Genomic DNA, 56,130 nt, shown 5'->3' with positions numbered 1-56,130 from the left:
CACCCGGGAGCAGAAAACGCACGACGTCGGCGTCCGAGTCATAGACGAATACCTCCCCCGCCTCGTCCGCGAACACCAACCAATTCTGCGGCCAGCCCTCAATCGGGACATCATCACGGAAGTTCCACCCAAAGGCGTCCTGAGCCTTCCACAGATCGGACAGGCGAGGGAAAAAGACCTCGTTGCCGCCGCCGCCATAGAACCAAATGCCGCGAGGCTTCCGGCCAGATTTCCCCGCCGTCGTGAGGTCTTCCTCACCAAATGGACCGACCTGCTGGTAGAAATCGGCGAGCGCAGCTGGCAGCGGCATGGGACCTTGCCAGTCAGAAGCAGGTTGCGGCTTACAGATGCCAAAATGACTGAGGAATTCCAGAGCAGTTTTCATGAGGAAAGTTTACAAGGTGATCCAGGGAACTTTCCACCCGACGTCTAGAACTTTTCCTCCTGGCGGTAATGCCCCGGATCGATCATCAGACAAGAGTGGCGGAGCCTTCGCTGCGACATCCACCGGTGAAGTGCTCTTGACCGACCATCTACACTCGGTCCCCGCGGTCGACAGCGACCCCAATCTGTCGTCGTCGCGCACGTCTCTTCCCAATAGACCCCGCTCGAAGACGACCGATGTCCCTAGCAAGCGGGTCTGCCGCCTCAACGACCTGCTCCAGCACTCCGAGCACCCGGAGCACCTGAGCGACGTTTCCCACGGCAACAGGGGTGCCTACGATGAGGTTCCATGAGTGGCGGCAATGCTCGCGTCATTGTCGGCCTTGTCGAACACGCCGCCTAGCGCTACCGACACGGCAATTGCGATTATCCCGCCCGCAGCGGGCACAACCCATACCCACCACTGGAGGTTCCCCATGACCGCGAGCGCCCCATACAGGGAGATGATGTTGTTTACCGCGTGCGCCGCGACGGCGCCTGTCAAAGAACTTGTGGTCAGATAGGCAAGAGTGAAGAAAGCCGCGAGCACAAACAAAAGAAAGATGTCTGCGGCTCCTCCCCCGTGCACGCTCACAAAGGCGACGCCGCTGAGAAGGAATGCCAGGAGCGTCGATACCCGTACCCGGGTAGACCCAACAGCTGCTCCCTTTGAAAATCCATCACGGAGTGGCCGAAAAATCCCCGCACGAAAGTACAATTCCTCACACACTGGAGCTATTAGCGCGACGCTGGCTAGAAGAGTCACGGTCGCAGACACGCTCGTTCCGACACCGCCCTCACGGAGCACACTGACCGTTCCGCCATTTCCGAGGTTGAACAGGCGCTGCAAGAGGCTCACAGTGAGCCAGCAGGCCAGCCCGTAGCCGGTCCCGATCAGGAGAGTGCGGCCAAGCTGCCGGCCACCCAAACCAATCCATCCGAGGGGACGCGAGAGCTTTCGACCGAACACTAAGCCTGGATCCACCGATGTGATTTTGGGGTAGCGGCGTGGGAAAAAGAGAAATACCCTTCTGAACTGGGATAATACGACTTGTCGAAGGTCTATATTCCCCATCCAGGAGGGCATCTCTCAGGTGCAACTATCTCACACTCCCGCGGCACTCTCTATTTCATTCGATGACCCCAACCTCGTGTCGGCCGCCGGCTTGGTCCCAGCCATGCGCCTGGCCGACACTGCTGGCCTGTCGACCCTGGCACAGCACAGGATGAGTATCGCAGGCGACAAGGGTGCCAACGCCGGGGCGAAGATCACCTCCCTGGTCGCCGGCATGGTCGCCGGTGCCGACTCGATTGACGACATGGACCTGTTGCGCCACGGCGGCATGAACCGACTCTTTACCCGGATCTACGCGCCGTCGACCCTGGGATCCTTCCTCCGGGCCTTCACCTTCGGGCACGTGCGCCAGTTGGATGCCGTGGCCTCCCGCTTCCTGATCAACCTGGCTGACCAGTCACCGGGCCTGGTACCCGCACCCCCAGCTGCCACCAGCGGGTATGTCTTCGTCGATGTCGACGACACCATCATCGAAGTCCACGGCCACCAGAAACAAGGCGCCGGCTTCGGCTACTCCGGTGTTCGTGGGCTCAATGCTCTGCTGGCGACGGTCACCACGACAGAGTCTGCCCCGGTGGTCGTAGCCCAGCGCCTGCGCCGAGGGTCCTGTGGTTCGGCGCGTGGGGCAGGCCGGTTGATTGCCGATGCCATCACCACCACCCGACGCCTACCCGCCATGGCCCAGCAGAAAATCCTCGTACGCGCGGACTCCGCTTTCTACGGCCGGCCCAGCATCCACGCAGCACTCACCGCCGGTGCTGATGTGTCCATCACCGCGCGGATGACGCCCAACATCCAGAACGCGATTGCCACGATCCCGGACACGTCCTGGGAAACAATTGAGTACACCGACGCGCTCTTTGATGAGGACACCCAGACCTGGATCTCCTCAGCGGAAGTCGCGGAAGTCCCCTTCATCGCGTTTGCGTCGAAGAAGGCAGCTGATCAGGTTCCCGGTCGGCTGGTGGTGCGCCGGATCCCGGAGTTGAACAAGAAGAATATCGATCAGCCGGGCCTGTTTGATCTGCACCGCTTCCACGCGGTATTCACCACCGCCGACCCAGACCTGCTGGGTACCGTGGCCGCGGACAAGACCCACCGGCAGCATGCGGTCATCGAGCAGGTCAACGCCGATCTGAAGAACAGTGCGCTGGCGCATATGCCTTCAGGTGTGTTCACCGCGAACGCGGCGTGGTTGGTGGTGGCGGTCATGGCCTTCAACCTCACCAGGGCTGCCGGGACCATCGCGGCCGGGGCACTGGCCAGGGCTACGACTGCGACGATCCGGCGTCGGATCGTCATGGTGGCGGCCCGCATTGCTCGTAGGGCACGACGGTTGGTCCTGCACCTACCGCAGGGCTGGAAATGGGAGCCGCAGTGGCGGAAGCTGTTCGAGCACGGTCACTCGCCACCGGCTGTTGTTTCTTCCTGACCACCTGAGCCGAAACCCTCCGGCCCGAGCCGACCTACCAATTCGTGGAACAACCAGACGACGACGTGATCTGGGGATCATTCCTGCCCGAAAATCTTGGTGGTGCCCGCAGCCGAAATCAACCGATCACCGAAAGACCATCGGCGGATCCAGGCTAAGAGCACAATCGGGAGCGCGAGGGCATAGCCCACCATCTGTCCCTGAGAGCTGATCCATTCCCAGCCGATTAGCAGCCCTCCGTAGGAGAGTGCGCTCGTCACCACGATGGCGATGACATAAACAACGATGGCCCACCACCAGCGCATGGGCGATATAGCAAGTCGGTCAAGAATCAATGCCCGCTGACGCGAGGGAGTGTTCATAGCTCTACTTTCTTCTTGCAGGTGCGATACGGCCTGATTGATGAGCTTAATGATTATCACCCCCAAGTCCTCATTGTGGACGATGGAGGTTTCGATCGTGCCTGAGGACTGGAGTGTGAGAAGGTGGCGACATCGAAGCTGAACCATCCGGTACCTGTGGCCAAAGATCGGGACACATCGACCTTCACTTGGGACTCTAGCGTGGCCCCACACTTATGAGTTGCCGATCGTAGGCGGGACGAGGGGCGATGTGCGACAACTCTCCTCCACTACAAATCCCTCAGTTGCCTGCGAACTCAAGCTGTAATGCCAAGCTAAGACCTATCGGTCGGACCAAACAACGGCTGCGAGAGTTTCGTGAATGAGCTGAGCTGGGTCGCAGCTCAAAGGTCGACTGCGTCAGCAAGTGCCGACGCCAAGACCTGCCACTTAAGCAGCTGAACGGGCAATACGTCGATATCGTCCCGGCCAAACAGCAATCGGGTCTCCTCCATTAGTCCAGAGGCTCGCATCAGGAGATTTCCATCAGCAGGATCCATTTCGACCAGAATGTCTATATCGGACTCTGGTGTAAAGCTACCGCGAGCAACGGATCCAAATATCCTTGGCCGAGCTGCGCCGTACCGCTCTAGAAGCCTCTGAAACTCACCACGATGCTCGTCTAGCAGCTCGCACAGGGAAAGCGCTTCAGGTGCCGTAGGACCATCAATCATAGAAGAATCCACCCAGCCTTCTGCTCGTCCGACATGCGATTTCAGTAACTAAAGCCACCTTAGGCGATCTCGGTCGACTATCTGCTTCAGCAGTCGACGTACTAATAGTCCCTCCATCGATATGCCTCACGGCGGGCCCGACTTTGAGCACGAGGACAATCCGCTCATCATCCTCGATCTCATCGACGACTCGATTGTCTCTGCCCTCCCCCTTTAGCTGAATCCACCCAGAAGATCGCGGGTCACTTGCAATCAACTATATTGCGCCGCTCAAGCGACGTGCCGTCGACTTGTCGAACCTTCGAATCGCCTTCGCCACAGATGGGAAATGGCTAACGGCACGGGGACGGTTCAGAGGTCCAGCTCGCGCATGAGATCCTCGTGGCCGACTCGCCCCTCCTCACTTTGAGCAGCGATAGCAGCGTGAATATCGGCCCGGCCCTCCAGAGCTCGCAACGCGCGGTCGTAAAACTCCGGTGAGACCAGTACCGCGCGACGGATGGCTCCACGCGAGGTGAATTCGACAGGCTAGCGCTGTACTGCAGCGATATAGGCGCTCTGCTGGCTGCGGACCCGGGACAACGTCACAGAGGTCATGCAAAAATGGCACAACTTGTACATGTTGTACTCAAGTCCCTCAATGGTTCGATCTCATGACCTAGACGTCAAGCCGGAACTCAACAGAGTCACGAAGCCCAACAACCTGAGCGGCCAGCTTGCTGCGCAAAAGATCACGAGCGGCACCCAGTCGATGGACAGGGTCTGTCCAATGGTCCGGGGAATAGAGCCACACGGGACGAGCCACAAGCTCGTGAGGTTCCCATTCGTAAGGAGGCCGAATGTGCGTGTGCAGGAACCCCTCAGCATCACCAACGGCGAGATCTCCGCCTTTAACAACAGGGACGGGAGTCGACGTGCTAGTCAAGACGCCCAGCGGGAGTCACATATTAGAACGACGAACCAAACCGTCTAGTGCGCTGCGACACGTCGATCAGGGTTGCCGACAACGACGTTCGAGTTCGTCGAGGAATTCTTGCTCGCGCTTGTTCACGTCTCCGTCGATACTGATCACCGTTCGGGCAGCAGTGATGACGTCGCTAAGGTCCCCTCCTTCGGCTTTGATGCGCCGCCAGACATCCTCTGGGTCGAGGTCGACTACCCCGGCAAGTTCCTCGTCGTCAATCTCGTGTCGGTCGCGAATGAGCCGCAAGAGATGCCGCATCAGCAAGGACTCGTCGTCCGAAGTCTTCTCATCGCAGCTCACTGCCAGCCAGGAGACCCAAGGCAGGAGATGTGGGTGCTCCGTTCTACTGACCAACCGCTCTGCGCTTTCAATGACTCGAGCTTCATTGCGGAACACCTTCCGTGCATGTCGCCCAGCGATGAATGTTGTCCAGCGATTCATAGCCACTGCGAGAGGGATACCCACCAGTGGAATTCCGATCTTGATCACGTTCCGCTGCAGAAGGAACTTGCCGACAAACGGAAGTCCTCTCGCTGCGTTCAAGACCGGACCCGCATAAAAACGCTTGATAAGCGGTCGCATTAGAGCAGGGACGAACTTGATGGCACCCTCTCGCGCAAGCTCACTGCCCTTGATTGTGAAAGCTACGCGGATCAGCTTCCAGAGGTCCTCAGGGTCGTCCATGTCCAGTGGTACCCGGTAAAGCACAGCAATGTCGTATGCGAGTCGAAGCTGCAATTGCGAAATGTAGGCGATATCAACCATGACAGTTCCAACAGCGGCCGGGATGGCGGCTGGTGATGCTCCGCCAAGACTTCCAATTGTTGCAGCGACGGCGCCCGTGTATGCAAAGGCAGACAATCCGCCTTCAATAGACGCATACTTCGCGGCCATCTTGATTCGTTGATCGACGATTGCGTCGGCGGGCACTCCGTGATACTTCTCCTGGAAGTAGGCCCAGTCAGTCTTCTTCGTATATGCATCCAGTGATACCGTCAGCAGCTTGACAAACCAATCGCCGCTCGTGATATCCGTGGAACTAAAGCTGCTGACCAGCGTTCGAAGCCTGTCCCGCTCCCGTTCGACAGCTGCAGTCTCCTCAGAAGTCGGAGTGTCGGGCTCGTTCCCGTCGTCCGAATTGACATGCCCCTCTGCATCGGGGTGGTCGCCGGTTACCGAATGGTGCGTCATGAAGTGATCTTCGCATAGACCAACGACACAGGGATAGACGGCAAGCAGACACAAACCCGAGCTGGGGCAGATTCGACTTACAAGGGTTGCATAAGCACAGCTAGCGCCGAGTTAGAAAAGAAAGGCGAGGACGATTACTCACGGCTACACGCGTACTTCGCCGCAGGACAAGCAGTGCGATGCCTTGGAGAGCCGCGCAACCTCGTAGGCCGGCCTTGAAGACAGCCACATCTGGTCCGACCTGGGTCCGAACCCGTCAATCATCGGACCTTCCCACTTCGCGGCAATGGGCCGGTGCAGCGCTTGGTCAATGACGGAGCGGCCCGGCCGCTTCCAGGTCAGTTCACGGGCGCGCTCGATAAGCACCGGGACGAGGCCCAAATTAGTAACATCCACACGGAGCGTTCCTGTTCGCAAATTTTATCGATCTGCAAGTGCCGGCAGGTCGTTGCATACCGTCTTCGAGCTTGCTGTCACTGAGAACAGGACGGCATCGAGTCAGCTCCGCCATTTAGTTCTCAGAGAATATCCCCTCGCCCCGACGACCGCGAGTGTCGGCACTACTAGTTGCGCCTCATTCGGACCCGAGCGGCTCGTGAACGCCCACGATCTCTCGCAGCATCATGTCTGCGTCTAGGCGTGGTTCTAGCCTTTGCTCTGTGGGCTCAAGATCGGCCACCCACCTAACAATGATCGGAACATTCCCCAGAAAACCGCGCCACTAAGCCTCAATGTCGACTGGCACCGGCCAGGACGCAAAGATCGGCCCAAAGCGTCCGCCATTCTTGGATCGCTGCTACCAGCAACGTGTCTCTCGAGCATCCCAAGGCCGAGGCGGGGCCCAGGCGCGCCAACGCCGTGAGAGAGTCCGAGTGAGCTTCCATCGACCGACCCACGAGACTTCACCGCTGGTTGGGCACGACCAACTCGATCACAGCGACGGCATCTTCAGCGAATGCAGACCTCCTAGCATCCACGGGTCACCGAGTCCTGGTGTCATGCCTTCGCTAGACTACTCTTCGCTACTCCCGGTCAGACCGTGAAGGAGCATCACCGCAGGACTCCCGCTGCCACGATTCGTGGCTGCGATTCAATAATGCCCCGACGCACTGTTCTGAGCACCGGCCAGGTCAAGCGGTCTGCAGGGGCGCGATCGCGTCAATCTGCTCACTCAACGCGCGCCGCTCAAGCCGCAACTCATAATTGGACTGCAAGTTCATCCACAACTCTGCCGAGGTGCCGAAGTACTTGGCCAGGCGGATGGCGGTATCGGCAGTAATCCCACGCTTGCCGTGCACGATCTCATTGATCCGCCGCGGCGGCACGCCGATGGATACGGCGAGCTTGTTCTGCGTGATCCCGAAACCTGCGATGAAATCCTCCATCAGGATCTCCCCCGGGTGGATCGGCTCGATCAAGTTGCTCTCAGTGGTGGTCGACGAGTTCGACATTTTCTGCACCTCCATCTCTCCAAACGAAGCAAATCCGCCATTGCGAGTTCACTCGGATACAGTGCTGCCCACGACGCTCGCCCTGCAATCGCTCCAAGCGGTTTCCTGGCGGTATTCGGAGATCTTCGACGTCCTTCGCAGCATGGATCAGTTCGAGCTTCCTCAACGTCGCACGCTGCACCGTCCGATCGACACGCTTGACGCACTGCTCATGCCAGATTCGATCGGTGTCCTTGTTCTCGAACGACCTGATCACAGGAGCATCATATAACGGAACTCGTCAATAACGCTACACGTTAAACCTAAACTCCACCACGTCCCCGTCGGCCATCACGTAGTCCTTGCCTTCTTGGCGCACCTTGCCCTTGGCTTTGGCCTCGGCCATGGAGCCGGCGGCGTCGAGGTCGGCGAAGGAGACGATTTCGGCTTTGATGAAGCCGCGTTCGAAGTCGGTATGAATGACACCGGCGGCTTGGGGGGCGGTATCGCCTTGGTGGATGGTCCAGGCGCGGGATTCTTTGGGGCCGGCGGTGAGGTAGGTCTGTAGGCCGAGGGTGGCGAAGCCGGCTTTGGCGAGGGAGTGGAGTCCGGGTTCGTGTTGGCCGACGGACTCGAGGAGTTCGGCGGCTTCGTCCTCGTCGAGTTCGAGGAGTTCGGTTTCGGTTTTGGCGTCGAGGAAGACGCAGTCGGCGGGGGCGACGAGGGCGCGGAGTTCGTCCTTGCGGGCGTCGTCGGTCAGCACTTCTTCGTCGGAGTTGAAGACGTAGAGGAAGGGCTTAGCAGTCATGAGGTGGAGGTCGCGGAGCAGGGCGAGGTCGATTTCGCCGCCTTTGGCGGCGGAGAAGAGGGTGCGATCGTCCTCCAGGACGGATTGTGCTTTCTTGACTTCAGCGACGGCGTCGATAAGCGATTTGTCCTTGCGGGCATCCTTCTCCAGGCGAGGCAGGGCCTTTTCAATCGTCTGGAGATCGGCGAGGATGAGCTCGGTGTTGATGACAGAGATGTCGGAGGTCGGGTTGACCACTCCGTCGACGTGGATGACGTTGTCGTCGGAGAAGGCACGAACGACCTGGCAGATGGCGTCGGCCTCACGGATGTTGGCCAGGAAGGCGTTGCCCATGCCCTCGCCTTCGGAGGCGCCCTTGACGATGCCGGCGATGTCGACGAAGGAGACCGTCGCAGGCAGGATGCGCTCGGAGCCGAAGATCTCGGCGAGGCGGACCAGGCGGGCATCGGGAAGCTCGACGAGACCGATGTTGGGCTCGATGGTGGCGAACGGGTAGTTCGCGGCCAGCACATCGTTGCGGGTCAGGGCGTTAAAGAGGGTGGACTTGCCAACATTGGGCAGGCCGACAATTCCAAGAGTAAGGCTCACGGGGGCATATCCTATCAGCCGCAGTTAACGACCTTGGTTGTCTCGTTATATGATACGTGCACTCATGTAAGCGGCGTCTCACCCATGGTGCCGTTGTCGAGTGCCCCACCGCCACACCCCGGGCTGCTGGAAAGCATCGACCTTTATCCGTTTCAAGGATCAGACAGGTATTTGATATGTCCGCGACATCATCGCAGCCCGGGCAGACGCAACGCCGTGAGGTGTTTTCCTCACGATGGGTGTTCTTGCTCGCCGCAGTCGGCTCCGCCGTTGGCCTCGGCAACATTTGGCGTTTCCCCTATGTCGCTTATGACAATGGTGGCGGCGCCTTCCTCATTCCCTACCTCGTGGCACTGCTGACAGCCGGTATTCCCCTGCTGTTCCTCGACTACGCGCTGGGTCACCGCTATCGCGGCTCCGCTCCCCTAGTGTTCCGCCGCATTAAATCCTGGGCCGAGCCCGTGGGATGGATCCAGGTCGGCGTGGCTTTCTTCATCACCATTTATTACGCCGCCATTATCGGCTGGGCGGGTTTGTACGCCTTCAAGTCCTTTAACAAGGCGTGGGGCGATGATCCGAACGCTTACTTCTTTGGCGACTTCTTGCAATTCGATGAGACGGCAACGTTCTCTACTGACATCGTTCCGCAGATCGCCCTCGCGCTGGCCGCGGTGTGGATCGCGGCCATCATTGTCCTCGCGATCGGCGTGGACAAGGGCATCGGTCGGGTGTCCATGTTCTTCATGCCGGTCCTCGTCGTGCTGTTCATCATCGTGGTCATCCAGGCTTTGCTGCTCCCCGGTGCCGCCACCGGCCTTGACGCCCTTTTCACCCCGAATTGGTCAGCGTTGGCCAACCCCACGGTGTGGATCGCGGCGTATGGCCAGATCTTCTTCTCCCTGTCCGTGGGCTTCGGCATCATGCTCACGTACTCCTCGTACCTGCGCCCCCGCTCCAACCTCACCGGCACCGGCCTGACCACCGCTTTCGCCAACTCCTCCTTCGAGGTCCTCGCGGGCATTGGCGTTTTCGCCGCACTGGGGTTCATGGCTACCCAGCAAAGCGTCGCCGTCGATGAGGTCGCCACCTCCGGTATCGGCCTGGCCTTCGTGGCCTTCCCCGCCATCATCAACGAGATGACCCTGGGCCCGATCTTCGGCTTCTTCTTCTTCGCCTCCCTCACCCTCGCGGGCTTTACCTCCCTGTTCTCCCTGCTCGAGGTGGTCGTCTCCGCAGTCAAGGACAAGTTCAACCTGCCGCGTAAGGCCGTCGCCATCGGCATCGGCACCTTCATGGCCCTGCTGTCTCTGGCCCTGTTTTCCACCACGTCCGGCCTCATGGCTCTCGACGTCATGGACAAGTTCACCAACAACATCGGCATCGTCGCCATCGCGCTGATCTCCGTCATCGTCATCGACTGGATCCTGCGCCGCATCGACGAGTTCGGTTCCCACCTCAACGCCGTCTCCTCCTTCCGCGTGGGCACGGTCTGGCGCATCTGCGTGGTCAACGTGACCACCCTCGTCCTGGGCTTCACCCTCATCCAAGAGCTGGTCACCCTGGTCAAAGAGCCCTACGGCGGCTACACCGGCGTGCAGATCGCACTGTACGGCTGGGCGGTGCTGGCAATCATCGTCATCAGCTCCCTCACCTTGTCGATCTTGCCGTGGCGGGGAACCGCCCGCCTCGACGGCCCACCCGGCTCCGACTTCGGCGTTGACCCCTACCTGCGCCGAACTATCCGGGAGCCGCGCCGCTTCGAACCAGACACAGCAACCGCCGCACAGAATGGAGAGCAATCATGAGCGGAATCGCAATCATGATGATGGTCATGTTCATGGTCGTCATCTGGGGCGGCCTCGTTGTCAGCGCCCTGCACCTGCGCCGAAACCCGGATGAGAAGTCCGGTGAGCTCGGGATGTCCACGTGGGCGAGCGACGATACCCTCGCTGAGCAGGAATACCGCTAGACCACACCACCCGCGCGCCCCCTGCTTCCTGAGATTCCTGAGGAGGCAGGGGGCTTCGCGTTGCTTATCGACGCCGTGTCAGCGTCAAGGGGCTTCCTCCCCGCCGTTACCGGCGGCGGGTCCGCGAATACAGCCACCAACCCGCGCCGACCCACAGTGCAATGCCAAGGGCTTCAACTGCCCAGTCGACTCCACCGATCGTGGTCGGCCCATCAGCTGTGGCAACTGATTGCAGGAAAAACACACGGACCGAGTTAATCGCACCATGGGCGAATACAACGGGCCACACGGAGCCGGACGCCAGGCGCAGGGCGACCAGAAACGGGGCCCACGAGGCGATCGATGCCAGATACGCGATCATCTGGGGTGTCTCAAAATTGAAAATCAGCACCGCCGGGATGTGGAAGAGCGTCCACGCGACCGCTGAGATTGCAGCCATTGCAGGGAATCCGAGGTGCTGCGTGCGAGTGACCAGCCAGCCGCGCCAGCCCGTTTCCTCACCGAAGGCGAAGACCGACTGCAGTAGCAGGAACGGGGCAACGGCGAAGATCGCTATGGAGATTAATTCGGGTGGATTGAACTGCCACCCCACTGCTAGACCGGCGACGAGCTGTGTGGCCGCGATTGCTGCTACGGCCCCGACGCCGAGGCAGGTCCAGGGCATTGATCCGCGCCAGCGTAAGGCAAGTAGGTCCGCCACCTTCACCGGCTCACCCTGGGGTGTCGAGCGTCTCCGTAAGAGTGCGATGAACGGAATGGTGGCGATGAGCGGGGTCAGTTGGGCGAGGGGAACCAGCGTCGCCGAGAGTTCTTCGTTGAGCACGCCGAGAATGCCTGGCGAAGCGACGATGAAGCACAAAGCGATGGCGAGAGCGACATAGGCGATGATCTCGGCGGCGCCGGGTCGTGGGGTGTGTTGGGAGTTCATGGCGCTTCCTCGTTTGGCCCTTGAGCGATTTTTGTTTCAGGTTGCCCAAATTATACAGTGTACAAATAGGATCGGGGCTCAGCGGGGTCACCAACACGAAGAAAGGTTGCCAGCGTGCACAAACGAGGACCACGAGGGGACATTTCGGCGGACGACATACTGTCTGCGGCTGACGATCTGGTCATCAAACTCGGAGATGCGTCGAAGGTGTCGCTGAGGATGCTCGCCGGTCGCGTGGGAGTGTCTGCCAACGCGATCTACACTTATTTCCCATCATTAGATGCGGTCCTCCACGAGTTGGCCGATCAGAGACTGGGGAGGCTCCGGGCCGCCAACCTGCTGGCTGACCCCTGCCCCCGTTGCGGTCTACGGGAGTTGGAAAATCGCGCCCGGGATTTGTTTACCACCCCAGGCACACGCGCATTGATGCGATACCAACCAGTCCTGGGCAAAGAGTCGTTCCGATTGAGTGAAACCGTCATGGAATTGTGTGAAGGAGCCACGCTGCCCGCGCGCGATTGCCACGATCTCATCATGGGCTGGTTTTACGGCAGCGCAATGCTCGTCGATGAAGGTTGGACCTCGGGCACCGATACGTTACGCGGCTCCGGGGAATGGGCGTTGGATTACCCTCTGGTGATTGGTCGCTCCGACGCCAACCCCGAAGCCCAGTTCGACGCCATTCTCCGAGGCATCGGGATCGAGTGCCACCCTACGGGGTCGTAGGCAGGGGGCTTAGGCGTGTCTCGGCCCGCTGCCGCCGCACAGCTACCCGGTCAGGCAAGATGGGGAGCGTGACCGAGCACCAAAAGCAGACACCGAGCACCCCGCCGCGCGCAACGGATCCGGACATTGAGTCCGTGCTGGATGCGGTGGTTGCCGATGACACAGCCGACACACCGAGGACTGCCAGTTCAGAGGAGCTGAACGAGACCGAGGGCCGTGATCCCCTCGACCAGGTCGATCGCTCGGTGGTGGTGGGCGAAGGCCTCAAGTCGATCGCGATGTGGGCACTGCGTCTGCTCATCATCGCCGCGTTCCTGTACGTGGCGTGGTACGTGCTCAAGCAGGTCGGCCAGGGCGTGCTGCCGATTATTTTCGCGATCATTGTGTGCACGGTGCTCGCTCCCCCGACGACGTGGATGCGCAGCAAAGGTGTGCCATCGGCGCTGGCTGCCATCATTTCTATTCTTGGCTTCTTCGGTTTCTTTGGCACTCTCCTGTGGATGATTGCCCCGGATATTGCCCGCCAGTCGCAGGTGTTGTACCTGCAGACGTTGGAGGGCGTGCAGCGCCTGCAGCTGTGGGCCCAGGGGCCTCCGTTCAATGTGGATGGCGATGACCTGGACAGGTTCGTCAACGACATTGCTAGTTGGGCGCAGGATCAGGCGGGCGCCATTGCCGGCGGGATTGTGACGGGCGTGAGCACGGCGACGTCGATAGTCATTACGTTGTTCGTGGTGTTGGTGCTCACCTTCTTCTTCCTCAAAGATGGCTTCCGTTTCCTGCCGTGGATGCGCGCGGTCGTGGGCCGCCGCTTGGGGTGGCACCTGACGGAATCGCTCATGCGCGGGTGGAAGACGCTGGGTGGGTTCATTCGGGCGCAGGCGACCGTCTCGTTTATTGATGCGTTCTTCATCGGCCTTGGCCTCGTCCTCATCGGCGTGCCCATGGCGTTGGCGCTCGCGGTGATCACGTTTATCGCCGGTTTCATTCCTTATGTCGGCGCGATTGTCGCTGGCACGTTGTCCGTGATGGTGGCGCTGGTGTCCCTGGGCTTTACCGAAGCCCTCATGGTCCTCGCGGTTGTCCTCGCTGTTCAGCAGCTCGAAGGCAACGTTTTGTCGCCGTGGTTGCAGGCGCGGGCGATGAATCTTCATCCGGTGATCGTGCTGGTGTCGGTGATTATCGGTGGCGGGCTTTTCGGCCTGCTGGGGTCGTTCCTCGCGGTTCCGGTCGCCGCCATGATTGCCGTTGCCTTCCGCTATCTTCTCGACATCACGGCACTGCGCTCGGGAGAAAAACTCGCCAGCGACATCGATTTTGTTACCCACGAAGGTCAGCTCGCCGGTCGCCTCACCGAGGAAGAGGGGCGTCTCATGCGCAAACAGTGGCGCAATTCTGTGGTCTACGTCGACGAAGAGCTCGAAGACGACGTCGCAACGAGCCCCACTCCCCCGTCTCAGCCGCGTCGCTTCGGTCGGACTATTCTCACCAACTCGCGGATAGAACATTTGTTTGGCAAATTCGGGCGTCGCTAAGCATCATGTCGGGGTGATGTGAGAGGGTGTGGCCATGGGTTCCACCTTGTTAGTCCTCCTCCTCGGCATCGCCCTCGGCGCTGCTTTGGGCTGGTTGGGGCACGCTTATCGACGTCCCACTGTCCCCCACCCCACCACCGCACCAGACGGTGCAGAGTTGCACCGCTCCCTCGCTCCGCTCGAGGAAGCGGTGAGCACCATCGGCGGCCAGCTAAAAGAGTTGGAGTTGGGCCGCGCGAGCGCCTATGCCTCCCTGGCCAGCCAGGTCCAGGCGATGACGCGCACCTCAGCCCGCTTGACCGACCGCACCGACAAACTGGTCACCGCCCTGCGCGCCCCTCAAGTTCGGGGGCGGTGGGGCGAAATCCAGCTGGAGCGCGTGGTGGAGCTGGGTGGGATGACCCGCCACTGCGACTTTGACACCCAGGTCTCCGCTCGCCTCGGCGGCCAACTCGTCCGGCCTGACCTCGTGGTCAATCTCGCCGGCGGACGCCACATCATCGTCGACGCGAAGGTCCCCTTCACCGCCTATCTTGATGCTTTAGAAACCGAGGACCCTGAGGAGCACGCCGCCTACCTGCGCCGGCACGCCCATCTTCTGCGAACCCACGTCAACCAGCTCTCCGCGAAGGACTACATCACCGCCTTCGATCCCACGCCGGAGTTTGTCGTTCTCTTCGTCCCCGCCGACCCTTTCCTCGACGCCGCGCTCTCCGTCGATTCGGAATTGCTGGAGTACGCGTTTTCCCGCAACATCGTCCTGGCCACCCCGACGTCCCTGTTCGCTCTCCTGCGCACCGTCGCTTTGGGGTGGCGCCAAGAAGACGTCTCGGAAAAGGCCCGCGTCATCCACCAACTCGGCCGCGACCTCTACACGCGGCTGAACACCATGGGGGAACACGTCAACCGTGTGGGCCGGCAATTGGAAAAGACCGTCGAGGCCTACAACGCCACCCTCGGCTCCTTGGATTCCCGCGTCATGGTCACCGCGCGTCGACTCGCCGACATGGATGTCCCCGCCCGCACCGACCGCCACCCGACGGAATTGGAGCAAGTTACCCTCCGTCCCCGGGCCCCGTCTATTCCTAACGAGGATGAGCCCCGGCTAGGATAGTTCCTTGTGTCGACTTCGTCCCCCAGGAGAAATAGAATGCAGGCCCCGGAACCCGCGGGCCTGCCTACCTGGTCGGGCATAGCAATAGTCCTCGCAGCCCTGATCACGGGGCTGCTGCTGAGCCTCAATTCCCAGTCGATGGGGTGGCCTTACCTGGCCTGTTTCGCCATCGCCGGCATCGTGGTGGCGGCATTCACTGAGGTCCGTGGGCTCTTCCTCACCGTCGCCTCGTTGCCGTTACTCTTCGGCATCATGACGATTGTGACCTCCTGGGTGATTGGCCGATCCCTCGCCCCCGAGGGAACCGCCGCTTTTTCCACCACGACCATCGTCACGGCGATCTACCCCCTCACCCAGTTTTTCCCTGCGCTCATTGGGACCACCCTCGCCGCCACCGTGATCGCGGTGGCTCGCGTGTGGTGGTCCAAGCGCAACGAAAAGGTCGAAGACACTCGCGCCATTGCCCGACGTCGCCGCACGGCAGAAGCCGATCGCCGCAACCGGGCGACCGCTTCCCGCGCACGCACCCAGACGAACAAGGTCACGGTTGAGGAATTGGTGGCCCGCAACCGCCGCCGCAGTCAGCGGCCTACTGAGCGGCCCTCTGAGCGGCCGGTGCGCCAGCAGCCCCAACCGCCGCGTGAGGTTCGCCGCCCCCAGTCGGAGGAACCTCAGCGCCGCCGTCATCGTCGCTTCGACGATGACCTGTACTCCTAACTAGGTACGAGCCGGGCGCAGGGCGCGCGGCAGGGAGAACACGATCTTCTCCGACGCCGTAGTCACTTCCTCCACGTTGTGGAAGCCGTGGGCTGCCAAAAGATCGAGCACCTCCCGCACGAGAATCTCCGGCACCGAGGCGCCCGAGGTCACTCCCACGGTGCTCACGCCCTCGAGCCAGGCCTCATCGATCTGGTTGGCATAATCCACGAGGTAGGACGCATTCGCCCCTGCCTCCAGGGCAACTTCCACGAGGCGCTTGGAGTTCGAGGAGTTCTGGGAACCAACGACGATCATGAGGTCGCAGCGCTCCGAAATCGCCTTCACGGCCACCTGGCGGTTTTGGGTGGCGTAGCAAATGTCATCTGACGGCGGGTTCTGCAGGTGCGGGAAACGCTCCTTGAGCAGGGCGACGATCTGCATCGTCTCATCCACGGACAGGGTCGTCTGCGACAGCCACACCAGTGGTTCGTTGTCGAGGAAGTCGGGCAGTTTTGCCACGCCCTCCACGCCGTCGACGAGGTGGGTGACCTCGGGGGCTTCGCCTGCGGTGCCTTCGACTTCTTCGTGGCCTTCATGTCCGACAAGGAGAATTTGGAATCCATCTCGGGCGAAGCGCTTGACCTCGTTGTGGACTTTGGTCACCAGCGGGCACGTCGCATCGAGGGTTTGCAGGTTGAGCGAACGGGCCTCGGAGTGCACGGCCGGGGAGACACCGTGGGCAGAAAACACCAGGTGGGAGCCCTTGGGGACCTCATCGGTTTCGTCGACGAAGATCGCCCCGCGGTCCGCTAGGGTGTCCACTACGTAGCGGTTGTGGACGATTTCTTTGCGCACGTACACCGGCGCCCCGTACTTATCCAGGGCCTTTTCTACCGTCTCCACCGCCCGGTCCACGCCAGCGCAGTAGCCGCGAGGGGCCGCCAGGAGGACCAACTTTTCATCATCGCTCATGGCCCCCACCCTAACGAAGAGTGCTGACAATGCCTAGAATTGGTGCGGCACACAGTCCGTCTTGGGCGACCACAGCAGCGATAGCGGAGGCTTTCATGACGACGACCCCTTCTACCGCGGAAGCCCCGTGGCCGGTTCGCACGCTCAATGCCCAGGTAAAGGCCTGGATTCAACGGCTCGGCACCGTGTGGGTCGAGGGGCAGCTCACCCAGGTGAACATGAAGCCGACGTGGAAGCTGTCCTACCTCACGCTGCGGGACACGGAGTCGGAGACGTCGGTCCAGCTGACCGCGTCCACGAGTTTGCTCCGCGGCTTGGCTGCCCCTCTCAAAGACGGCGACCGGGTGGTGGTGTCGGGCAGGCCCGCTTTTTACGAGGGCCGCGGCACCTTCTCCCTGTGGGTGACCGACATCCGCCCGGTGGGCATCGGCGAGCTGCTCGCCCGCATCGAGGCGTTGCGCTCACAGCTGGCCGGGGAAGGACTTTTTGATCCCGCCCGCAAACGGCAATTGCCCTACTTGCCCCAGTGCGTTGGCCTCATCACCGGCCGCGGCTCGGCCGCCGAGCGCGACGTCCTCTCCGTGGCCAAGGATCGCTGGCCCGCGGTCAACTTCCGGGTCATCAACACCCCGGTGCAGGGCGCGACCGCCGTCCCCGAGATCATCAAGGCACTTCAGCTTCTCGACGCCGACGAGGCCGTCGATGTCATCATCATCGCCCGCGGCGGTGGCAGCGTCGAAGACCTCCTGCCATTCTCGGAGGAGGCCCTCCAGCGTGCGGTGGCGGCCGCCCACACCCCCGTGGTCTCCGCTATTGGGCACGAGCCCGATAACCCGGTTCTGGATAATGTGTCCGACCTGCGGGCCGCCACCCCCACCGATGCGGCCAAGCGCGTCGTCCCAGACGTTGCCGAGGAGCGTGCCCTCGTCGGCGAAGCCCGCTCCCGCATGGCGGCAGCCCTGCGGGGCTGGGTGCATCGGGAACGGCAGGGCCTGGGGGCCCTGCGAAGCCGGCCGGCCTTGGCGGATCCGATGACGCCGATCCGACGGCGTCGAGAAGCAGTGGAACGCGCCGTGGTGCTCATCCGCAGGGACGTTCAATACCTCGTGGAACGGGAAACCTCGCGGGTGCAGTCACTGCGGGCCCAGGTCTCCGCCCTCGGACCGGCGAACACCCTGGCCCGCGGCTACGCCGTCGTCCAGGTCGTGCCGCGCGACGGCTCCGACCCAGAAGTCGTCATGTCCATCGATCAATCCCCACCGGGCAGCCAACTACGCATCCGGGTCGCCGACGGTTCCATCACGGCCGCCGGCATGTCCACCACCCCAGCCAACTAACAATCCCAGGAGAAACGCAATGAACGACAACACCGTAGGAACTGGTCAGGCCGGAGACGATGCCTTCCCGGGCGTGGAAACCCTGTCATACGAGCAGGCGCGAGACGAGCTCATCGAGACGGTTAAGATCCTCGAGCTCGGCCAAATGGGCCTGGACGAATCTCTGAAATACTGGGAGCGCGGCGAAGCACTGGCCAAGCGCTGCGAGGAACACCTCGATGGTGCCTCCCAGCGAGTGGAAGAGGCACTGGCCACCTCAGCCGAGTAGCTTAAGCAGACGGCAGCGGCGCGGAATTAATCGTCGCCGCGATGATGGTGCGGAACTCCTCCTGGGAGCCAGCGCCCGTGAACAGCAGTCGGACATCGCCCATATCGACGGCCCACAGATCTCGCACATCCGACTCATCGGAGTGATAGATCCGCACCTCCTGCCCGGCAATGTCCTCGGTGCGGGAAAGCTCCCGGAAATCACTGTCGATGTTCTTCACAGCATCATCCAGCGGCAACATCGTCTGCGTCAGCGCGATGTACCCACGATCAGCGGTCACCCAGCCCACCACCGGGGCCTGAGTACCATCAATCATCGACCGACGGGCGGAATTGGTCATCCACCCTTCCGGGTTCTCCGGCAAGCGGACGGGGAAATTCGTCGCCCGGGCCTCCATACCCATGAAGGACTCCGCATCGACCTCCCGGACCGGGCCACTCTCCGGGGCCCCGGGCTCATAGGAACACAAACCCGTCGTGCCAACCACCACAATCATCGCAATGATGATGATGCCGAGGGACAACATCATGTCCCATCCGCCTTGATAAATCCGAGGTTTTTCCGCTGCAGCCACGGCACCAAGTATGTCAGACCTGGACAGGTTCCCGGAAAATGGCCCAGAATTGGTCGACTTGCCTCGTTATTGCCCTCTTTCGGGTGGAGAAACGGCGCCTGAGGCACGTGGAAGATGCAAGAATATACGGGTGGCGGGTTACAACCCGTGTTCTCAACCCCAAAGCGCCTGCAGGAGGCCGATGACATGAATGTACGACACCCAGAGACCCCGGATCGTAACCTCGCGATGGAACTGGTCCGCGTCACCGAGGCAGCTGCACTCGCCTCCGGTCGCTGGGTCGGCCGTGGCATGAAGGAAGAGGGCGATGGCGCCGCAGTCGACGCCATGCGCCAGCTCATCAATTCGGTGAACATGAACGGTGTCGTCGTCATCGGTGAAGGCGAAAAGGACGAAGCGCCGATGTTGTTCAACGGCGAGCGAGTGGGCAACGGCGAAGGCGCCGAGGTCGACATCGCCGTTGACCCGGTCGACGGCACCACCCTGATGGCGGAGGGCCGCCCGAACGCCATCTCCATCATCGCCGCCGCCGAGCGCGGTTCCATGTATGACCCGTCCGCCGTGTTCTACATGAACAAGATCGCCGTCGGCCCCGAAGCCGCCGGCACCATCGACATCGAGGCGCCCGTCGCCCACAACATCAATGCCGTGGCCAAGGCCAAGGGCATCCTGCCTGCCGACGTCACCATTGTCGTCCTCGATCGTCCCCGCCACATCGAGCTCATCGCTGACATTCGCCGCGCCGGAGCCAAGGTCCGCCTCATCTCCGACGGCGACGTCGCCGGTGCCATCGCCGCTGCCCAAGACTCCAACTCCATTGACATGGCCATGGGCATCGGTGGCACCCCCGAAGGCATCATCACCGCCTGCGCCCTCAAGTGCATGGGAGGAGAAATCCAAGGCAAGCTCTGGCCGACCGACGACGCCGAAGCAGGTCGCGCCCGCGAGGCCGGCCTCGACGTCAACCAGGCCCTCGGCATCAACGACCTCGTCTCCTCGGACAACTGCTACTTCGCCGCCACCGGTGTCACCAACGGTGACATGCTCCGCGGCGTGTCCTACCGCGCCAGCGGCGCCACGACCCGTTCCTTGGTCATGCGCTCCAAGTCGGGCACCGTGCGCTACGTCGAATCCCGCCACCAGCTGGCCAAGCTGCAGGAATACTCCGTGGTCGACTACTCGAAGGAGCCGCACGCCTAAGCGTCGGCCCTCGCTAAATCGGGTGGAGGCGTTTCCCCGGCGTCGCCTCTTTCCTCCCCGTCCATAACGCTGTCACGCCGGGCCCTTGTCACCACAAACCTCAAACAACAAAGGTGGTTATTCATGACCGAGCAGGAATTCCGCATCGAACACGACACGATGGGCGAAGTAAAGGTCCCCGTCAACGCCCTGTGGCAGGCACAGACCCAGCGCGCCGTCGAGAACTTCCCCATCTCCGGCCGTGGGCTCGAGTCCGCTCAGATCCGCGCCATGGGCCTGCTCAAGGCCGCCTGCGCCATCGTGAATAAGGACCGCGGACTGCTCCCGGCCGAGCAGGCCGACGCCATCGTCGCCGCCGCCCAGGAAATCGCCGACGGCAAGCACGACGCCGAGTTCCCCATCGACGTGTTCCAGACCGGTTCCGGCACCTCGTCCAACATGAACACCAACGAGGTCATCGCCTCCATCGCCAAGCGCAACGGCGTCGAGGTTCACCCCAACGACCACGTCAACATGGGCCAGTCCTCCAACGACACCTTCCCCACCGCGACCCACGTCGCCGCCACCGAAGCAGCCGTCAACGACCTCATCCCCGGCCTCAAGGTCCTGCACGCTTCCCTCGCTGCGAAGGCAGCTGAGTGGAAGGACGTAGTGAAGTCCGGACGTACCCACCTCATGGACGCCGTCCCGGTCACCCTGGGCCAGGAGTTCAGCGGCTACGCCCGCCAGATCGAGCTCGGCATCGAGCGCATTGAGGCCACCGTCGAGCGTCTCGGCGAGCTGCCCATCGGCGGCACCGCCGTCGGCACCGGCTTGAACACGCCGGCCGATTTCGGCGGCAAGGTCACCGACGAGCTGATCAAGCTCACCGGCGTCTCCGAGCTCTCCGAGGCCAAGAATCACTTCGAGGCGCAGGCCAACCGCGACGCCCTTGTTGAGTTCTCCGGCGCGATGCGCGTCGTGGCTGTCTCCCTGTACAAGATCGCCAACGATATCCGACTCATGGGTTCCGGCCCGCTGACTGGCTTCGCCGAGATCCACCTGCCCGACCTGCAGCCGGGCTCGTCCATCATGCCGGGCAAGGTCAACCCCGTGCTCTGTGAGACGGCCACCCAGGTTGCCGCCCAGGTCATCGGCAACGACGCCGCCGTCGCTTTCGCCGGCACCCAGGGCCAGTTCGAGCTCAACGTGTTCATCCCGGTCATGGCCCGCAACGTGCTCGAGTCCTCCCGCCTGCTGGCCAACACTGCCCGCGTGTTCGCCGAGCGCCTCGTGGACGGCATTGAGCCAAACGTCGAGCGCATGAAGACTTTGGCTGAGTCGTCTCCGTCGATCGTCACGCCGCTGAACTCGGCCATTGGCTACGAGAACGCCGCCAAGGTGGCCAAGACTGCCCTCAAGGAGGGCAAGACCATCCGCCAGACTGTCATCGATATGGGCTTCGTCGATGGCGAGAAGCTCACCGAGGAAGAGCTGGATAAGCGCCTCGATGTGTTGGCGATGGCCAACACTGATCGCGACTAATCCGGTCAGCGTTGTCGACGACGCCCCCGCTAGCTTCGGCTGGCGGGGGCGTCTTTCGCGTGGGCGTGTACGAATTCTCTAGAATGCGATCGCCGATTCTCCGCGACCTGCGGAAACGATTGGTCGTACGATTCATTCTAGAGAATTTGTGTACCCCAACCCAAAAAACAGACCGAGTGCAACTTTGCACTTGATAGCAAAGTTGCACTGGGTGTAGGCTTCGCCATCGTGAACAACGACAAATCACGGCGGGAGCTCAAGCGAGCACGCACCCGCCGCAGGATTGAAGACGCGGCAACCGCGCTCGTCGTCAAGCATGGTTTTGACAACATCACCATCGACGACATTTGCCTCGCAGCCGACATCAGTCGGCGAAGCTTTTTTAACTACATGGAATCCAAGGACGAGGCCGTCCTGGGACACCCCCGGCTCATGATGTCCGATGATCGGCGCGCCGAGTTCGTGGCTCAGCCCTCGGCCAACGTCGTGGCCACCGCGCTCGACTACGTTGCGGCAACCCTCGACGACCTAGAGGCAGCCGATATGGAATGCGGGGCGGAGGAAGAATTTCTGGCCACGCTGAAGGAACGCCGGCACCAAATCATGACCTCTGAACCCTCCGTGGCATTGCTTTCGCTCAACCGTTTTCGGGAGCAATCCGCGCAGATGCAGGAGGTCGTCATGGAGCACCTGGAAGCCCACCCCGGCGACCGGATTCTCCAGGACGAGCCACTCGAAGTCGAAGCCTCCATCATCAACGGGCTCGTCCGGGAGGCCATCTGGCTCCAGGTCAGCCGCCCCTGCCCCACCACCGATCGCACCCAGCGCTTACGTGACGCTGGCGCCACCATCACCACATTAACCAAGGAGCTGACATGGTAACCAGCACAACTACTACCCGCGCTCCGCGCATTGGCTTCATCCTCGGCGCCCTCGTGACCACGATGCTCATGAGCTCGCTGGGCCAGATGATCTTCTCCACCGCCCTTCCCACCATCGTCGGTGAGCTCGGCGGCGTCGACCACATGAGCTGGGTCATCTCCGCCTTCCTAGTCACCATGACGATCGCCATGCCGATCTTCGGCAAGGTGGGTGACCGCATCGGGCGAAAGTGGCTCTACCTCTTCGGCATTGCCGTGTTTGTCATCGGCTCCGTCATGGGTGGATCCGCGCAGTCCATGGAACTGCTCATCGTCGCCCGCGCCATCCAGGGCTTCGGCGCTGGCGGAATGATGGTGACCTCACAGGCGATCATGGCGGAGGTGGTTCCGGCCCGCGAGCGCGGCAAATACATGGGCATGATGGGAGCCGTCTTCGGCCTGAGTTCCGTGCTCGGCCCGGTGCTGGGCGGTTGGTTCACCGACGGACCCGGTTGGCGCTGGGGCCTGTGGATGAACCTGCCACTCGGTATCTTGGCACTCCTCGTATCGTTGTTGGTGCTCGACCTGCGCAGTTCGAAGCCCAACATCCGCACCTACGACTGGCTGGGCACCGTGCTCATTGCCGTGGCTACGTTCTCGCTCATCTTGCTCACCACGTGGGGCGGGACGCAGTACGCCTGGACGTCCCCCACCATCCTGGGTCTGGGCGCCCTGACCGTCAGCGCGGCCATCGCCTTCGTCATCACTGAGCTCAAGGTCGTCGATCCCCTCATCCCCATGTCCTTGTTTGCCAACCGGAACATGGCACTGACCACCGCCGCCGGCACTGTGCTCGGTTTGTCCATGGTCGGCGCGCTGGGTTACCTCCCCACGTACCTGCAGATGGTGCACACGCTCTCCCCGACCGACGCGGGCCTCATGATGATTCCGATGATGCTCGGCATGGTGGGCACCTCCACCGTGGTGGGTTTCATCATCACCAAGACTGGGCATTACAAGTACTACCCGCTGGTCGGGATGGCGATCGTGGCGTTCGCGCTGTACCTCATGTCGCGGCTGACGGTGGATACCAGCCTGGTTCAGCTCGGCTGGCTGTTCTTTGTTTTCGGCTTCGGCCTGGGACTGGTGATGCAGGTTTTGGTGCTTATCGTGCAGAACTCCTTCCCCGTCACCCTGGTGGGGACGGCGACGGCGACGAACAACTTCTTCCGCCAGATCGGTTCCTCGTTGGGCGCTTCACTGGTCGGTTCGATGTTCATCCACAACCTGCATGCCAACCTCGCGGAGAATCTGCCGGGTGCCTTCGCCTCGATGGGTCCCGCGGGAGCAGAGATGGCGCAGCAATTCAGCGCCCAAGGTGGGGCGGCGAATTCGCTAACCCCGGCCGCAGTGAATGAGCTTCCCACCGCCGTCCGCGACGCCGTGCTTGTCTCCTACAACGACGGGCTGACGCCGGTGTTCTTGCTCATGGTGCCGCTGGCCATCTTCGCCTTCCTGCTGCTCCTGCCGGTGCGGGAGGAAAAGCTCAAGGACACCATCGACTAAAACGGGGGCTACTCACCGGGCTTGGGCAGCAACAGCTCATAGACATCCGTGTCGCGCCATTGGCCGGCGAGTTCACCGTAGGTCATCTTCGCCATGTGGTGGAAGGTGCCCACCTTCTGGAATCCGCGGGACTTGTGTAGTCCCGCGGATCCTTCGTTTTCGGGGAAGACCCAGGCGTGGATGCCCCACTTCTGCAGCTGCTGGCAGGTCTCGATGAGCTTGTCCAACAGGGCCCCAGCGACGCCACGACCGGCGGCATCGGGGTGGATGTAGATGGAGTTTTCCACCACGCCGTGGAAGACGGAGCGGGAGGAGATGGGGGCCGCAGCCACCCAGCCGAGGAGCTTGTCCGGGTCATCGATGTCCACCGCCACGAAGACGGTTTCCATCATTTTGTTCCGGCTGAATTCTTCCCAGGTGGGGGCTTTGGTTTCGTAGGTTGCGTGCCCGGATTCGAGGCCCATTTCGTAGATTGCCCGGACCTGGAGGTAGTCCTCCGGACGAATGGGTCGCAGAGTGAAGGTAGCTTCAGCCATGCCCGCGATTGTCTCCTAGTGTCCGCGTGGCCCGCAAACGCCCACGTGGTTAGTGGTTGTCTTCGAGGAGGTCGGTGACCAACTCGGCGATGGCGGAACGCTCGGATCGTTGCAGCGTGATGTGGGCGAAGAGCTGGTGATCCTTGAGCTTTTCGATGACCGCCTGCACCCCATCGTGACGTCCGACACGCAGGTTGTCGCGCTGGGCCACATCGTGGGTGAGCACGACGCGGGAACCCCGGCCCAGGCGCGAGAGCACGGTGAGGAGGACGTTGCGTTCCAGCGATTGCGCCTCATCGACGATGACGAAGGAGTCATGCAGGCTGCGCCCGCGGATGTGGGTGAGCGGAAGGACCTCGATGAGGTCGCGGGCTTGGATTTCCGCCATGACGTTGTCGGATACCAGGCCGTCCAGGGTGTCAAACACCGCCTGCGCCCAGGGATTCATCTTCTCGGTTTCCGAGCCAGGCAGGTAGCCGAGGTTTTGCCCGCCCACCGCGTAGAGGGGACGGAAGACCACGATCCGGCGGTGCTCATTGCGTTCGAGGACAGCCTCCAGCCCGGCGCACAGGGCGAGCGCCGACTTGCCGGTTCCCGCTCGCCCGCCGATGGAGACGATGCCCACGGAGCTATCCAGCAGAAGATCAAGGGCGACGCGCTGCTCAGCGGAGCGCCCCTGGACACCAAACGCCTGGCTATCGCCGCGCACGAGCCGCACGGTGCCATCCGCGCACACCCGGCCGAGCGCGGATTGGGTGTTGCTGGTGAGGGTCACGCCGCAATGGACCGGCAGGTCTTCGGCCCCGGCAACCTCGGCGCGGCCCTCCCGGTAGAGCGCATCCAAGGTCTCCGCGGTGGTGTGCAGCGATTCCATGCCCGTGTACCCGGTGAACACGACGTCCTGCGCGTGATACTCATCCGCCGCCAGCCCCACCGCGCCGGCCTTGACGCGCAGCGGCACATCCTTGGTTACCAGCGTCGTGTCATGCCCCTCCAGCTGCAGGTTCAACGCGCAGGCCAGGATGCGGTGATCGCCCTCGGTGCCACGGAATGCGGCAGGCAACCCGGATTGGTCCTGGTGGTTGAGCTCCACCCGCAGGGTGCCGCCGTCAACGTTGATGGGCACCGGCTGGTCGAGGCGTTCGTAGGTGGAGCGCAGATCCTCCAGCAGGCGCAGGGCCTGGCGGGCGAACCACCCGAGTTCCGGGTGGTGGCGCTTGGCTTCCAACTCGGTGATGACGACGACGGGCACCACGACCGCATGTTCCGCGAACTTGCGCAGCGCCCACGGGTCCGACAACAACACGGAAGTGTCTATGACGTAAGTGCGGGTGGTTACGGACGTGTGGTGGTCGAGCTGCTCGTCGCTGAAGTAGTTGGTGGTGGTCGATTCGAACATGGTCGGTGTTCTCCCCATCGCCTGGTCAGTGGCACTTTCCGCCGAGCTCACTGCCGCTCGGTTGACCCCAGATTAACGCCCCGACGTGGAAATTACATGGGTGGAAGATGAAGTTTAGGTGACATTACCTATCACTACCTATCACTACCCATCACTGCTTATCGACGCCCGCGTCGCCCACCGCGGGTGGGCGCCTTCTTCTTTGCGGGCACCTGCCCGCGCCGTTGCTGCTTGGCGAGGGTTTTCTCCCGGGCGCTGCGTTTGGGTGTGGCCTGGCGGGAGGAATTGGCGGTGCGCCCCTTGGCAATGCCGACGAAATCTTGAATCGCCTCGTTGTCATCATCCTTGCGCCACACCAAGGCAATCGAGGTGGGGGGCACGTCATCGGCGAGGTAGTCGCGGTGTTCGATCTGCTTGCGGGAGAGGACTTTGATGAGCGGGCGGGGGGCAATGAGTACGCCGACGTTGGCGGCGACGACCTGCAACCCCTCGCGCACCTTCGCCACCTCCGCGCCGGAGTAGTTGAGGATCTCCCCCGCAATATCCTCCGGCGTCACAGTATCTAACAAGGTCAGTTCACTGTCCTTGGGCAGGGCGATGCCGGGGGATTCTTCATAGAGCGTGACCACGTGGAAGGCATCATTGTCCGCCGCCAGGCGGGCGTCCGGGAGGCGGAGGAGAGCGAGGGAGGCGCGGGCGTCGACAAGCTCGGTGAGCGGATCCTCCGAATCGAGAGTGCGAAGCTCGCCGTGGCTGGTGCGCTCGCGAAAGCGTTCAAACCACTTTCCGGGCTCGGTGCCGGTGACGAAGCTTAAGGTCAGCATGGGGGTAATGCTACCGTGGGGCGTGTGAATGAAGATTCTGCACGTCAGCCGTCCGGTATTGCGATGAAGCCGCAGACCGCTGCCAAGAAGCTGGGCATCTACCTGCCCGCCACTCCAGAGGAATTCCAGAACAACGCGGTCACCCACGTCGAACTGAAGCAACTCCTGGAAAACCCGCCCGAGTGGCTGACCGAGCTCCGTCGCACCGGCCCGCACCCGCGTCCCGTTGTCGCACAGAAGCTGGGCATCACCATTGCTGCGCTCAAGCGCAACGACCTGGACAAGCCCCTGACCACCGCAGAGATCAAGGCCCTGCTCGAAGATCAGCCGGAGTGGCTGCGGACGGCACGCACGCAGCTGGCGGAGGGGCGTGCAGAGGGCACGAACACCCCCGAGGACGCTGAGTCCTAACCACCGAGGCCCCGGAGCAGCCTGAGGGGCGTCGGCGCAGGTCACCCTATATTTGCAGCTAAGGTGCCATTTTTGGCGGCGCTTACGCACCCGACCCCCTGAACGTTCTATAGGGATTCCCCTAGTTTCATGTGACGGATAACACTCTTGAATGTGATTATCCAGTTAGTCACTTGAAGCAACGAAGGGCCTCCCCCATGAACACCACCACCTGGGCATCACCCGCCCACCGCCGCACGGTGTATCTCGTGCTCGCGGTCGTCGGTATCGCGATTCTTTTCGACGGCTACGACCTCGTCATCTACGGCGCCGTCCTGTCCACGCTCCTCGAAGACCCGAGCCACATCGGCGCGCTGAGCCCGGCCGTCGCCGGCACCTTGGGCTCCTACGCCATGGTCGGCGTCATGATCGGCGCCCTTTCCGCCGGCGCCGTCGGTGACCGCCTGGGCCGCCGCAAGGTGATGCTCACGGCCATCGTGTGGTTTTCCATCGGCATGGGGCTGACCGCCCTGGCCAACTCCATCGCGATGTTCGGCTTCCTCCGCTTCCTCACCGGTCTCGGAGTGGGCATGATCGTGGCCACCGGCGGCGCCATCATCGCCGAGTTCGCCCCCGCCAACCGCAAGAACCTTTTCAACGCCATCGTCTACTCCGGCGTCCCCGCCGGTGGCGTCATGGCCTCCCTCCTCGCCCTCCTCCTCGAGGACACCATCGGCTGGCGTGGCCTGTTCATGATCGGCGCCACCCCCATCCTCTTCCTCCTGCCGCTGGCCTATGTCGCCCTGCCGGAATCCCCGCGCTGGCTCGTCTCCCGTGGCCGACGCGCTGATGCCCACGCCGTCTGCGCACGCCACGGCCTCCCGGAAGAGCAGTTCATCGTCGCCGACACCGCTGCCGTAGACGCCTCCGTCGAGCGCACCACCGCCGAGCGGGACCTAGAAAAGACCGGCTTCGCGGGTATCTTCTCCCGCTCCTACCTGCCCGGCACGATCCTCATCGGCGCGATGTCCTTCATCGGCTTGCTGTCCACTTACGGACTCAACACGTGGCTGCCGAAGATCATGCAGGCCAACGGCGCCTCCCAGCACGATTCGCTCTACTCGTTGCTCGCCCTCAACGGTGGCGCCGTCGTCGGTGGCCTCATTGCCGCCCGCTTTGCAGATCGCATCGGCGCCAAGACCGTCATTACCTCCACCTTCGCCCTGGCCGCGATCTCCCTGGCGATCCTCCCCGTCTTCGATACCGTCGCCCCGATGTACCCGCTCATCGCCCTCGCCGGCGTCGGAGTCTTGGGCACGCAGGTGCTTACGTACGGCCTGACCTCGAACTACTTCGGCACCGCCGCCCGCGCTGCCGGCGTGGCCTGGTGTGCCGGCTTCGGTCGCCTCGGCGGCATCTTCGGCCCCGCCATCGGTGGCCTCATCATCGGGGCCGGCTTCGGCGCCACCACGTCCTTCTGGCTCTTCGCCGGGGCCGCCCTCGTCGGCGCCGTGTGCACGGCGCTCATTCCCCGCTCCCCCGCCGATGTCAAGGTCGTGGTCGAGCCCGCCCCGCTGCAGCCCGCAGCTACCCGCTAAGCCCCGCGAGATTTACCACGCCAGATCCGCCGACTCCCCATCGTCAAAGCGCACCCGCGCCGTGGCGGTGGGGTTCAGTGTGAGAGACACCTCGCAGCTGTGGTCATCCTTGGTCACTCGGTAGGACAAGGCCTCGTTGCTCTTGTCCAGTACCTCCACCGTTGCGGTGGTCAGCCACGGGTGGCGGCGGCGCATGCCGATGAGCTGGCGGTAGAGATCAAACATCCACCGGCCCTGCGGCGCCAGCTGATCCGGGGAAGCGGGAAGCGGGGGTCTCAGGGCGTCATCGGTGGAGAACCCGGTGCCCTTTTCCCCCCGGAAGGCTTGTTCATCGCCGTAGTAGACGCTGGGCACGCCGGGCAGGGTGAATAGCAAGGTCGCGGCCACCGCCGCACCGGCATCGCCGACGACACTGGCAATGCGATCGACGTCGTGGTTGCCCACGAAGGTCTGCATGAATCCGCCGCGAACGAACTCGGCGTGGCGGCCCAGGGCGTGATCCAACTCCCAGAAGTTGACCTCCTTGATGGAGGACCAGGTGGCCTTCCACAGCTCGTATTGGGTCACGGTGTCCAGGTGGCCGTTGTGGATGAGGTCGAGGTAGTCGCCATGGATGATCTCGCCGAGGAAGACGGCGTCGGGATAGGTGCGCCGCACCCGGTCGGTGACCGCGGCCCAGAAGGGTGTGGGGACGGCATAGGCGACGTCGAGGCGCCAACCCGCGATGCCTTTGGCCAGCCAGTACTCCATGATGTCCACCACCAGATCTTCCGCGCGCGGATCGGCGTGGTCTAATTCGACGAGGTCGGAGTGTCCCTCCCAGCCGACGGGCTCGCCGGAGGCGTCGCGCTTGACGGGACCGCCACTGCCCACCAGTGGGTGGGAGGCTGAGACGTGGTTGAACACGCCGTCGAGAAGCACGCTGATGCCACGCTCCTGGCAGGCGGTGATGAGGCGATCGAAGTCCGCCTCATCGCCCAAGCGCGGGTCGATCTGGAAGTGGTCGAGGGTGTCATAGCCGTGGGAGACGGAGGTGAAAATGGGCGCGAGCAGCAGGGTGTCACACCCCAGCTCGACGACGTAGTCCAGCCACGTGATCAGCCGCGGGAGACGGTGGTTCGTCTCGTCCGGGTCGAAGTCCCGGAAGGGCGCTCCGGTGGCACCCAGGGGGTAGACGTGCCAGATGATGGCGTGATCAAGAAGGGACATGCCGTGACTCCTATTGAGCGTTGATCAATAACTGGTTACTGACTTTAACTCAATAGCGTATATGCTTGTCAACCGTGAGCACTCGAAAACGCCTGAGCACCTCCGAACGACGCCTCGTCATCCTCGAGGCCGCGCGCGAGGCCTTCCGCAACCACGATTACCCTGACGTCTCCGTCCCGGAGATCGCTGCGGCATCCGAAAGCTCCCAGGCCCTGGTCTTCCACTACTTTTCCTCCAAGGCGGGCCTGCACGCCGCCCTGGTCCAAGATTCCGTTTCCCGCCTCGCTGCCGCCCACCAGCAGGCCATCGACGCCCTGCCCCCCGGATCGAACTCCCGCGATCGGATTCAAGCCGTCCTTCTCGCCCACCTCGACGCTATCGCCGCCGACCCGGTCCTCGTGGCCGGGCCGGGCGAACCACCCGCCACCCGCAGCATCCGCGACGAGGCCCGCACGGAATTTGTTCGGCACCTGCGATCTGACCTGGGCATCGACGCGTTCTCCCGCCACGGGTGGGCACTGTGGGGCTGGGTCGGGTTCCTCGAAGGCGTCGCCCGGCATTGGCACGAGGCCGGCTGCCCGGAGGAGCACCGGTGGCCGATGATCAACGCCGCCTTGGGTGCCCTTGAAGGTGCACTGGGCGACTGGCAGGTCAACGCCCGCTGGCCTGAATAAGCCGCCTCGTCTTCTCCGCCGAAGGTAGAGCGTCAGGCACCCGCCGCTCCCCCTCCGCGGTCACCCAGCCAGTCACCGGGGTCCACCCGTGGAGGGCGTTGCCAACCCACACCGGCAGGTGAGGCAGCTCGGCCACGGAGATCTCGCGCTCACCCGCATCCGGTAGGAGCGCGCGGGTCGCCGCGGCCGTCACCGACGGCAGCTGCCGGGGGTGGCGCACGAACATCACCCGGCCATCGTCCTCCCAGGCCAGCGCACTGTGGGCGGCTTCCACCGCCTGTCCTGGTTCGGTCCACAACAGGGCATCATCGGCACCCAGCTCCCCCGCCTGCGCGCGCAGCTGCGCACACCACGCGAGATCAGGCCCCTTGATGTGGGGTTGTTCCCGCTGGTCAGGAACCGGCGGGATCCACAGAACCGTCTCCGTTCTCAACGCCGGGGCCGGGCGCAGGCGCAGGTACAGCTCCGTCCCATGGGCCTCGATGCGAGGAAACCACCTCCCGGCGCGGGGAACACAGTGGGGCACCTGCGCCAGAAACCCAGCGGCCCCCGGCAAGTGGTCGGAAAAGCGGCGGCAGTGTCGCTCCCAGTGCGCCACGTGGCCTTCATCGACGAGCCAGGAGTCCACGACCGACCAGGGCGTGGAGGGCTCCGCCCCCTCCACTAGGGCTGACCCAGTCCAGCGGAAGATCACTGCGGAAACTCGCTATCGAGCAGGCGCAGCAACGGCGCGGCCTTCGTTTGAGTCTCCTCGTATTCTTCGACCGGGTCCGATAGCGCGATGATCGCCCCGCCGACCCCATACGACACCCCACCAGCATCCGCGACGATCGTGCGGATGACCATGGACAGATCCATCGAACCATCGAGGGAGAAGTACCCGATGGCGCCGGAGTAGATTCCCCGCGGCCCTTGTTCCAGGCGATCGATGATCTCCATCGTCCGCACCTTGGGCGCCCCGGTCATGGAACCGCCGGGGAAGCTGGCTCGCACGGCATCGACGGCGGTCTTTCCCTCCGCCAAGCGGCACGACACGGTGCTCACGAGCTGGTGGACCGTCGCATAGGATTCGACCTCGAAGAGAGGGTCGGCGCGCACGCTGCCTGGCTCGGCGACGCGGGTGAGGTCGTTGCGCACGAGGTCAACGATCATGAGGTTCTCGGCGCGATCCTTGTCATTGACCGCCAAATCAGAGCGCAGGCGCGCATCTTCCCGCGGATCAGTGCTTCGGGGGCGGGTGCCCTTAATCGGACGCGATTCCACCTTGCCCTCGCTGGTGACCTGCATAAACCTCTCCGGCGTTGAGGACAGCACCGATACTCCCCCGATCCGCAGCAGCGAACCAAACGGCGTCGGGTTGGCCGCCCGCAGCGCCTGATAGGCGGGCCACACGTCCACGGCGCCGCGAGCCGAAAGCTGGTTGGTCAGGCACACCTCGTAAGTTTCCCCCTGCCGGATGAGCTCCAAGCACTCCCCCACCACACCCAGGTAGTCCGCGCGGGAATGTCGCGCCCGCAGCTGGCCGGTCCACCGATGCTTATCGACGCCCGCCTGTGCCCCCAGTCCCGCCACCAGGCGCGCCGTCCGCGCGCACCAGGCGCGCTGCTCGGCGTCGTGTTCCGAGCCGATGAGGGCGATGACGTGGGTGCGCCGCAGGGCGTGATCGATGACGATGGCGCGGTCGGCGAAAATCAGGCCCAGATCGGGATGAGGGGAGGTGTGCGCCGCGCTCCCGCCGCATTCGGCCTTGAGCTCGTAGCCCAGCCAGCCCACCCAGCCGCAGGTGAAGCCGCCAAAAACGCCCGGATCGGCCACGTCGATGGTATTGGCGGCGAGGTCTTCGGCGAGTTCATCGAATAAGGAGGTAGTGGGCGAGACTCGCTTGTTCCACACCCGCGCCAAGGGGCCAGAGCTATCACCTAAGTAGGAGAAGCGACCGCTGCCCCGGTCGGGGGCCGTCGAGTCCAGCCAGAAGGCGTTGGTGGAATCGGCGAACAGGGCCGCGTAGACGTCCTCACCGTCGGCCTCATCCTCAACCGTGACGGAGTGCAGCCGCCACCGGGAACGGGAGCGCTGGTTGCGTTCGGCGGCCAGGCTTAAGAAATTGGCGATGATCGCGTGCCCATCGAACCCACCGATCGACTCGGGGTGAAACTGCACTCCCCACTGCGGGAGGTGGCGGTGGGCCAGGCCCATGACCAGGCCGTCGTCGGTGCGCGCCGTCACCGCGAGGACCTCGGGCACCTCGGTCACCAACAGCGAGTGGTAGCGCACCACGTCGATGACGGGTGGCAGGCCGGCGAAGAGACCGGCGGCATCGTGCCGCACGGGGAACACGCGACCGTGGACGGGCTCGGGGGCCAAGTCCACCGTGCCACCCCAGGCGAGGGCGAGGGCCTGATGGCCGAGGCACACGCCGAGGACGGGCACGCGGGCGTCGATAAGCACGTCGAGGCAGATACCGATGTCCCCCGGCCGGTCAGGACGACCGGGACCGGGGGAAATAATGACGGCATCGAAGCCGGCCACCCGCTCGACGTCCCAGCCGGGCTCGTCATTGCGGATGACTACCGGCGTGGTGCCGGTGAGATCTTCGACATAGGCGACGAGATTCCAGGTGAAGGAGTCGACGTTGTCGATGATGAGGATGCGCAAGATCTAGTTGATCTTCCACTCCTCCAGGCCCTCGTACAGCGGGTACGCATCGGTGAGCTTGGCCACGCGGGCCCGCAGGGACTCCACGTCGGCGCTCTTGCCGTTGACCAGGGCGGTGCCGATGATGTCGGCGACCTCGGTGAAGGCCGCGCTATCAAGGCCGCGGGTGGCCAGGGCCGGGGTACCGATCCGCAGGCCAGAGGTCACCATCGGCGGGCGCGGATCATTCGGCACCGCATTGCGGTTGACGGTAATGCCGACCTCGTGGAGGAGATCCTCCGCCTGTTGGCCGTCCATCTCGGAATTACGCAGGTCAGCCAGGACGAGGTGAACGTCCGTGCCACCGGTGAGGACATCAATGCCGGCGGCCTTAGCGTCCGGAGCGGTGAGGCGCTCGGCGAGCAGCTTCGCACCCTCAATGGTGCGGGCCTGGCGCTCCTTGAACTCCTCGGTGCCGGCGACCTTGAGGGCCACCGCCTTCGCCGCGATGACGTGCATGAGCGGACCGCCCTGCTGGCCGGGGAACACCGCCGAGTTGAGCTTCTTCGCCCACTCCTGCTTAGCCACGATGAGGCCCGAGCGCGGACCACCCAGTGTCTTGTGCACCGTGGTGGACACGACGTCGGAGTACGGCACCGGCGAAGGATGCAGGTCAGCGGCCACAAGCCCGGCGAAGTGCGCCATATCGGTCCACATGTACGCGCCCACCTCATCAGCGATGGAACGGAACGCCTCGAAGTCGAGGGTGCGCGGGTACGCCGACCAGCCAGCGATGAGGACCTTCGGGCGCTCGGCCAGAGCCTGCTCCCGGACGCGATCCATATCAATGCGGTGCGTCTCCGGGTCAACCTCGTAGGCAACGACCTCGTAGAGCTTGCCGGAGAAGTTGAGCTTCATGCCGTGGGTGAGGTGGCCACCATGCGCCAGCGACAGACCCATGATCTTGTCGCCCGCATCCGCCAACGCGTGGAGAACGGCAGCGTTAGCCTGAGCACCGGAGTGCGGCTGGACGTTGGCGAACTCAGCGCCGAACAGGGCCTTCGCCCGGTCACGAGCCAGATCCTCGACGATGTCCGCGTTTTCACAACCACCGTAATAACGGCGCCCCGGGTAACCCTCGGCGTACTTATTGGTGAACACGGAGCCCTGCGCCTGCAGGACTGCGCGGGGAACAAAGTTCTCGGAAGCGATCATCTCAAGGAAGTCACGCTGACGGGTGATTTCGCCACCAATCGCGGCGTGGACCTCAGGGTCAAGAACAGACAGTTCCTGGTAGCGCAGGTCATCAGGTGCGTAGGTCATGGGCAGTTCGGCCAGCCTTTCTGAGTTTTCACGGCGTTCGCTGTTGAAGCATACCGCCCCGCCTCTCACTCGCACCCCCAAACCCGGGCTTCTATTCTTGCGCCTGACACAATGGGGACATGTCGCGCCCCAAGGACAGCACCCCCTACGTGGATTTCGACCGTGCCTCCTGGCGGGCGCTGCGTAAATCCATGCCCCAGGTCCTCACAGAGGATGAGGTCAAGGAGCTTCGCGGCATCGGTGAGAACATCGACCTCGAGGAAGTCGCCGAGGTATACCTGCCTCTTTCCCGTCTCATCCACCTGCAGGTCTCCGCCCGCCAAAAGCTCATCGCGGCCACCGAAACCTTCCTCGGCAACTCCTCCGGGCACGTGCCCTTCATCATCGGCGTCGCCGGCTCCGTCGCGGTGGGCAAATCGACGACCGCCCGCCTCCTGCAGGTTCTGCTGCAACGCTGGGATTCCCACCCGCGCGTGGACCTGGTCACCACCGACGGCTTCCTCCTCCCCGCCGCGGAACTCAACGCCCGCGGCCTCATGCGCCGCAAAGGCTTCCCCGAGTCCTATGATCAGCGCGCCCTGCTGCGCTTTGTCACCGACGTCAAGTCCGGTGCCGCGGATGTTGACGCGCCCGTCTACTCCCACCGCCTCTACGACCGGGTGCCCGACGAAGTCCAGACCGTCTCCCAACCCGACATCCTCATCGTCGAAGGGCTCAACGTCCTCCAGACCGGGCCCACCCTCATGGTCTCCGACCTGTTCGACTTTTCCGTCTACGTCGATGCCCACACCAGAGATATCGAAAAGTGGTACATCGATCGCTTCCTCCAGCTGCGCACCACCGCATTCCGCGAGCCCGGCGCGCACTTTTCCCACTACGCCGAGTTAGGCGATGCGAAAGCCCACGCCGAGGCCCGCGAGATCTGGCAATCCATCAACCTGCCCAACCTCGTGGAAAACATCCTGCCCACCCGCGTCCGCGCCTCCCTGGTCTTGCGCAAAGGCGCCGATCACCTGGTCGAGCGGGTGCGGATGCGCAAGATCTAGGCCCCGTTGGCCCGCGCCCACTCCACCACGGGGTCCAGCTCGGCGAGATTCACCAGGTCGACGTCCTTGCCGTAGCCATCGATCATGGCGCGATCGTTGTCGGACTTGCGCGGCTTGAGCCTCAACGCGGACACAATCGCGCGCATCACCGCATAATGCTTGGAGCTCAGTTCGGAGTAGTTGAGGCGCCCGGGCAGGTAGAAGCGGGTGATGTGCTGAGCCTTGTCCCCGAGGAGGGCGGCACTGCGGTCTTTGCGGCGCGCCTCCTCCAGCAGGGTCATTCCGACGGTGCACAAAGCGGCGGGTCGTTCGCCCACATCGACGGCGTCAAAAACGCCCAGGCCGGGGACGCTGGGACCGTGCGGAAAAGACAACAGGATGAGGGGGCCGGCGGCCCCCACAGCGACGTCGACAAGCGACGACTCATCCTCAGGGAGCTCCTGCGCCTCAACGCCCAGACGCTCGGCGAGGGCGTTCGCGTAGTCCCGAGTAGAGCCGTAGGAGGAACGATAAACGATGGTGGCAGTCACAGGCCCCCAGTATAGGCCCCTATTTTCCGAAACGACGCGAGCGTTTAGAGTACTCGCGCAGCGCTCGCAGGAAATCGACCTTACGAAACGCCGGCCAATACGTGTCCGTGAACCAGATCTCCGAATACGCCGCCTGCCACAGCAAAAACCCGGACAGCCGCTGCTCCCCGGACGTCCGAATGACCAGGTCGGGGTCGGGCTGGCCGGAGGTATAGAGGTGGGTGGCCAATGAATCGGCGGTGATCTTATCCGCCAACTCCGCCGGGGCCGTTCCCGCCTCCACCTCCTCCTTGATGAGCTCGCGCACCGCATCAACGATCTCCTGGCGGCCGCCATAGCCCACCGCGATGTTGACCGTGATGCCTTCCCGCGCCAGCGTCGGCTCGGCGGACTGACGCAGCCGATCGGCCACCTTCAGCGGCAGGAGGTCGAGGTGCCCGACGAGGCGGACGCGGCAGGTGTAGTCCTCGCTGGACAGCTCATCAACCACATCGCCGATGATCCCGAACAGCAACTGCAACTCCGCGGGCTCGCGTCGCAGGTTCTCCGTCGAGAGCAAGTAAACGGTGATGACCTCCACTTCCGTGTCGGCCGACCACTGCACCAACTCACCGATCTTTTTCGCCCCAGCCCGATGCCCGTGGCTGACGTCCGCGTGCCCCGCCTCGCGCGCCCACCGCCGGTTGCCATCCGCCATGATCGCGATGTGCTTGGGCTGGCGCGCGCCGGACAGCTCGCGCCGCAAGCGGACTTCATACAGCGGGTACAGCAGGCGGGACAGTTTCACGCGTCTCAGTCTAGCCAGGTGCTCGGGCCACGTCCTAGGCGCGTCGGCGCTCCCGAACCGCAGCGGCCAACTCGGCGAGCAAATCCACGGTGGTATCAAAATCCATGCACGCATCCGTCACCGACTGCCCGTACACCAGACCCTCGCCGCCATTGCGCCGCAACTTCTCCGGATCAAGCGTCTGCGCGCCCGCGACCAGGAAAGACTCCATCATGACCCCGGCGATCGCCCCATTGCCCGCAGCGACCTGTGCCGCCACATCCCGCACAACATTCGCCTGTTGCACGTGGTCCTTGCCGGAGTTGGCATGCGAGGCATCCACCATGAGCCGGGCCTGCGGCCCCAGCTTATCGACGACCGCGCCCACCGACTCTGCGTCAAAGTTCGGCCCCGACGTCCCGCCCCGCAAAATCACGTGGCAGTTGGCATTGCCCGCAGTCTCGACCACCGCGGGGTGGCCGTCATCGGAGGTACCGAAGAAGAAATGCGGCTGCGAGGCGGCAGCGACGGCGTCGATAGCCACTTGGATGTTGCCGTCCGTGCCATTTTTGAAACCGATCGGCATGGACATCCCCGACGCGAGCTGGCGGTGCACCTGCGACTCCGTTGTCCGAGCCCCGATCGCACCCCACGCCACGGCATCCGCGTAGTACTGCGGGGAATTCGGCTCGAGGAACTCACACGCCGTCGGCAGGTCCAGGTTGACCACATCGGTGAGGACCTCCCGCGCAATGGTGAGACCCTCGGCGACATCGTAAGAGCCATCCAGGTGCGGATCATTGATCAGCCCCTTCCACCCGACGGTCGTGCGCGGCTTCTCGAAGTAGACCCGCATGACCACCTTCACGTCATCGCTCAGGCGCTTAGCCAGCGGGGCGAGGCGGTTAGCGTAATCGAGCGCGGCGACCGGATCGTGGATGGAACAGGGGCCCACGACCACGACGAGACGATCCTCGTCCCCGGCGAAAATATCCGCGATCTCCTGCCGATCCTGCTCCACCTTCGCCTGCTGAGCCTCCGTCAACGGATGCTGAGCCTGAACCTGAGCTGGACTGGGTAAATCGTGGAACGCCCGCACCCGCTTGTTAGAGGTGGAGGGGGAATCTTGGAGGGAAACTGGAGAGCTCATGGTGATCGCGTGTCCTTTGATGGTGTGGTGGTGGGTAAAGCAATCAAAAAAGCAGCCCCTCAACCCGTTGTCCGGGGAGGTGCTGCTTGGCTTCGGCTAGTGTTCGCTGCTGCGTGCGCTACCGTGTGCGCTCAGCGTGCAGGCGATATGGCGAGGCGGCCACTGCCGAAGCCTCACCAAAATAAAATCGCTGAACGAACATGGCGCTGATCATAGCACAGAAGTTAGAACCAGCGCTGCTTACGCCGATCCAGCAGACCCGCCTCATCCATGGCCTGATCGACGGCCTCCACATCAAAGACATCGAGTCCATTCTGCTCAGCGAAAATCCGACGACGGTTGTAGCGGCTGTACCGGCGGTGGAAAGCCCAGCCAATCCCGATGACCAGAACACCGAGGACCGCCAGCAAGGGCAACCCAATCGGCGAGGCCTTACCGAACTCCGGCCCCAGCGGGCCACCCTGTTGCTGCTGGGCAACAATCATCGCGGACTGCGCCTGGAGGGCAACAACATTGACCTGATCCACAAGGCTGCCAAAAGAACTAACGGACACGGCTGACTCTTCCTACTCGCCGGTATTTTCTCTAAGGATAGCCCGCGGCATCCAGACCTGCGAAAAGATCATCCTCCGGCAGCGACGTGGGCACGCGCACCTTGGCGAGCTCAAACTCCTCCGTCGGCCACAGCTGCTGCTGGGTTTCCACCGACGTGGCCAGGAAAGCACCCGCCGGATCGATCTGGGTGGCGTGGGCGATGAGCGCCTTCTCCCGGTTGGGGAAATACTCCGCACTGTTGACCTGGGTGGTCACCCGAGCCATGATGTCCGCCGGGTTGCTCTCCCAGCGCTCCAGCATCGGGCCGTAAGGGCTCGTCTTGCCCTCAGCGATGAGGCGATCGTGGAACATCTGCATCCGCTGTCGGACGAAGCCATGGGTGTAATACAGCTTCAGCGGCGTCCACGCCTTACCCAGCTCCGGGGCGAAACTCTCATCCCCAGCCAACTCCCACGCAATCATCGATGCCTCGTGCACCTTGAGGTGATCAGGGTGCGGGTAGCCGCCATTCTCGTCATAGGTGATGATGACGTGCGGGCGAAAATCACGAATGACCTCGACCATTTCCTTCGCCACTTCCCTGCCATCCTCCAGACCGAAACTGCCCTCCGGCAGCGGCGGCAGCGGATCGCCTTGGGGCAGCCCGGAATCAACATGGCCAAGCCACACGTGCTCCACGCCGAGGGCAGCAGCGGCAGCGGCCATCTCCTCGCGGCGGATTCCAACGATGTTTTCCATCACACCCGGGCGGTCCATCGCCGGGTTGAGAATGTCACCGCGTTCGCCGCCGGTGCAGGTGAGAACCATGACCCGATTGCCTTCAGCGGCATACTTGGCCATGGTGGCCGCACCCTTGGATGATTCATCATCGGGGTGGGCATGAATTGCCAGAAGGCGGAAACCACTCACAGAATGTCGCTTCCTTCCCAGAAGTGTTCAGACCTGTAGTAAACCTCACCCATAGTAGTGGTTACGTTGGTCTCCGCGACCATTCGTTAGGATGAGCTGGACAAGCGCCACAGAAGTTCCACTCGAATTCAGAGGTTAAAGATGAGCACTCCCGCTGCCGGTCGGCCTGAAGCCCGTTATGGTTCGCCCCGAAGCCCCAAGGCACCGAGCGGACTGTCGGGCAAAATCATCGCCATCGTCAGCGTGATCGTCCTCATCGCCTTCATCCTGGTGTTCGCCCGCTTCATCATGAACCGCGACGACCGTTCCGTCACCGTCGAGATGATCTCCCACGAGCGCATCGATGACCAGACGATGCGCCTGTGGGTCGACGTCACCCGCGACAACGTTGATGATCCCTCCTACTGCATCGTCACCTCCCTCAACTACGGCATGGCCGAAGTCGGGCGCCGCGAGCTCCTCATCGAACCCGGCGGGGACCAAATCCAGCGCTTCGAAGTCGACATCCCCTCCCGCGACCTTCCCGTCTCCGGCGGAGTCTATGGCTGCTCCACCGAGATTCCCTCCTACCTGTCCATCGGCGCCTGATCTGGGGGCCGCGGCGCCTGTGTTAAAATCCCTGGGAATTGATCACTCCGGTGGGTGATGTTCGGGGGGCAGCAGGCTCCCCGCCTGGATTGATCCTCTGCCCACCGGATACGCAGGGAAGGCAGGCACGGCATGTCAGATAAGCAGTACATCACTCCGGAGACCAAGGCGAAGCTGGAGCTCGAGCTTCAAGGACTCATCGATCACCGCCCGGTCGTCGCCGCTGAAATCAACGAGCGCCGCGAAGAAGGCGACCTCAAGGAGAACGCCGGCTACGACGCCGCCCGCGAGATGCAGGACCAGGAAGAGGCCCGCATCAAGCAGATCTCCGAGATCCTGGCCAACTCCACCACCGACCGCGGCAACGTCGTCGAAGGCGTGGCCCTCGTCGGCTCCGTCGTTCACGTCTACTACAACGGCAACGAAGACGATAAGGAAACCTTCCTCATCGGTACCCGCGCCGCCGCTTCGGACAACAAGGACCTGGAGACCTACTCCGAGCAGTCCCCGCTGGGCGCTGCCCTGCTGGGAGCCCAGGAAGGCGAGACCCGCGAGTACACCTCCCCCAACGGCACCGTCATCACTGTGACCTTGGAGTCCGCTGCACCCTATGATTCTCAACTTGCTGCCACGCCGCGCGTGACCAAGTAGTCTCAGATAAAAATCGTGAACACTCGGAGGATTTCCATCATGACCCGCCCCTTTGGCCGCAAGGCAATCGCTATCGTTGGCGCCGCTGCCGCCGCACTCGCTCTGGCCGCCTGCACCCCACCGAATGAGAAGCCGTCTGACCTCAAGGTAGACACCGCGACTGAGTTCCAGGCCCCCACCTCCGAGTCCTCCACCCTCGTGACAACTGATAACTTCGGCAACGTCATCGAGGAACCCGCCACCGACCCTGAGGTCAGTGCCGTCGACGAGCCGGCCTCTGAAATCACCGTCACCACTACCCCCGCGAGCTAGCAGACCATGAAGCGCACCCTCGCTATCACAGCTGCAGTTCTCGGCCTCGCCCTGGCGGCCTGCACCCCGCCCAACGAGAACCCCTCCGACCTCAAGGTTGACACCGCGACGCAGTTCAAGGCCCCGACCTCATCGGCTCGGCCCGACTTTGACACTGCCAACCTCCCCGGCGTCATCGACTGTGTTGGCACCCCCGACTTCGAGCCCGACACCTTGTCCTTGGCGTGTGCCGGCAACAATGATCGCCTCTTCGACATCGATTGGGAAACTTGGACCGCGGAGACCGCCACCGGCGTTGCCTCCCGCGAGACCAACACCTGCGATCCGACCTGCGCCGACGGCACGTTCGAAACCACCGAGGACGTTGAGGTAGAGCTTTCCGTCCCGATCCAGGGCGTCAACGGGCTTGTCTTCACCGCCCTCACCGTCGACGGCGAACCCATCGTCATTTAGCACTTCTTCGCCCCAGCCTGACCGCACTGCGGTCAGGCTTTTTTGCTTATCGACGCCGCGAAGGTTCCAAGTTGGCTTAACATTGCTGTCATACTCAGGGAAGGGTGTGCGACGTTGGAAAAGCAATCGGGAACTCAATGTCACTCGCACGTTGTGGACGAGTTGTGGAAGAGCATCATTGATCTGGGTCACAGCGCTCGAAGTACGAATATTCCCTCCACCGCATTGACGTTGCTTGCGTTGCGATCAATTGTGGAACGTACGCAGCCACCACTGTGGGATGAACTTCAAAGCCGAGAATCTGCGGAGCAGTACCATCTGGTCCGATCTCTCATTCGCACGCATCTGAACCGCGCATATCCCAACCACCTGGCCATTTCTGAAGATCCGCTTCCGAACGATGTACCCCCGCCAGTAGTAGCTGACGTGGTTTCCTTGATCTCCGATTCTCGAATTGGTGAGAAGCCTCACGCAAGTGTGACTATTGCTGATCTCTACCAATTCATCCTTGAGCAAACGACGCAGAACACTCAGCCCGATTTCCTCGGCCCTCCCCCTCCTGCATCCGTACGTAGGCTCATCGCGGAATTGTTGCGGCCCCGTCAAGGGTCCGTATTCGACCCATGCACAAGATCCGGCCAGCTACTATTTGAGCTAGATGCCTACCAGCAGGCCACAGCGGGAATCAACGGCCGACTTGACCTATACGGGCAAGAAAACGATCGTGTCCGGTGGCGCCAGGCACAGGAACAAGCACTCGTCCGCAATACGACCATCGACCTTGGAATAGGCCCTCTGGACGACGCGTTTGTGCCGTACTTGGACGATGGAAACGGTCCGGGCGGTTGGTGGTTTCTGCGGGAGCTGCATCCCGGGTTGCGCTGTGACTTCTCAATCAGCTACCCGCCCGCAAACTTCATGGATTCCGGACTTGAATACGTCATGCTGGATCCTCGGTGGGAGTTTGGTTCTGCTATCCCCAACCCCGCTTATTTCGCCTGGCTGCAGATAGCGATCCATCACCTTCGTCCTGGTGGAGTCGCTGCAGTGGTCCTCTCACCAGAGTCCCTGTCCACCGTCGACGAAGAACAAGCGTTTATTCGTCGAAGTTTAGTCCGATCAGGGGCACTTCGGTGCATCATTCATTTGCCTTCAGGTCCTGAAATAGTAAATCATCACCCCACGGCACTCTGGCTATGCCAACGACCTCACACCGATGTTGCCCTGTTGAAGACCGCTGCTCCACCGAACCAACAGGTACTGCTTGTGGACCTGAGTGGAATCGCTCACCCAAGCGCCGGTGTCAGCGATTCTTTTGAGAAGTCTCTGTTCCAGGACACGGCTGATTTCTACCAGCGGTGGAACTTATCGGAATGTGCCTCCCCACCTCCTGAACTGGCGGGAATCAGCGTGATCTTGCCGATCTGCGAGTTGCTTGACGAGCGAACCATCCTCTCCCCCTCTTTTTGGCTCCAGTGATTTCACGCTCCGGAAAGGACTCTTCTCCCCTACTCTGCCGGCTGTGAAAGGAGCCGTTTTGACGTGGTGACATCACGGCAGGCCGCCAAACCCGTGCCTAGGTATAACGAAACCCCCTGCCGTTAGGCAGGGGGTTCGGAGAGAAACTGGCTAGTTGCTTCGGAAGTACGAGAGCAGGCGCAGGATCTCGGTGTAGAGCCAGACCAGGGTGACGGCCAGGCCGAGGGCGACGCCCCAGGCCATCTTGGAGGGGGCACCGGCGCGGATCATCTTGTCAGCGGAGTCGAAGTCGGAAAGGAAGCTCATGGCTGCCAGGCCGATGCAGACGATGGAGAAGATGATGGCCAGCATGCCGCCGTCGCGGAGGGGGTTGGCGCCGGTGAAGACGGCCAACAGCAGGTTGCCCAGCATGAGGACGAGGACGCCGACGAGGGCTCCGGTGAGGACGCGGTTGAACTTCGGGGTGACCTTCACGGCGCCGGTCTTGTAGACGAAGAGCATGCCGAGGAAGACGCCGACGGTGCCGAGGACGGCTTGGCCGATCAGGACTCCGGCGTCTGCGCCTGCGACCATGGTGTTGGTGAACAGCATGGAGATGCCGCCGACGAACAGGCCTTCAAACGCCGCGTAGATCAGGGTGACAGCTGCGGAACCGTACTTCTTGCCGAAGGTCGCGACCAGCACCGTGATGAGGCCACCGATGGCGCCGACGATGGTGAGGAGCACGGTGACGCCCGGGTTGATGAACGAGATGCCGTAGTTGACCACGGCCAGTGCGACGATGACGGCGAGGGTGATGCCGGTCTTGGCCACCACATCGTCAACGGTCATCGGGCGATCGCCCGCGGTGGTCTGGCCCGCCGGGGACTGTCCGTAGCCGGAGTATGGGCTTTGGTAGTCCTGGGTCTGGAAGGCGCCGGTTTGGGCGCCGCCCTTGGCGGTCGTCAGGGAGTTCATGACAGGGTTGCTGCTTCGCACTAAACCCAGTCCTTTCGTTCTCTTAGAGTTGGATGTTACTGGGTACAACGTACCAACCTTTTCTTTAGTTCCCATGATGGAATCGGAGCAGGTATGCTTTGCGCTAAACTCCGACCAGCTTAAGAGAAAGTGCAGGTGACCTCCCTCCAGTGGAGCCTCCCCGACAATCATCCCGTCCCTCCAATGATGCGGGGGGAACGCCATGATGACGGCACTACTCACGCTGGCGCTCGGCCTCGTGCTCATTGGTTTGATCATCGTCGCCAACGGTTATTTCGTGGCCCAGGAATTCGCTTTCATGTCCGTCGATCGGACTCAGCTGCGCGCACTGGCTAACCAGGGCGATGAGAAAGCCAAGGCTGCTCTCACAGTCACGAACCGGACGTCGTTCATGCTTTCCGGTGCGCAGCTGGGCATTACTGTTACTGGCCTCATGGTCGGTTTCATCGCTGAGCCGCTGGTGGGTGAGTCTTTGGGCACACTGCTGGGTGGGGTTGGCGTGCCCACGGCGGTGTCCATCGGCGTCGGCACTGTATTGGCGCTGGCTGTTTCCACGGTGGTGCAGATGATTTTTGGTGAACTCTTCCCCAAGAATTACACCATCGCCGCTCCGGTGAAGTCGTCGCGGGCGCTCGCCGGTTCCACCAACGTCTATTTGTTGCTTTTCGGCTGGTTGATCAAGTTTTTCGACGTCGCTTCGAATGCGTTGCTCCGGTTGTTGCGCATCGAGCCGGTCGAGGATGTCGATTCCACGGCTACCGCGGAGGATCTCGAGCACATCGTGTCGACGTCACGTGAGAGCGGTGATCTTCCCGATGACACGTTCCTGGTTTTGGATCGCCTCCTTGATTTTCCCGATCACGATGTTGAGCACGCCATGGTCCCTCGGTCGCGCACTGATGTTGTGGATCCGTCGACCACGATTGGTGAGGTGCGTGCTCTCATGGCTGCCGCCCACACTCGTTATCCGGTCATCGATGATGATCACAACCCGGTCGGTATCGTCGAGCTTCTCGATGTCTTGTCGACCGATCTGCCCGCTGCCACCCCCGTCACCCAGCTCATGCGCGAGCCTATCGTCGTGCCAGAGTTGATGTCGTTGCCGGATGCGGTGGATGAGTTGGCGAATAGCCGCCAGAAGTTGGCCTGCGTTATTGACGAGTACGGCGGTTTTGTCGGCATCATCACCGTTGAGGACTTGGCGGAGGAGATTCTCGGTGGTGTGACCGACGAGCATGATTTCCAGGGCTCCGAGGACATCACCGTGACCGATGAGGATGAGTGGCTCGTTGATGGCGATACTCCCCTCGATGAGATCGAGCGCGCCATTGGTCACGACCTGCCGCAGGGTGATTTCGAGACCATCTCTGGGTTGTTGATTTCCCACACCGGTGGACTCGTGGAGGAGGGTGAGGTGCATGAGATTCAGCTTGATGCCGAGCCCGCCGATTTCTTGGAGGGCGATGACGCTCCTGTCCGAACCCTCCGGATGAAAGTGGAAGAGGTTGATCGCCACGTGCCCTCCGAAGTCCGCCTGGAACTGATCGAGGAGGACCCGACCTCATGAGTTGGTATGTTGCCCTTCCCGTCACCTTCGCGGTGATGCTGGCGTCGATCTTTTTCGTCGTCATTGAGTTTTCCCTGCTTGCCGCCCGCCGCAACCGTCTCGAGGAGACGGCGGCCACTTCGGCGTCGTCACGCGCTGCTTTGCGTAGCCTCAACGAGTTGACCCTCATGCTCGCCGGTGCGCAGCTGGGCATCACTGTTGCCACCTTCGCGCTTGGCGCGATTACGAAGCCGTGGGTGCATCACCTGTTGATGCCGGCCTTTGAGGCGCTCAACCTCTCGCCGACGCTTGGCGATGCCCTCGCTTTCATCCTTTCCCTCTTCATCGTCACCTTTCTTCACCTCGTGGTCGGCGAGATGGCGCCCAAGTCGTGGGCGATCGCCCACCCCGAGTCCGCCCTGCGCCTCATTGCGGTCCCGGCGCGCGTGTTCATCACGATCTTCCGCCCCCTGCTCAGCTGGATTAACCGGGTGGCCAACCGGCTTGTCACCAAGGCGGGTGAAGTCCCGGTCGAACGCGCCGCCGCTAAGGGCTACGATGCGGACACCCTCCGCCACCTCGTTGAGCATTCCCGCAGCACCGGTGCCCTCGATGCGGAATCCGCCAGCCAGATCGATGGCGTCATCGCCCTCGAGTTCGCCACCGTCGGCGAGACCGTCACCCATCGCGAGCTCCTCCCGGCCACGGCCACGGTCGCCGAGGTCCAGGCTCGTGCCCGTGAGCTGGGCAATCTGCGGGTGCTTATCGACGCCCCCGTAGCCGGCCATCCCCCACACCTCGTCCATGTGCGCGACACACTTCTCGCCGATGCTGACGCATCGGCGGAGAATTTCTCCCGCCCGGCCCTCACCCTACCGCAGGCGACCACCCTGTCCGAGGCTTTGAACCGCATGCGGGGCAGCAATGAGCAGGTCGCGATCGTCATTCCGGAGGATGGCGTGGCCGATGAACCCGGCGAGGTCGTTGGTGTGGTGACCTGGGATGACATCCTCGATCGCCTCTGGCCCAGCATCGAGGTGGAGCTGGGTCGGGCGTAAATTACCCCCAATGTCGTGAGTACGGGACTCACCGCCTATCTTAAATGGTAATCGCTTTCATTTAGATAGGAGTCCCGTGCGTCGCCTCATCCTTGCCACCCTCGTATTGATCCTCACGGCCCTCATGGCCACCCCCGCCCACGCCACCCAACCCATTACTGACCCCGTCACCGGCAAACAACTCGTCTTCCACAACCACGTCGACACCGCCCACATCATGTGGGACGAGCCCGCTAACACCTTCGACATCGGCGTCGTCATCGGATCCACCGTCCACCCCGCCGAGCCCTACGCCATGCGACTAGGCCCCGACGCCGACCGCACTGGCCGCGAAGTCTCCCGCATCCGACTCCCCGAGAACGGCATGCTCAACTTCTTAGGCTCCCCCGGCGACGTCCTGTGGAACGCCCCCGCCCGCTACAGCGCAGGCTGGCCACCCCTGTGGGCAGGACTGGGCACCAGCTCCGACATCCCCCAACACATCAACCCCCGCTCCATCGAACTCAACCTTGTCGAAGTCGAAGGCCCCGACCGCGTCGTCATCTGGATCGGCGACGCCAACGGCGCCTCCCCCGTCATGGACTCCGCCTCCACCACCGAGCGCTCCATCCGCATGCCACCCGGCGCTCACACCCACATCAACTGGACCTTCTTCCAACCCGGGCGCTACAACCTAACCTGGCAAGCCACCGCCGTCACCAACGATGGCCAACCCGTCACCGGCCGCAAGGTATCCGTCCCCTGGCTCGTCGGCCACGACACCGACCTCGGCCTGCCCGACGGCACCACCCCCGCCAACAAGATCACCATCCCCGCCGATACCGTCCCCACCACGGCACCCACCGCGCCCACCTCAACCCCCACCGTTGATCCCTCCGCCGGCTCCGCCACCCCACCATCCGCCGAACACGCCATCTGCCTAGCCCCAGGTCACATCGACTTTGCCACCACGCTTGATAGCGACGGCGCCATCCGCTCCCACATCCACGACACCACCAACCCCCGCACACCCCGCGACATCCGCAACTACCGCGCCGTCATCCCCGTCCCCGACTCCACCAAGTTCACCCTCCCCGACTCCCCCTCCTTCAACGCCCTCCGCGTCGCCGGCCCTCCCGGCACCACCTTGTGGACCCTCCCCCAAATCCAACAAGAAGACCTCGTCTGGCCCGGATTCAGCACCGAAAACTTCGACTACAGCAAAGTCAAGGACGGAGTCACCACCTCCATCTCCTCCGTCGAAGGACCCGGCCGCTTCCTCGCCTGGCAATCCGACTCCATCGACGGCGCCCGCGTACTCCTCGACTCAGGCGACCCCGTCCCCGTCATCACCTCCGTCGAACGCACCCACATGCACACCGCCATGAGCTTCACCGCCCCCGGCCTGTACTACGTCGACTTCAACAACCGCACCACCTTCACCAACGGCGAATCCGACTACGCCTACACCGGCGCCTACTTCGCCGTCGGCGACACGACGATCAGCTCCGTGTGCCCACAGCTGGCCCCGACAACCACCACGCCTGTGACGACGACTCCCGGGACCACAGCACCCGAGCCCACTCCTGAAAAGCCTGCCGGATCGTCCCTAGGATCGAACCTGCTCCAGTACTTGCCGAGTTTCGTCTTCGGCATAGTCGGGCTGGCTACCTTGATCTACGCCCTGTTCGGCAAGTAGGTCGACGGGCAGGGAGACATCGACCGCGCCTCGAACCGCCACCAAGGGTGAAGCTGGATCGTTGCACACTTCACGTGCAACGACGTCATGAGCGCGTGGCACAACACTACCGTTTTCGGTATAGTTGTGCCATGGTTTCCGAGGTGAAGTACCGGGATGTGGTGCGCGAGATTGCGCTCGACCACTATGGCTACGTCACCACCCGACAGGCGGCTGAGGTTGGAGTGCCTGCGGTTGAACTGCCCAAGCTCGCCGCACGTGGTGGCCTGGAAAATGTGGCGTACGGGCTCTATCGCGTGCCCTACATCCCGCCTACTCCATTCGATCAATTCGCCGAGGCGCTGTTGCGAGCTGGAGAGGGCGCATACCTGCACGGAGAGTCAGTACTGGCCTTGTTCGGTCTTGCCGATGTAAACCCCAGACGGATCAAGATCGCCGTCGGTCGCCGTACTCGTGCAGCACTGCCATCGTTCATGGAACTGACGCAGAAGAAAGAACAAGGGCGTACGACCTACTATGAGGGGCTGAAAGCACAGCCGGTCGCTGACGCCATCCTCGAATGCCGCGGCAGCACCGAGACTGAACGGCTGCTGGACGCTGCCAAGCAGGCACGTAGCGAGGGATTGCTGACTACCGCCGAGTGGCAGCGAGTAAGAAATGGGCTGCGATCATGAACTACGACAGCGCCCCACGAACGTGCGCTCCCTGGAGCAACGTGTCCGGAATCTAGAAGGCGACGATGGTCTGGCTTTGCGACGCCGAACCGCGATGGCGTTAGTAGTGGTCAGTCAGATGCTGCCTGAAGGCGCGGTTAAGGGAGGTAGTTCGATGGCGCTGCGCTACGGGCTCCTCACGCGGTTCACCCGTGACCTCGATGCCGCACGAATCCAGCCTTTGTATCGATTCCGCAGTGACTTCGAGGAGTCCCTGGTCGCAGGCTGGGCAGGCTTTTCCGGGAGGTTGGTTGAGAAAGCTGCGCCTAGCCCACTGGCTGTGCCCGCTGCGTACGTCATGCAACCTTTCGAAGTTAAGCTTGACTATCGAGGCAAGTCGTGGTGCACGGTAATTTTCGAACTGGGACACAACGAGCTCGGCGACGCCGACGAACCCGAGTATCGACTCGCCGTTGACCTTGTCCAGCTTTTCACGGAGGTCGGGCTCGAAGCGCCCCAGCCCGTGCCGGTCATGCGAGCGGACCATCAGGTGGCTCAGAAGCTGCACGCCGTCTCCAGCGTTGGGAGCGAACGGGCGCGTGATCTGGTCGACCTCCAACTCCTTGACAGCGGTGAAGACCTCGACTTCGGACAGTTGGCCGCCACATGCATCCAGCTCTTCAATTACCGCCGCCAACAGCCGTGGCCACCCGTGATCGCTTCCGGCGACCAGTGGGACACGCTTTACGTCGAAGCCGCTGAAGGACTCGACGTCCTACCCACCGTGAAAGAAGCAGTAGCCTGGACCAACGAGTTTGTTCGACGTATCGCCGCAGCGGCGGTCTAATCCAGGACTTTCTTAGGTCGCCATAATGTTGTTCGAGTGGCGATGACGGAAGAAGGTGAAAGCGAGTGAGCAGAAGGCACCTGTGTCGATCCGCTGGCTGGTTTGAGAGGACCGCATGAGCACTCCCATCGATCTGAACTATCCCTTCACCGGCTACTGGCTCGTGCAGAATAGCCCCGCGAATCGGGTCCCCAGCCACGGTACGCACGCCTATGCCACGGCTTACGCCATCGACTTCGTGCCTGTCACCGATTCCGGTCGCACGGCACCGGTCACGCCGAGTTCCCTCGTCCGGCCGGAGCCAGCCGACAAATTTCCCGGCTTCGGCCGCCGGGTCCTGGCTCCAGTCGATGGCATCGTTGTGTCCGTTCACGACAGCGAGCCCGACCATCCGGCCTATCGTGGTTTGCCCTCTGTCTGGTATGCCCTGACTCAGCGCCGCCGAGCGAAGGCGGGATGGGTAGCACTCGCCGGGAATCATCTACTGATCGACAGTGGCGGCACTTTCGTCGCGCTATGCCACTTGCAGCAGGGCAGTATCGAGGTCGAACCAGGTTGCCAAGTGCAGACCGGAGACGCGATTGGTCGTTGCGGCAACTCCGGCAACAGCACCGAGCCCCACCTCCACATCCAGGCGATTGACGATCCCCACATCGCACACGCAAACGCCGTTCGGATGACCTTCAACGGTTTCCTGCCAACCAACGGTGAGATCGTCACCGCATAGGTGTCTGGCCGAAAAATTGGTGCCCCCAGTCGGACTCGAACCGACACTGTGCCGATTTTAAGTCGGCTGCCTCTGCCAATTGGGCTATGGGGGCTTCTCTGCAAGCAAGAAAACAGTCTAGTAGATCCCGCCTAGGGTCCCCGCCATGAGGCGGGGCTGCCTAGAGTTGGGCTGCGAGACCTGCGACGATGCCGTCGAGAATGTCTTTTTCGCTGATGACGAAGCTGTCGGCGGACGTTTCGGCGAGGGCCATGTCGATGATGCCTTCGACGACGATGCTGCCGCCGCCGAGGACGTCGGCGCGCCCAGGGTGGATGACGGGGTTGAGGGCGCGGGTGTCGGCGGATTGTTCGACCATTTGCTGGATGAGGACTCGGAGGGCGTCGAAACGCAGTACTGACGAGTGGATTTCGGCGGGGTCGTACTTTTCCAGTCCTTGGGCCAGCGCCGACAAGGTGGTGAAGGTGCCGGCGACGCCGACGAAGGTTTTCGTCTGGGCGATGGGGACGATTTTAACCACGTCCGAAAGGCGTTCGGCGACGTAATCGCGGGCGATTTCGACCTCGGTTTCGGTGGGCGGGTCGGCGCGCAGGATGCGTTCGGTGAGGCGGACGCAGCCCATTTGCGCGGAGTGGGTCCCGAGGATCTCGCCGTCAGCGGTGCCGACAATGAATTCGGTGGATCCGCCGCCCAAGTCGATGACGCAGAATGGTCCCTGATCGGCGGGGAGGTCGGCGATCGCGCCGTTGAAGGAGAGTCGCGCCTCTTCGTCTCCGCTGATCACTTCGGCGCGCGCACCGGGGGTGATCCGCCCGAGCAAGGACCCGGTCATGCGGAAGAAGTCCTCGCGGTTGGACGCATCGCGGGTGGCCGAGGTCGCGACCATGCGCACGGCTTTGACCTGCTCAAATTCCATGATGTCGACGTATCGTTCCAAGGCGACGCGGGTGCGTTCGATCGCCGCCGGGTCGAGCTCGCCGGTGGCGTCGACGCCCTGCCCGAGGCGGACGATCTCCATGGTGCGGGTGATTTCGGTGATGTCACCGCCGTGGATATCACAAATAAGCAGGCGAATGGAGTTCGTCCCGCAGTCGACGGCCGCGACCCGCGTCACTGGGCAGCCTCGTCGAATTGGTGGGCATCAAAGCCCAGCTGCTCGCAGGTCGGCCAGTCCGCTGGGATCGCCGTCCCCCGCAGCCCACGATCAGCAGCGAGGGCCACCGCCTCCGTGCCAAAACGTACCCGGTCGGGCCCTTCCGCCAGCGCATAGGCGATGAGGACGTGGAGGCACTTGACGCGCTCCGGCATCCCGCCAGCGGAAAACTCGGTCCCCAGGTCCTCCATCGCGTTGCGAGTCTCCAAATAGTGCTCATGGGCGGCCTGGTAGTCGGCCTGTAGCTCCGCACTGTCGGCCAGCCGCGCCTGCATCCACTTCATCACCTGCGCCACCTCCAGGCGCGAAGCCTCCGCCGTCAAACGCGGATCGGTCAAGTAATACAAAGTAGGAAAGGGGGTGCCATCAGGCAGTTTCGGGGCGGTCTTCACCACACCCGGCGTCCCGTCCGGGCTACGGTAGGCAATGGCCACCACGCCGCGGGGTTCCCGTCCAAGCTGCTTTTCGACGTCCGCGAGATCTGCTTCGTTCACACTCATGGCGATCATTCTTCCATGAGAACCCCTCCGGGGTCCTCTGCGGGCGGCGTAGCCACCGAGTCCCACAGCGTCACGTACCAGGTACGCTCCTCCTCCAGCTCCTCGTGGGAGGTGGTCACGGTGTGTTCTTGATCCATGCGGAGATCAATGATCCGGAAGGCCGTCTCCCCCGGCTCAATCAAGCCGAGTCGAGTGCGAGCCTGCTCCTTGATGTAGGCCTCGTCCTGATACTTATCGATCTCCGCGAGCAACTCTTCCTTCTCTCGTTGCTTCGCCGCGATCGACTCGTTGAGCCGAGCAATCTCGGATCGTCCCTGGTAGTAGTTACGCAAGGGCACGGCAATCGTGATGAGGATGAGGATGGTCACGACCACCAGCACCGCGATCTCCGCCGTATTGAGACGCACTTTGGGCAGGCGCGGGCGCCGCCGCGGTCGATCAGCAGAATCGCGAGAAACCACCGGCACCGTGTGTCGGCTGCGATTCCTACTCTGCTCTGCCATAAGACCTCTGATTCTAGAGACACGACAGCGCCCCCGGGGTCTCCCCGGGGGCGCGTGTCGAAGTTAGTTACTTCTTGAAGCGGGGGAACGCGGAAGCGCCGGCGTACACCGCAGCGTCGCCAAGCTCCTGTTCAATGCGCAGCAGCTGGTTGTACTTAGCCACGCGCTCAGAACGGGCCGGGGCACCAGTCTTAATCTGACCACAGTTGAGGGCCACAGCCAGGTCGGCGATCGTGGTGTCCTCGGTCTCACCGGAACGGTGGGACATCATGGTGCGGTAGCCATTGCGGTGAGCAAGCTCCACAGCGTCAAACGTCTCGGTGAGGGTACCAATCTGGTTCACCTTGACCAGCAGGGCGTTGGCGGCATGCTTATCGATGCCCTCCTGCAGACGAGCCGGGTTCGTGACAAAGAAGTCATCGCCCACGATCTGCACCTTGTCGCCGATGGAGGCGGTGAGGGCCACGTAGCCATCCCAGTCATCCTCATCCAGCGGATCCTCGATGGAGACGATCGGGTACTCCTCGATGAGATCGGCGTAAACCTTGGCCATCTCCTCCGGGGTGTGCTCTCCACCCTCAAAGTGGTACTTGCCATCCTTGAAGAACTCAGAAGAAGCAACGTCCAGTGCCAGGGCAACATCCTCGCCCGGGGTGAAGCCAGCCTTCTTGATGGCCTCCACGATGAGATCCAGAGCAGCCTTCGTGGACTCGACGGAAGGAGCGAAGCCACCCTCATCGCCGAGACCCGTGGACAGGCCCTTCTCCTTGATGACGGACTTCAGCGTGTGGTACACCTCAGCGCCGATGCGCAGGGCCTCAGCGAAGGTCTCCGCGCCGATCGGAGCGATCATGAACTCCTGGACATCCACACCGGAGTCAGCGTGAGCGCCACCATTGACAATGTTCATCATCGGCACCGGAAGCAGGTGAGCGTTCGGGCCACCGATGTAACGGTAGAGGGGCAGGTTAGCGGACTCAGCGGCAGCCTTGGCAACAGCCATGGACACACCCAGGATCGCGTTAGCGCCCAGGCGAGACTTGTTCTCCGTGCCGTCGAGGGCGATCATCGCCTGGTCGATGAGGCGCTGATCATCAGCCTCAAAGCCCGCGATCTCATCGGCGATCTCTTCGTTGACGAACTCCACGGCCTTGAGAACACCCTTGCCCTGGTAGCGGTCACCGCCGTCGCGCAGCTCGTGTGCCTCATGGACACCGGTCGAAGCGCCGGACGGAACACCGGCGGTGCCCACGGAACCATCGTCCAAAACGACGCCGGCCTCAACGGTCGGGTTACCACGGGAATCCATGATCTCTCGGGCGAAAACGTGAATGATGTCAGCCACTTGTGGCCTCCTGTATGCCATCTCGGGTATGAGTGTTGTTCAACGTTGCGCCGCCTCTGACGATCGGGGCACGCGCATGCACTCAATTGTTCCAGAAAATCACCCGAAAGGTCAGGAACGCGATTCACGCCACCATTTTTAGCGAGCAGGCTGGTTCAAGGCATAAGATGCCGCCGCGTCACGCACATTAATCAGATACTCCTGCGACTGGTTATAAGCGTAAATCGCATTCGTCCAGCCCTGCGGAGTACTCAGATCACGACCATTGGCACACAACAGATGGGCCGCACCCAAGGCCGCATCATCAATCTGGTGCGGATCAGCCACCCCATCACCGTTAGCATCCCGGCCATAGCGCTTCCACGACTCCGGGATGAACTGCATCGGCCCCACCGCCCGATCAAACTGCGTATCCCCATCCAACAGCCCACCATCCGTGTCGGGGATCTCCGCGAAACCAGGACTGCCATCCAACGGCACACCAATAATCTTCGGCTCCACAAAACCAAGCTCATCGATGTGGCTGCGATCAAAATAGCTGCCGTTATACGTACCGTGCCGAGTCTCCACCCACCCGATACCCGCGATCGTATTCCACTGCAGATTGCACGTCGGCCACGCTTCCCTCGCAATGAGCTCCGCATTGCCATACGCCCGCAACGCCGCCGAAGGGATACTCGTCTGCTCCGACAACGGGTCCGCCCAAAAAGCGAGCTTGTCACTCGTCCGGCCAGCAGCATGGACATCAATGGCTGGAACCTCGACCCCCGCTGCCGGCGGCACATTATCCGGCACTGGCTGCAAGCGACGAGTAGGGCTGGAAACGTCAAGGAAGGACAACGCCCAACCAACCAGAGAAATGACGATGATGAGCGCGAGGATCACCCCGAGCCCACACCCCATCAGACGTCTCACTCCTGTACTCATGGCGTTCGATCCTACATGCCGAGCCTGACGGCGTAATTTACCCCCATTCCTACCCCTTTTAGGTCACAATAGTCCCATTAGTCACATCAGTAACATAGGTTTATTGACGTAACTACTCCCCCCAACCCGGAAGACGCCCGCACATGAAAATCTCCGCACGCAAGACCATCGCCACCATCGCCGCCTCGTCGATCGCCTTCGTCGGACTAGCGCCGGCCGCCTCCGCCTTCTCCCTAGGTGACATCCTCACCGGCACCGGCCAAGCCGTCAACGCCCTCAACTGCAAAGACCTCGACAACATCCTCAACACCGCCAAACTCAAAGACGGCAACACCACCCGCAACGGACTAGTCAAAAACATCTCCGGCCTCACCAAAGAAGCCACGGGCAACAACATCATGCTCTCCCTCCTCGGCGGCAACACCGCAGGCAAGGTCGCCGACCGCGCCCTGCAATGCAAGCTCGTCAAAGAAGACCCCAAAGAACTCTTCCCAGGCAGCTCCCAGGTCAACGACATGGTCGCCCAACTCTCCAGCTAGACACGACCACACCACCCGGGACTACTAGACGTCCCGGGTTTTGCCTTGCGCCTTGCCGATCTCCCACAAGCGCTCCTGCTCCTCGATGGGCACCTGAGACGTCGTCCCATCGAATAAGTAGGGAGACCGCACACGCAGCTTATCGACGAAGCTCGCCGCCACATCACCAAAATCAAACGCTCCCCGCCGCGACGCAATCTCCGCATGGAACAACACCTGCAAGAAGACATCACCCAACTCAGACAGCAATGCCTCATCGTCGCCATCGCGCTCCCAATCGCCAACCGCATCGGCGAACTCTGCGGTTTCCTCAGCCAAGTAGGGCAACAGCGATCGATGGGTTTGCGACGACTCCCACTCACCTATGGAGTAGGCGCGCTCCATCACCTGGA

60 protein-coding genes, 1 tRNA gene and 1 pseudogene (2 of these 62 running past the window's edge) are annotated in these 56,130 nt (G+C 62.5%); 30 read left to right on the top strand and 32 right to left on the bottom strand.

Annotated features, from left to right (window positions below):
* Together CTEST_RS13025 and CTEST_RS13720 are read right to left on the bottom strand one after the other, a co-directional pair.
* Positions 1-385, bottom strand: partial view of a hypothetical protein gene (locus tag CTEST_RS13025; RefSeq protein WP_144413219.1) — the 5' portion only. It extends 215 nt beyond the left edge of the window; 385 of the gene's 600 nt are visible here — the first part of the coding sequence; its start codon is at positions 383-385; its stop codon lies beyond the left edge, outside the window.
* 333 nt (positions 386-718) lie between these two features.
* Positions 719-1,498, bottom strand: a complete 780-nt coding sequence (locus CTEST_RS13720) for a CPBP family intramembrane glutamic endopeptidase (RefSeq protein ID WP_162488752.1) — start codon at positions 1,496-1,498, stop codon at positions 719-721.
* A 19-nt stretch (positions 1,499-1,517) separates the two neighbouring features.
* On the opposite strand from CTEST_RS13720, the gene CTEST_RS04475 reads away from it, so the two are divergent.
* Positions 1,518-2,930, top strand: a complete 1,413-nt coding sequence (locus tag CTEST_RS04475; protein ID WP_083985432.1) for an IS1380-like element ISCli1 family transposase — start codon at positions 1,518-1,520, stop codon at positions 2,928-2,930.
* Between the two features lie 77 nt (positions 2,931-3,007).
* Here the strand turns inward: CTEST_RS04475 and CTEST_RS04470 are convergent, their stop codons facing one another.
* The 7 genes from CTEST_RS04470 to ychF form a co-directional block, all read right to left on the bottom strand.
* On the bottom strand, positions 3,008-3,292 hold the full coding sequence (locus tag CTEST_RS04470) for a hypothetical protein (RefSeq protein ID WP_144413218.1): 285 nt from the start codon (positions 3,290-3,292) through the stop codon (positions 3,008-3,010).
* A gap of 383 nt (positions 3,293-3,675) precedes the next feature.
* Positions 3,676-4,005: a nucleotidyltransferase family protein gene (locus tag CTEST_RS13905; protein WP_047252724.1), complete on the bottom strand. Its 330-nt coding sequence runs from the start codon at positions 4,003-4,005 to the stop codon at positions 3,676-3,678.
* A 991-nt stretch (positions 4,006-4,996) separates the two neighbouring features.
* On the bottom strand, positions 4,997-6,160 hold the full coding sequence (locus CTEST_RS13790; RefSeq protein WP_047252722.1) for a hypothetical protein: 1,164 nt from the start codon (positions 6,158-6,160) through the stop codon (positions 4,997-4,999).
* A gap of 144 nt (positions 6,161-6,304) precedes the next feature.
* Complete coding sequence (locus CTEST_RS04450) at positions 6,305-6,556, bottom strand: hypothetical protein (protein WP_047252721.1); 252 nt, start codon at positions 6,554-6,556, stop codon at positions 6,305-6,307.
* 734 nt (positions 6,557-7,290) lie between these two features.
* Positions 7,291-7,611 carry a HigA family addiction module antitoxin gene (locus CTEST_RS04445; protein ID WP_047254216.1) on the bottom strand — a complete coding sequence of 107 codons (321 nt, stop codon included), beginning with the start codon at positions 7,609-7,611 and terminating at the stop codon, positions 7,291-7,293.
* On the bottom strand, positions 7,586-7,867 hold the full coding sequence (locus tag CTEST_RS13270) for a type II toxin-antitoxin system RelE/ParE family toxin (RefSeq protein ID WP_083985430.1): 282 nt from the start codon (positions 7,865-7,867) through the stop codon (positions 7,586-7,588). Before CTEST_RS13270 ends, CTEST_RS04445 begins: the two co-directional genes overlap by 26 nt.
* A 33-nt stretch (positions 7,868-7,900) precedes the next feature.
* Positions 7,901-8,986: a redox-regulated ATPase YchF gene (ychF, locus tag CTEST_RS04435; protein WP_047252719.1), complete on the bottom strand. Its 1,086-nt coding sequence runs from the start codon at positions 8,984-8,986 to the stop codon at positions 7,901-7,903.
* A gap of 176 nt (positions 8,987-9,162) precedes the next feature.
* On the opposite strand from ychF, the gene CTEST_RS04430 reads away from it, so the two are divergent.
* Together CTEST_RS04430 and metS are read left to right on the top strand one after the other, a co-directional pair.
* Positions 9,163-10,791: a sodium-dependent transporter gene (locus tag CTEST_RS04430; RefSeq protein ID WP_047252718.1), complete on the top strand. Its 1,629-nt coding sequence runs from the start codon at positions 9,163-9,165 to the stop codon at positions 10,789-10,791.
* A complete protein-coding gene (metS, locus tag CTEST_RS04425) occupies positions 10,788-10,955 on the top strand; it encodes a methionine/alanine import NSS transporter subunit MetS (protein ID WP_047252717.1) in 168 nt (55 codons plus the stop codon). Before CTEST_RS04430 ends, metS begins: the two co-directional genes overlap by 4 nt.
* A gap of 106 nt (positions 10,956-11,061) precedes the next feature.
* On the opposite strand, the gene CTEST_RS13015 is transcribed toward metS, so the two are convergent.
* Positions 11,062-11,883: a CPBP family intramembrane glutamic endopeptidase gene (locus CTEST_RS13015; protein WP_052844297.1), complete on the bottom strand. Its 822-nt coding sequence runs from the start codon at positions 11,881-11,883 to the stop codon at positions 11,062-11,064.
* 114 nt (positions 11,884-11,997) lie between these two features.
* On the opposite strand from CTEST_RS13015, the pseudogene CTEST_RS13965 reads away from it, so the two are divergent.
* The 5 genes and pseudogenes from CTEST_RS13965 to CTEST_RS04400 all read left to right on the top strand — a co-directional run.
* Positions 11,998-12,171 (top strand): annotated as a pseudogene (locus CTEST_RS13965) (TetR family transcriptional regulator); the annotation flags it as partial.
* A gap of 177 nt (positions 12,172-12,348) precedes the next feature.
* Entirely contained in the window at positions 12,349-12,609 is a 261-nt protein-coding gene (locus CTEST_RS13820; protein WP_236686139.1) for a hypothetical protein, read from the top strand.
* A 68-nt stretch (positions 12,610-12,677) separates the two neighbouring features.
* Positions 12,678-14,144, top strand: a complete 1,467-nt coding sequence (locus tag CTEST_RS04410) for an AI-2E family transporter (RefSeq protein ID WP_052844296.1) — start codon at positions 12,678-12,680, stop codon at positions 14,142-14,144.
* 34 nt (positions 14,145-14,178) lie between these two features.
* A complete protein-coding gene (locus CTEST_RS04405; protein ID WP_047252715.1) occupies positions 14,179-15,258 on the top strand; it encodes a DNA recombination protein RmuC in 1,080 nt (359 codons plus the stop codon).
* 36 nt (positions 15,259-15,294) lie between these two features.
* Positions 15,295-15,975 carry a DUF6542 domain-containing protein gene (locus CTEST_RS04400; protein WP_047252714.1) on the top strand — a complete coding sequence of 227 codons (681 nt, stop codon included), beginning with the start codon at positions 15,295-15,297 and terminating at the stop codon, positions 15,973-15,975.
* On the opposite strand, the gene CTEST_RS04395 is transcribed toward CTEST_RS04400, so the two are convergent.
* Complete coding sequence (locus CTEST_RS04395; protein ID WP_083985428.1) at positions 15,976-16,929, bottom strand: 4-hydroxy-3-methylbut-2-enyl diphosphate reductase; 954 nt, start codon at positions 16,927-16,929, stop codon at positions 15,976-15,978. It abuts the gene before it with no gap.
* A 95-nt stretch (positions 16,930-17,024) separates the two neighbouring features.
* On the opposite strand from CTEST_RS04395, the gene xseA reads away from it, so the two are divergent.
* Positions 17,025-18,266, top strand: coding sequence for an exodeoxyribonuclease VII large subunit (gene xseA, locus CTEST_RS04390; RefSeq protein ID WP_047252712.1), 1,242 nt, complete (start codon positions 17,025-17,027; stop codon positions 18,264-18,266).
* Between the two features lie 19 nt (positions 18,267-18,285).
* Entirely contained in the window at positions 18,286-18,534 is a 249-nt protein-coding gene (locus CTEST_RS04385; protein ID WP_047252711.1) for an exodeoxyribonuclease VII small subunit, read from the top strand.
* Position 18,535: 1 nt separating this feature from the next.
* On the opposite strand, the gene CTEST_RS04380 is transcribed toward CTEST_RS04385, so the two are convergent.
* Positions 18,536-19,108: a DUF4245 domain-containing protein gene (locus CTEST_RS04380; protein ID WP_083985427.1), complete on the bottom strand. Its 573-nt coding sequence runs from the start codon at positions 19,106-19,108 to the stop codon at positions 18,536-18,538.
* Between the two features lie 186 nt (positions 19,109-19,294).
* Here CTEST_RS04380 and glpX point away from each other — a divergent pair, with 186 nt between their 5' ends.
* The 4 genes from glpX to CTEST_RS04360 all read left to right on the top strand — a co-directional run bounded on the left by glpX (position 19,295) and on the right by CTEST_RS04360 (position 24,258).
* The gene (glpX, locus tag CTEST_RS04375) at positions 19,295-20,308 is read left to right on the top strand and encodes a class II fructose-bisphosphatase (RefSeq protein ID WP_047252709.1); all 1,014 of its coding nucleotides are present in this window, start codon (positions 19,295-19,297) and stop codon (positions 20,306-20,308) included.
* Between the two features lie 123 nt (positions 20,309-20,431).
* A complete protein-coding gene (locus CTEST_RS04370) occupies positions 20,432-21,832 on the top strand; it encodes a class II fumarate hydratase (RefSeq protein WP_047252708.1) in 1,401 nt (466 codons plus the stop codon).
* A 228-nt stretch (positions 21,833-22,060) separates the two neighbouring features.
* Entirely contained in the window at positions 22,061-22,714 is a 654-nt protein-coding gene (locus CTEST_RS04365) for a TetR/AcrR family transcriptional regulator (protein ID WP_052844295.1), read from the top strand.
* Positions 22,708-24,258 carry an MDR family MFS transporter gene (locus CTEST_RS04360; RefSeq protein ID WP_047252707.1) on the top strand — a complete coding sequence of 517 codons (1,551 nt, stop codon included), beginning with the start codon at positions 22,708-22,710 and terminating at the stop codon, positions 24,256-24,258. The genes CTEST_RS04365 and CTEST_RS04360 overlap by 7 nt, the downstream gene beginning before the upstream one ends.
* A gap of 8 nt (positions 24,259-24,266) precedes the next feature.
* Here the strand turns inward: CTEST_RS04360 and CTEST_RS04355 are convergent, their stop codons facing one another.
* The 3 genes from CTEST_RS04355 to CTEST_RS04345 form a co-directional block, all read right to left on the bottom strand.
* The gene (locus tag CTEST_RS04355; protein WP_047252706.1) at positions 24,267-24,794 is read right to left on the bottom strand and encodes a GNAT family N-acetyltransferase; all 528 of its coding nucleotides are present in this window, start codon (positions 24,792-24,794) and stop codon (positions 24,267-24,269) included.
* Positions 24,795-24,843: 49 nt separating this feature from the next.
* Positions 24,844-26,193 carry a PhoH family protein gene (locus CTEST_RS04350; protein ID WP_047252705.1) on the bottom strand — a complete coding sequence of 450 codons (1,350 nt, stop codon included), beginning with the start codon at positions 26,191-26,193 and terminating at the stop codon, positions 24,844-24,846.
* Between the two features lie 158 nt (positions 26,194-26,351).
* Positions 26,352-27,017 (bottom strand): type 2 periplasmic-binding domain-containing protein, encoded by a 666-nt coding sequence (locus CTEST_RS04345; protein WP_047252704.1) that lies wholly within the window; start codon positions 27,015-27,017, stop codon positions 26,352-26,354.
* Between the two features lie 63 nt (positions 27,018-27,080).
* On the opposite strand from CTEST_RS04345, the gene CTEST_RS04340 reads away from it, so the two are divergent.
* Both CTEST_RS04340 and CTEST_RS04335 read left to right on the top strand, forming a co-directional pair.
* Positions 27,081-27,428, top strand: coding sequence for a DUF5997 family protein (locus tag CTEST_RS04340; RefSeq protein ID WP_221709925.1), 348 nt, complete (start codon positions 27,081-27,083; stop codon positions 27,426-27,428).
* A gap of 197 nt (positions 27,429-27,625) precedes the next feature.
* On the top strand, positions 27,626-29,005 hold the full coding sequence (locus tag CTEST_RS04335; RefSeq protein WP_047252702.1) for an MFS transporter: 1,380 nt from the start codon (positions 27,626-27,628) through the stop codon (positions 29,003-29,005).
* A gap of 12 nt (positions 29,006-29,017) precedes the next feature.
* Here CTEST_RS04335 and CTEST_RS04330 read toward each other — a convergent pair whose 3' ends face one another.
* Complete coding sequence (locus CTEST_RS04330; protein WP_047252701.1) at positions 29,018-30,214, bottom strand: alpha-amylase family protein; 1,197 nt, start codon at positions 30,212-30,214, stop codon at positions 29,018-29,020.
* A gap of 74 nt (positions 30,215-30,288) precedes the next feature.
* Between CTEST_RS04330 and CTEST_RS04325 the strand changes: the two genes are divergently transcribed.
* The gene (locus CTEST_RS04325; protein ID WP_236686138.1) at positions 30,289-30,888 is read left to right on the top strand and encodes a TetR/AcrR family transcriptional regulator; all 600 of its coding nucleotides are present in this window, start codon (positions 30,289-30,291) and stop codon (positions 30,886-30,888) included.
* Here CTEST_RS04325 and CTEST_RS04320 read toward each other — a convergent pair.
* Genes CTEST_RS04320 through glyA form a run of 3 tightly spaced genes read right to left on the bottom strand, consistent with a single transcriptional unit; the run spans position 30,866 to position 34,845 of the window.
* Positions 30,866-31,582 (bottom strand): aminotransferase class IV, encoded by a 717-nt coding sequence (locus tag CTEST_RS04320; RefSeq protein ID WP_083985425.1) that lies wholly within the window; start codon positions 31,580-31,582, stop codon positions 30,866-30,868. The two genes, CTEST_RS04325 and CTEST_RS04320, sit on opposite strands and share 23 nt — an antisense overlap.
* Positions 31,579-33,543: an aminodeoxychorismate synthase component I gene (pabB, locus tag CTEST_RS04315; RefSeq protein ID WP_047252700.1), complete on the bottom strand. Its 1,965-nt coding sequence runs from the start codon at positions 33,541-33,543 to the stop codon at positions 31,579-31,581. The genes CTEST_RS04320 and pabB overlap by 4 nt, the downstream gene beginning before the upstream one ends.
* A 3-nt stretch (positions 33,544-33,546) precedes the next feature.
* The gene (glyA, locus tag CTEST_RS04310) at positions 33,547-34,845 is read right to left on the bottom strand and encodes a serine hydroxymethyltransferase (RefSeq protein WP_047252699.1); all 1,299 of its coding nucleotides are present in this window, start codon (positions 34,843-34,845) and stop codon (positions 33,547-33,549) included.
* A gap of 119 nt (positions 34,846-34,964) precedes the next feature.
* Here glyA and coaA point away from each other — a divergent pair, with 119 nt between their 5' ends.
* Positions 34,965-35,891 (top strand): type I pantothenate kinase, encoded by a 927-nt coding sequence (coaA, locus tag CTEST_RS04305; protein ID WP_047252698.1) that lies wholly within the window; start codon positions 34,965-34,967, stop codon positions 35,889-35,891.
* On the opposite strand, the gene CTEST_RS04300 is transcribed toward coaA, so the two are convergent.
* The 5 genes from CTEST_RS04300 to mca form a co-directional block, all read right to left on the bottom strand.
* Positions 35,888-36,421, bottom strand: coding sequence for a flavodoxin domain-containing protein (locus CTEST_RS04300; RefSeq protein WP_047252697.1), 534 nt, complete (start codon positions 36,419-36,421; stop codon positions 35,888-35,890). The genes coaA and CTEST_RS04300 overlap by 4 nt on opposite strands.
* Before the next feature lie 19 nt (positions 36,422-36,440).
* Positions 36,441-37,208: an isoprenyl transferase gene (locus CTEST_RS04295; RefSeq protein WP_236686137.1), complete on the bottom strand. Its 768-nt coding sequence runs from the start codon at positions 37,206-37,208 to the stop codon at positions 36,441-36,443.
* A gap of 34 nt (positions 37,209-37,242) precedes the next feature.
* Positions 37,243-38,337 (bottom strand): 3-deoxy-7-phosphoheptulonate synthase, encoded by a 1,095-nt coding sequence (locus CTEST_RS04290; RefSeq protein WP_047252696.1) that lies wholly within the window; start codon positions 38,335-38,337, stop codon positions 37,243-37,245.
* Positions 38,338-38,561: 224 nt separating this feature from the next.
* A complete protein-coding gene (locus CTEST_RS04285) occupies positions 38,562-38,822 on the bottom strand; it encodes a hypothetical protein (protein WP_047254209.1) in 261 nt (86 codons plus the stop codon).
* Between the two features lie 100 nt (positions 38,823-38,922).
* Positions 38,923-39,801, bottom strand: coding sequence for a mycothiol conjugate amidase Mca (gene mca, locus CTEST_RS04280; protein WP_047252695.1), 879 nt, complete (start codon positions 39,799-39,801; stop codon positions 38,923-38,925).
* A gap of 141 nt (positions 39,802-39,942) precedes the next feature.
* Here mca and CTEST_RS04275 point away from each other — a divergent pair, with 141 nt between their 5' ends.
* From CTEST_RS04275 to CTEST_RS04250, 5 genes are all read left to right on the top strand, one after another.
* Complete coding sequence (locus CTEST_RS04275) at positions 39,943-40,389, top strand: DUF4307 domain-containing protein (protein ID WP_047252694.1); 447 nt, start codon at positions 39,943-39,945, stop codon at positions 40,387-40,389.
* 132 nt (positions 40,390-40,521) lie between these two features.
* Positions 40,522-41,040 (top strand): transcription elongation factor GreA, encoded by a 519-nt coding sequence (gene greA, locus CTEST_RS04270; protein WP_047252693.1) that lies wholly within the window; start codon positions 40,522-40,524, stop codon positions 41,038-41,040.
* A 39-nt stretch (positions 41,041-41,079) separates the two neighbouring features.
* Positions 41,080-41,352 carry a hypothetical protein gene (locus CTEST_RS04265; RefSeq protein WP_047252692.1) on the top strand — a complete coding sequence of 91 codons (273 nt, stop codon included), beginning with the start codon at positions 41,080-41,082 and terminating at the stop codon, positions 41,350-41,352.
* Positions 41,353-41,358: 6 nt separating this feature from the next.
* On the top strand, positions 41,359-41,805 hold the full coding sequence (locus CTEST_RS04260) for a hypothetical protein (RefSeq protein ID WP_047252691.1): 447 nt from the start codon (positions 41,359-41,361) through the stop codon (positions 41,803-41,805).
* Between the two features lie 114 nt (positions 41,806-41,919).
* Positions 41,920-43,284 (top strand): N-6 DNA methylase, encoded by a 1,365-nt coding sequence (locus CTEST_RS04250; RefSeq protein WP_158408147.1) that lies wholly within the window; start codon positions 41,920-41,922, stop codon positions 43,282-43,284.
* A gap of 150 nt (positions 43,285-43,434) precedes the next feature.
* Here CTEST_RS04250 and CTEST_RS04245 read toward each other — a convergent pair whose 3' ends face one another.
* Positions 43,435-44,262: a Bax inhibitor-1/YccA family protein gene (locus CTEST_RS04245; protein ID WP_047252688.1), complete on the bottom strand. Its 828-nt coding sequence runs from the start codon at positions 44,260-44,262 to the stop codon at positions 43,435-43,437.
* Positions 44,263-44,464: 202 nt separating this feature from the next.
* Between CTEST_RS04245 and CTEST_RS04240 the strand changes: the two genes are divergently transcribed.
* The 6 genes from CTEST_RS04240 to CTEST_RS04215 all read left to right on the top strand — a co-directional run bounded on the left by CTEST_RS04240 (position 44,465) and on the right by CTEST_RS04215 (position 50,771).
* Positions 44,465-45,829: a hemolysin family protein gene (locus CTEST_RS04240; protein WP_047252687.1), complete on the top strand. Its 1,365-nt coding sequence runs from the start codon at positions 44,465-44,467 to the stop codon at positions 45,827-45,829.
* Positions 45,826-46,866, top strand: a complete 1,041-nt coding sequence (locus CTEST_RS04235; protein WP_047252686.1) for a CNNM domain-containing protein — start codon at positions 45,826-45,828, stop codon at positions 46,864-46,866. Before CTEST_RS04240 ends, CTEST_RS04235 begins: the two co-directional genes overlap by 4 nt.
* 76 nt (positions 46,867-46,942) lie before the next feature.
* The gene (locus CTEST_RS04230) at positions 46,943-48,544 is read left to right on the top strand and encodes a choice-of-anchor M domain-containing protein (protein ID WP_047252685.1); all 1,602 of its coding nucleotides are present in this window, start codon (positions 46,943-46,945) and stop codon (positions 48,542-48,544) included.
* A gap of 131 nt (positions 48,545-48,675) precedes the next feature.
* Positions 48,676-49,218, top strand: coding sequence for a type IV toxin-antitoxin system AbiEi family antitoxin domain-containing protein (locus CTEST_RS04225; RefSeq protein ID WP_047252684.1), 543 nt, complete (start codon positions 48,676-48,678; stop codon positions 49,216-49,218).
* Positions 49,202-50,044, top strand: coding sequence for a nucleotidyl transferase AbiEii/AbiGii toxin family protein (locus CTEST_RS04220; protein ID WP_047252683.1), 843 nt, complete (start codon positions 49,202-49,204; stop codon positions 50,042-50,044). The genes CTEST_RS04225 and CTEST_RS04220 overlap by 17 nt, the downstream gene beginning before the upstream one ends.
* A gap of 115 nt (positions 50,045-50,159) precedes the next feature.
* A complete protein-coding gene (locus CTEST_RS04215; protein WP_047252682.1) occupies positions 50,160-50,771 on the top strand; it encodes a M23 family metallopeptidase in 612 nt (203 codons plus the stop codon).
* Positions 50,772-50,788: 17 nt separating this feature from the next.
* Here the strand turns inward: CTEST_RS04215 and CTEST_RS04210 are convergent.
* From CTEST_RS04210 to CTEST_RS04185, 6 genes are all read right to left on the bottom strand, one after another.
* Positions 50,789-50,865, bottom strand: a tRNA-Leu gene (locus tag CTEST_RS04210).
* A 66-nt stretch (positions 50,866-50,931) separates the two neighbouring features.
* Positions 50,932-51,885, bottom strand: coding sequence for a Ppx/GppA phosphatase family protein (locus tag CTEST_RS04205; protein WP_047252681.1), 954 nt, complete (start codon positions 51,883-51,885; stop codon positions 50,932-50,934).
* Positions 51,882-52,424 (bottom strand): DUF501 domain-containing protein, encoded by a 543-nt coding sequence (locus tag CTEST_RS04200; protein ID WP_047254208.1) that lies wholly within the window; start codon positions 52,422-52,424, stop codon positions 51,882-51,884. Before CTEST_RS04200 ends, CTEST_RS04205 begins: the two co-directional genes overlap by 4 nt.
* Positions 52,425-52,429: 5 nt before the next feature.
* Positions 52,430-52,927, bottom strand: a complete 498-nt coding sequence (locus CTEST_RS04195; RefSeq protein ID WP_047252680.1) for a septum formation initiator family protein — start codon at positions 52,925-52,927, stop codon at positions 52,430-52,432.
* A gap of 67 nt (positions 52,928-52,994) precedes the next feature.
* The gene (gene eno, locus CTEST_RS04190; RefSeq protein WP_047252679.1) at positions 52,995-54,272 is read right to left on the bottom strand and encodes a phosphopyruvate hydratase; all 1,278 of its coding nucleotides are present in this window, start codon (positions 54,270-54,272) and stop codon (positions 52,995-52,997) included.
* Between the two features lie 138 nt (positions 54,273-54,410).
* A complete protein-coding gene (locus tag CTEST_RS04185) occupies positions 54,411-55,199 on the bottom strand; it encodes a lytic transglycosylase domain-containing protein (RefSeq protein ID WP_201774819.1) in 789 nt (262 codons plus the stop codon).
* A 143-nt stretch (positions 55,200-55,342) separates the two neighbouring features.
* Here CTEST_RS04185 and CTEST_RS04180 point away from each other — a divergent pair, with 143 nt between their 5' ends.
* Complete coding sequence (locus tag CTEST_RS04180) at positions 55,343-55,738, top strand: hypothetical protein (RefSeq protein ID WP_047252677.1); 396 nt, start codon at positions 55,343-55,345, stop codon at positions 55,736-55,738.
* A 24-nt stretch (positions 55,739-55,762) separates the two neighbouring features.
* Here CTEST_RS04180 and CTEST_RS04175 read toward each other — a convergent pair whose 3' ends face one another.
* Positions 55,763-56,130, bottom strand: the 3' portion of a protein-coding gene (locus CTEST_RS04175) for a MazG nucleotide pyrophosphohydrolase domain-containing protein (protein WP_047252676.1). It continues 256 nt past the right edge of the window; only the last 368 of its 624 coding nucleotides appear in the window; the start codon falls outside the window, past its right edge; the stop codon is at positions 55,763-55,765.

Source organism: Corynebacterium testudinoris (assembly GCF_001021045.1).
Taxonomy (GTDB): domain Bacteria; phylum Actinomycetota; class Actinomycetes; order Mycobacteriales; family Mycobacteriaceae; genus Corynebacterium; species Corynebacterium testudinoris.
Note: the sequence above shows the minus strand (reverse complement) of the source record. Positions and strands in the feature narration are given on the sequence as shown.

Excerpts from the sequence above, each read along its gene's own strand:
- CTEST_RS13720 (WP_162488752.1), bottom strand. The coding sequence starts at position 1,498 with ATGGGGAATATAGACCTTCGACAAGTCGTATTATCCCAGTTCAGAAGG.
- CTEST_RS04470 (WP_144413218.1), bottom strand. The coding sequence starts at position 3,292 with ATGAACACTCCCTCGCGTCAGCGGGCATTGATTCTTGACCGACTTGCT.
- CTEST_RS13905 (WP_047252724.1), bottom strand. The coding sequence starts at position 4,005 with ATGATTGATGGTCCTACGGCACCTGAAGCGCTTTCCCTGTGCGAGCTG.
- CTEST_RS13790 (WP_047252722.1), bottom strand. The coding sequence starts at position 6,160 with ATGACGCACCATTCGGTAACCGGCGACCACCCCGATGCAGAGGGGCAT.
- CTEST_RS04445 (WP_047254216.1), bottom strand. The coding sequence starts at position 7,611 with ATGTCGAACTCGTCGACCACCACTGAGAGCAACTTGATCGAGCCGATC.
- CTEST_RS04430 (WP_047252718.1), top strand. The coding sequence starts at position 9,163 with ATGTCCGCGACATCATCGCAGCCCGGGCAGACGCAACGCCGTGAGGTG.
- metS (WP_047252717.1), top strand. The coding sequence starts at position 10,788 with ATGAGCGGAATCGCAATCATGATGATGGTCATGTTCATGGTCGTCATC.
- CTEST_RS13015 (WP_052844297.1), bottom strand. The coding sequence starts at position 11,883 with ATGAACTCCCAACACACCCCACGACCCGGCGCCGCCGAGATCATCGCC.
- CTEST_RS04405 (WP_047252715.1), top strand. The coding sequence starts at position 14,179 with ATGGGTTCCACCTTGTTAGTCCTCCTCCTCGGCATCGCCCTCGGCGCT.
- CTEST_RS04400 (WP_047252714.1), top strand. The coding sequence starts at position 15,295 with ATGCAGGCCCCGGAACCCGCGGGCCTGCCTACCTGGTCGGGCATAGCA.
- CTEST_RS04395 (WP_083985428.1), bottom strand. The coding sequence starts at position 16,929 with ATGAGCGATGATGAAAAGTTGGTCCTCCTGGCGGCCCCTCGCGGCTAC.
- xseA (WP_047252712.1), top strand. The coding sequence starts at position 17,025 with ATGACGACGACCCCTTCTACCGCGGAAGCCCCGTGGCCGGTTCGCACG.
- CTEST_RS04385 (WP_047252711.1), top strand. The coding sequence starts at position 18,286 with ATGAACGACAACACCGTAGGAACTGGTCAGGCCGGAGACGATGCCTTC.
- glpX (WP_047252709.1), top strand. The coding sequence starts at position 19,295 with ATGAATGTACGACACCCAGAGACCCCGGATCGTAACCTCGCGATGGAA.
- CTEST_RS04370 (WP_047252708.1), top strand. The coding sequence starts at position 20,432 with ATGACCGAGCAGGAATTCCGCATCGAACACGACACGATGGGCGAAGTA.
- CTEST_RS04360 (WP_047252707.1), top strand. The coding sequence starts at position 22,708 with ATGGTAACCAGCACAACTACTACCCGCGCTCCGCGCATTGGCTTCATC.
- CTEST_RS04355 (WP_047252706.1), bottom strand. The coding sequence starts at position 24,794 with ATGGCTGAAGCTACCTTCACTCTGCGACCCATTCGTCCGGAGGACTAC.
- CTEST_RS04350 (WP_047252705.1), bottom strand. The coding sequence starts at position 26,193 with ATGTTCGAATCGACCACCACCAACTACTTCAGCGACGAGCAGCTCGAC.
- CTEST_RS04345 (WP_047252704.1), bottom strand. The coding sequence starts at position 27,017 with ATGCTGACCTTAAGCTTCGTCACCGGCACCGAGCCCGGAAAGTGGTTT.
- CTEST_RS04340 (WP_221709925.1), top strand. The coding sequence starts at position 27,081 with ATGAAGCCGCAGACCGCTGCCAAGAAGCTGGGCATCTACCTGCCCGCC.
- CTEST_RS04335 (WP_047252702.1), top strand. The coding sequence starts at position 27,626 with ATGAACACCACCACCTGGGCATCACCCGCCCACCGCCGCACGGTGTAT.
- CTEST_RS04330 (WP_047252701.1), bottom strand. The coding sequence starts at position 30,214 with ATGTCCCTTCTTGATCACGCCATCATCTGGCACGTCTACCCCCTGGGT.
- glyA (WP_047252699.1), bottom strand. The coding sequence starts at position 34,845 with ATGACCTACGCACCTGATGACCTGCGCTACCAGGAACTGTCTGTTCTT.
- coaA (WP_047252698.1), top strand. The coding sequence starts at position 34,965 with ATGTCGCGCCCCAAGGACAGCACCCCCTACGTGGATTTCGACCGTGCC.
- CTEST_RS04290 (WP_047252696.1), bottom strand. The coding sequence starts at position 38,337 with ATGAGCTCTCCAGTTTCCCTCCAAGATTCCCCCTCCACCTCTAACAAG.
- CTEST_RS04285 (WP_047254209.1), bottom strand. The coding sequence starts at position 38,822 with ATGATTGTTGCCCAGCAGCAACAGGGTGGCCCGCTGGGGCCGGAGTTC.
- CTEST_RS04275 (WP_047252694.1), top strand. The coding sequence starts at position 39,943 with ATGAGCACTCCCGCTGCCGGTCGGCCTGAAGCCCGTTATGGTTCGCCC.
- greA (WP_047252693.1), top strand. The coding sequence starts at position 40,522 with ATGTCAGATAAGCAGTACATCACTCCGGAGACCAAGGCGAAGCTGGAG.
- CTEST_RS04265 (WP_047252692.1), top strand. The coding sequence starts at position 41,080 with ATGACCCGCCCCTTTGGCCGCAAGGCAATCGCTATCGTTGGCGCCGCT.
- CTEST_RS04260 (WP_047252691.1), top strand. The coding sequence starts at position 41,359 with ATGAAGCGCACCCTCGCTATCACAGCTGCAGTTCTCGGCCTCGCCCTG.
- CTEST_RS04240 (WP_047252687.1), top strand. The coding sequence starts at position 44,465 with ATGATGACGGCACTACTCACGCTGGCGCTCGGCCTCGTGCTCATTGGT.
- CTEST_RS04235 (WP_047252686.1), top strand. The coding sequence starts at position 45,826 with ATGAGTTGGTATGTTGCCCTTCCCGTCACCTTCGCGGTGATGCTGGCG.
- CTEST_RS04225 (WP_047252684.1), top strand. The coding sequence starts at position 48,676 with ATGGTTTCCGAGGTGAAGTACCGGGATGTGGTGCGCGAGATTGCGCTC.
- CTEST_RS04220 (WP_047252683.1), top strand. The coding sequence starts at position 49,202 with ATGGGCTGCGATCATGAACTACGACAGCGCCCCACGAACGTGCGCTCC.
- CTEST_RS04215 (WP_047252682.1), top strand. The coding sequence starts at position 50,160 with ATGAGCACTCCCATCGATCTGAACTATCCCTTCACCGGCTACTGGCTC.
- CTEST_RS04200 (WP_047254208.1), bottom strand. The coding sequence starts at position 52,424 with ATGAGTGTGAACGAAGCAGATCTCGCGGACGTCGAAAAGCAGCTTGGA.
- CTEST_RS04195 (WP_047252680.1), bottom strand. The coding sequence starts at position 52,927 with ATGGCAGAGCAGAGTAGGAATCGCAGCCGACACACGGTGCCGGTGGTT.
- CTEST_RS04185 (WP_201774819.1), bottom strand. The coding sequence starts at position 55,199 with ATGAGTACAGGAGTGAGACGTCTGATGGGGTGTGGGCTCGGGGTGATC.
- CTEST_RS04180 (WP_047252677.1), top strand. The coding sequence starts at position 55,343 with ATGAAAATCTCCGCACGCAAGACCATCGCCACCATCGCCGCCTCGTCG.